The sequence below is a fragment of the Acetobacter fallax genome, from assembly GCF_011516735.1.
GTDB classification, from domain to species: domain Bacteria; phylum Pseudomonadota; class Alphaproteobacteria; order Acetobacterales; family Acetobacteraceae; genus Acetobacter; species Acetobacter fallax.
In genome coordinates this window covers 1-57,671 of the sequence record NZ_WOSX01000004.1, presented here as the reverse complement: position 1 = coordinate 57,671, position 57,671 = coordinate 1, and the positions used below count along the sequence as shown (strand labels likewise).

Genomic DNA, 57,671 nt, shown 5'->3' with positions numbered 1-57,671 from the left:
CCTCAACGCCACTGTCAAAGGCCCCCAGACCGCCCTCGCCGCCACAGCCCAGGCCCGCTTCTCACAACTCTACGGCGCACCCGGCACGCTCAATCTCGCCGCCCTGGCCAACATCCCTGCCGAAAGCGTCAAAATCAGCCGCCTGACCGCCACAGCAAAAGGCGAAAACCTCCAGCTCGAAGCGCCAGCCACCGTCTCTTATGGTAAAACCATGGGTGTCGATCGCCTCCGCGCGACCGTCGCTCCGCACGGTGTCGCGCCTGCTTCAATCGACCTCGCCGGCACCGTCAAACCCGCCCTCAACCTCACAGTCTCGATCAAAAACGTCACTCCCGCCCTCGCGCAGCCCTTCGCCCCGACGCTGCACGCCACCGGCACCCTCTCCGCCGCCGCAAAACTCACAGGCACGCTCGAAGCCCCCCGTGGACACGTCGAACTCACCGGACGCGGCCTGCACATGACCACCGGCGACGCCGCCTCGCTCCCGCCCGCCTCAATCGACGCCACCAGCGACCTCGCCGGCGCCACCGCCCGCGTCAACGCCCATCTCGCCGCCGGTCCAAAGCTGAATGTCGAAGCCAATGGCACCGTCCCGACCTCAAAAACCGGCCCCATCGGCCTGCAAACCCACGGCAACCTGGATCTCTCCCTCGCCAACGCCATGCTCGGCGCCAGCGGCAGGCAGGCCCTCGGTCAGATCAGTTTCGCGCTCTCGGTCGCCGGCACCGCCGCCAGCCCGCAGGCCACCGGCACCGTCACCCTGCATAACGGCGACGTGCAGGACTTCGCCCAGGGCCTCCATCTGCAAAACATCGAAGCCGCCATCGTGGCTGAGCACGACAGCCTGGTCATCCGGTCCTTCGTCGCCCATGCCGGAAAAGGCACCATCAGCCTGAATGGCCGCGTTGGCGCCTTCGCCCCCGGAATGCCGGTCGATCTGCACCTGACCGCCGCGAAAGCCCAGCCCATCGCCAGCGACCTGCTCACCGCCCTGATCGATGCCGACATCACCGTCAAAGGGCAGGCCGATACCCGCGTTGACGTCGACGGCCAGATCACGCTGCCGCATGTCGAAATCAATATCCCGAACTCGATGCCCGGCTCGGTCGCCACCCTCAACGTCGTCCGTCCCGGAGATAAAAAACCGGACGAGACCGAAAAAACCAGCAGCCGCGTCATCGGTCTCGACCTGAAACTAACCTCTCCCGGTGAATTTTTCGTCCGGGGTCACGGCCTCGACGCCGAAATGGCTGGCAACCTCCATGTCGGTGGCACCGCCGCAACCCCCAGTATCGAAGGAGGCTTCGACATGCGTCGCGGCCTGTTCAGCCTCGGCGGCATCACCCTCAACTTCACGCGCGGTCGCGTCGCCTTCAACGGCTCCGGCGTCCGCCATAAACTGGACCCGACCCTGGACTTCGAGGCCGATCGCAATGTCGACGGCCAGACCGCCATGCTGAAAGTCACCGGATACGCCAGCAACCCAAAGATCGGCTTCGATTCCATTCCGCAACTGCCGCAGGATCAGATCCTCGCCATGCTGCTCTTCGGAACGGACTCTCACTCCCTCTCCACAGCACAGATGGCCGAAATCGGAGCGGCCCTCGCCACCCTCGCCGGTGGCTCCGGCTTCGACCCGCTCGGAACCGTCCGGAAAACCCTGGGGCTCGACCGCCTCGCCATCGGCGGCGGCTCCGGCGTCGGCAATGGCGGCACCAGCATCGAAGCCGGGAAATACGTCATGAAAGGCGTCTATGTCGGCGCCAAACAGGCCACCTCCGGTTCAGGCACCCAGGCCCAGGTCCAGGTGGACCTCACCAAACACCTCAAACTCAACACAACCGTCGGCACCGGCGGCAACGTCACCGGCTTCACCACCCCCGAAAACGACCCCGGCAGCAGCGTCGGTCTCCTCTGGCAATACCGTTATTAATCAGGAAGGCAGACGAAGCCGGAACCACACTCTCTGACACACCGGGTCCCACCCGACAAAAAAACGAAACTGTAACGGTCCTGGAACAGTCACGCCACAGCACGATGCTCCCGCCGGAACTGGATCAGCCTCTGCCACGTCGTGTCTATAAAAAGGAAAAGACAGACGGCGGACTGGCAGTGGCAGCCATCCTCGGGCTGGTTTTCTACGTACCGTTGCTGCTCACGCTCATCGTCCTCATGAGCGTGAGCCTTCTCAAAATGAACCGGCTCATCACCAGCGGACATAATGTTTCCGCCATTGTTGACGCATTGTCCGTGATAAAAACAAAATCCGGCGTCAGTCACCGCGCCGATTATTCCTTTGCTCTGCCGGACGGAAGGCGGTTTCACGGAACCGAAAACATCTCCGTCTCTGACTTTCACCTTCTCAGCACCGGTCAGAATCTGACGGCCGTCTACGAGCCATCAGAACCCGGAAATACTCATCTCGCGAAATACATTCAGGCAGACCGGACAAAGCTTTACAGACTAACTGACATGCTCTGCTTTGTTCTCATCGGCGCCCCTGCTTTCGTCATCGTCTGCAGTATTATCTTTGTCCGCCGACAACGCGCGAAAGAAACATATCTTCTGCAATGGGGCACCGCATCCCGAGCCCGTATTATCGATGAAAAACAGATTCGTGTTCGATTCGGCTTCCGAACAAAACTGACATGCGCCTTTCATGACAACACCGGCCGCGCCCGGACAACAACGTGTAATGATCTGCCAGGCCTGAAAGGCCTGTTATTCCCAGCGGACGCGACTCATCCGGTCAATGTCATTCGCAGCAATCCGGTCGTCCTGTTCGACCCATGCAAACCATCGCGCAGCCTTATCTATCCATTTTCCATGATGACCTGCGAAAAGCCCGCCGGTTCAGCGAAGATCAACCATCCCGGCGCTCCACCCAGAACTCAGAAGAGCGCCTCATAAGCTCCTCTGTCAGCGAACCGGTACCCGTTTTAAAGCAGATTCCCCGGTTCACCATACTCACAGCCCACATGCCGCTCCGTTCTCCGGTGCTCAGAAATCCAGGCCAGACACGTCTTTCGCGATCACCCGAAGACAGTCACACGAACCGGGCAAACCCCGCCGCCAGCTTCTCATAAACCGGCTTCTTGAAACCAGTATTCAGAAGCGGCAGCTCCGTCAGCTCCACCCACTTCCACGCATCAAACTCCCGATGCGCCTGCAGATCGAGCCGGATCTCACTCTCATCACCAGCAAACCGCAGCGCAAACCACTTCTGCGTCTGCCCCCGAAACCGTCCGCCCAGCGCCTTACCAATCAGATGCGCCGGAAGATCATAACTAAGCCAGTCCGGATACTCCCCGAGTACAACAAGCGATGTCATGCCTGTCTCCTCCCGGACCTCGCGCAGAACCGCGACCTCCGGCTGCTCCCCGTCGTCAATGCCTCCCTGCGGACACTGCCAGACACCCTCGTCAGCGCCCCCTCCGGCTCCCGGCATATCCGTTCGCCGCGCAACAAATACCTGACCGGAAGTGTTGAAAATCACCCCCCCGACATTGCGCCGCAAGGGGAGGGAAGACGGATCAGTCATATCTGCCTCGTGTCCGTTATCAGTGCTGAGCCACCGGAGCCTTCGCTCCTCCTGTCGGTGATGCCGCGGAGGGCTGAAACACAGGAGGAGAGGGCGCCGCCAGTGGCACCGCTGTAACGGAAGACGGCCCGTGAAAAGACTGCCCCACAACCGCGGCCGGAGCCGGCACCAGCGGAGGCGCGGAACTCTCAATATGCACAGGCCGCACACTATCCGACGGCCCGGATATCGGTGCCGGATCAGCACCGAGAGAACTCACAGGAACAAGCGTCACACCCTTGCCAGCCAGCCCCCGGCTCCACTCCGCAATCCGCTGCAAAAGAACCGGACGCATCGGCCCGGCAACACCAATCGCGCTCCCGGAGCTCTTCGCCATCTCCACCAGATGCGCCAGCTGCCCGTCCACACCGGCACTGTCAGCGCTGGTGTCAAACGTCAGTGCCGCATTCGCCCCGACAACAGGTCCGATCCACGATGTTCCCGGCGTAGCGTTCAGATAGCTCAGCCCCCGTGCGTCGAGTTCCTTCGAGACCATCCGAAAATCAGGCGACTGTGCATAAGCATCACCGTCCAGCCCGGAAAACGCATTCGTCACGCCGACATACCCATTCAGGCGCGACAAAGCCCACTCCAGGTTTTTCCGGTCAGCAGCGGATGAATGATCATAGCCAAGCGCCTTAGGCCCCTCATCATCCAGCGGTGCCGTCGAAGGCTGCATCGGCAGAGCCAGGAAAATTTCATGTCCGCTCTGTCGCGCCCCGCTGAGCAGATCCTCTCTCGGCGGCGCATAAGCCGGTATAGCAAACGAAACGGTCGAGGGCAGATCCTGCACAGCCGTCCGGCTCATATCCTCCGACAAACCAAACCCGTCCAGCAGAATGGCAATCCGGGCATTCCCCGCCGGCACCGAAGGCGCTTCCGCTGCATAAACCTTACGCGGCAGAGAACCATCAGCTCCGATCTTCGGCAGACTGTGACCAGGCTCATCCGGCGCCGCCTCCATCAGGGCGGGCAACGGAGCCGGAATGGCATGAACGCCGGGAGGTGGCGGGGCAATGGCGGCCTCCGGAGGCGAGGAACGCGCAACCTCCTGACGGGACGCATCAGAGGCCTTCCTCGTATCCGTTGCCTTCGCTCCCGCTGCTGGCGGCACAACCGCCGGAGCACCGGAGCGACGCAACGCCGACAGTTCCTGCAACGTGATTGCACCCAGCAGGGCAACAATCGAAACCCCACCCCAGAACTGGAAAAACAGGCGCCCCGAACGTGGCAGCCGCTGCCAGAAAGAGGGAAGGGACAGGCGGCCCGCGTTAGAAACCGACGCCGCGTTCACACCGGCCTGATGAGACAAGTCGTTAGTGATGGGGGACCTCGCTCTTTGATTTGCCGGGAGTTACCGCAGGCAGAGCCGCGACAGGATCAGGCGCAGGAACGCCAGCCATGCTGCGAACCACACGCAGTCCTTCCTGTAACTGGAAATCAGTTGAAGCTTTCGTCATGTCATAAGCAGGCCAGTTTTCCGGCGGCTCGTCAGGAATCTTCGACGCAATAGCCGGAAGATCATCACGGACCGGCGGCTTCGTCTGATTGCCGCCCTGATTTTTGATGATGTGCGACAGATCCGCTTCACGGATGCTGAACACCGGATCTTCCCGGCTCTCCTTCACCACGATGTCCGGTGCAATCCCCAGCCCCTGAATCGATCTGCCCGACGGCGTGTAATAACGCGCCGTCGTCAGCCGTACCGCGCCATTCCCCGGAATCGGCATGATCGTCTGCACGGAGCCTTTGCCGAACGTCTTGGTGCCCACCAGAACAGCGCGATGATGATCCTGCAAAGCGCCGGATACGATCTCACTCGCAGACGCCGAGCCGCCATTCGTCAGCACAACGACCGGCAACCCGTCCGTCATGTCAGTGCCTTTGGCATCCCAGCGCTGGCTGTCCTTCGGATGGCGCGCCCGCGTCGAGACAATTTCGCCATTGCGAACAAAAGCCGAAGACACATCAATCGCCTGATTGAGCAATCCACCCGGATCGTTACGCAGATCAATGACAAGACCGCCCGTCAGCTTGCCGCCGGCCTGCTGCTTCAGCTTCTCATATTCCCGATGAAGCTCAGTCGAAGTGTCTTCGGTAAACTGCGGAACGCGAATATAAGCCGTCTTGTCATAAAGAACCGACTTCACACCCTCGATCCGGATGGTCTCCCGCGTCATCGTCAGCACAAGCGGCTTCGTCGTCTTCGGACGGATGATCGTCAGCGTGATCTTCGTGTTCGGCTTGCCGCGCATCTTCTCCACGGCGTCGTTCAGCGGGCTCCCGTCAATATTATGCCCGTCAATGGCAACGATATAATCGCCCGGCTTGATCCCCGCCTTCCAGGCTGGCGTCCCATCAATCGGTGACACAACCCGGACGTGCCCGTCCTCGCCCTGAACCTCCAGACCAAGACCGCCAAACTTGCCCGTGGTCTGCACCTGCATGTCCGCATACTGCTTCTCGGTCATGTAGGAACTGTGAGGGTCCAGCCCGCTGAGCATACCATTCAGGGCATTGGTGATCAGATCCCGGTCAGACACCGGATCAACGTAATTGGCGCGCACCAGATCAAAAATGCTGCCGAACAGCGTCAGCAGCCGATACGTCTCGGCGTGACTGTTGGCCGGAGCCGCTGCCGGCGCCGTATCCGCATAAGCAACGGGCACAACCGATCCCGCTCCCACCTCAGCGACACGGACAAGGCCAGGACCCGCCACAATCCCGGTCAGGAAAGCGGCGCCGAACAGCAGGCCAGTGCGAAATGTCATACGGTCTCGTCTCCTGATGCCGGACCGTTGCGCACGGCCGGCAAGTCCCTCATCTCTCAGCACGAATCGCCCCGCCCGAAACGGATGATCGGAGGCAAGTCTTACTATCCGGCTAAGCCACGACCTTAGCCACTATCAGTCGCGTCGAAAACCGCCCCGCATCGCAATCCTGCGGCCAGCGCGAATTCCCCTCCCGACAGTTCAGCGAAAATTCGCGCTCACAACAAGTCCCCGACACCATGGGCCGATTGCCCGCCCACGCCATACCCTCACAGAAACGGCGTCGGGTTGACCGTTTTCTGCCCATGCCGAACCTGAACCAGCAACGTCGCCGAACCGCCCCCACGCGGCATCGCCCCGATCGCAGCCCCCTTCGCCAGAGCCTGTCCGGTCGCAACATCCAGCGCCCCGAGCCCCGCCAGAACAAAGCGATACTCCCGCCCGCAATTCAGAATCAGCATCTGCCCGTAACTGCGAAACGGCGCGGCAAACTCCACAGTCCCCGAACACGGCGACCGCACACTCGTCCCTCCGGCCACGGCATAACTGTTTCCCGTCGCCGGTCCCGCTTCAGTCTGCTCACCCCAGGCACTGATCAGCCGACCCGCCACAACACCACCGCCACCCGGTCGCCCCCCTTCCGAAGGCGCCACCACCACCGGCGCACTCCGCCCGCCACTCTCTTTCCGCGCCGCCACCCGCCGCCGCGCCTCCTCGGCAAGCTGCGCCCGCCTGGCCCGCTCCGCCGCCTCAGCCTCGCGCTGCAACTGCGCCATCGCCGCCGCCTCCGTCGCCACGATCCTGTCAATCGCCGCCTGAAGCGCGGACGCCCGCGCCGCCTCCTGCGTCACATGCGCCGCCGACTGCCGCGCCGCCGCATTCGACCGAAGCTGCGCATCCCGCGCCGCCTGCATCTGCGCCGCCAGCGCCTGTTGCTGCTGACTCTGCTTTTCCTGAACCGTGCCGACCTCGCCCAGCCGCTCCGCCAGCGTCCTGTTCAACATCGCAAGTTCCTGCCGCTGCAACTGCACAGTCTCCGCCCGTGCCTCAAGCGTCTTCGCCAGTCCACGGACAATCAGAAGTCCCGTCACCGCCTGCTGCGGCGATAAAGGTCCGGTCAAAAGCGTATCGGAAGGATAAAGCGACAGCCGCTGCGCCACAGGCAGAACCGGCATCAGGGCGCGCGCCTCCGCATCAAGCTCCGTCCGCAGCTGCTCCTGATCGGCATGCAGCCCGTCAATCTGATCCTGAAGCGTCTGAAGCCTCGTCTCCGTCTGCTGCAACTGCCCCGCCGCCGAAACCGTCGCCGCCGAAAGCGACGTCGCCCGGGCCCTGTCTTTCTCAGCCTGTGCCGCCTCCGCCGCATTCACGTGCTGCGCCACCGCCAGCCGCGCCTTCTCCTCATCCCGTTGCCGCCGTAACAGCGCTTCCTGAGTCCGGGCCGCTTCCAGCGCCGCCTGGGAAGCCGATGGCCGCGCCACAGTCCCACGCTGGGCCGCCGCATGATGCGCACCACTCACGCTATGCTGGTATCCCCGCGCCATGCCCGGCACGGAGCAGGCCCACCCGCCACAAAGCAGAAGAACACCCACGACAAAATAATCGCGCCGGAACCGGGGCGGCAAATCAGTCCTGTCCCGATGCAGCAACACCATACGAACCCGTCTCGTCATCCGTTCGTATGATTATCCCAAAGAGTGAACATCCTGCTCAGGCAATCCAACCCTCAGTCAGCCCTCTCAATGAGAGATTTCCCCGTCATCACCACAGGCTGCGGCAGTTTCATCAGTTCCAGCAATGTCGGCGCCAGATCCGCTAGTCGCCCGAGCCGCAACTTTGCATCGCCAGCCCCGACCAGCACGCAGGGAACTTTGTTCAGCGTATGCGCCGTATGCGGTCCGCCCGTTGCCGGATCGCGCATCGTCTCGCAATTGCCATGATCCGCCGTAAACAGCAGCGCACCGCCCTGCCGCTCAATCGCCTCAGCAATACGGCCCAGCCCGGCATCAACCGTTTCAACAGCCCTGATTGCCGCCGATAACACTCCCGTATGGCCAACCATGTCCGGGTTCGCGAAATTCAGCACGATCAGATCATATTTCCCGCTCCCGATCGCCGCGACAGCCTTATCCGTCAGCTCCGGCGCCGACATCTCCGGCTGAAGATCATACGTCGCAACCTTAGGGGAGGGGACCATAATCCGATCCTCCCCCTCAAGCGGCGTCTCCCGCCCGCCATTCAGAAAATACGTCACATGCGGATATTTCTCAGTCTCTGCCATCCGCAACTGCTTCTTCCCGGCGCCGGAAACCACATCCCCCAGCAACTCCACCAGGTTCTGCGGCGGAAACAGCACCGTCGTCAGCTTCGCCAGATCGTCGCTATACCGCGTCATCCCCACAGCCGCAGCGAAATGCCGCACAACCTTCCGTTCAAACCCCGAAAACGCCGGATCAAGCAGCGCCATCAGTAACTCACGAATACGATCCGCCCGGAAATTGAACGACAGAATCCCATCACCATCCTTCGCTCCGGCAAAATCCCCGATCACCGTTGGCTCAATAAACTCATCCGTCGTCTTCGCGGCATAAGCCCGCTCAATCACCTCAGCCGCCGAACCCGCCCGTGGCCCCGAAGCACTCGTGATCACATCATAAACCCGCGACACGCGTTCCCAGCGATTGTCGCGATCCATCGCGTAATACCGACCCGAAACCGTCGCGAGCGTCACCCCGTCCGGCAACGCCTTCACCAGCCGCGAGACATAATCCCGCCCCGATTGCGGCGGTGTATCACGTCCGTCCGTAAAGACATGAAACGCAACCGGAACCCCCGCCGCCGTCACGATTTCCGCCAGCGCGACCGCATGATCCTGATGCGCATGCACTCCGCCAGGCGACACCAGCCCCATCAGGTGACACGTACCCCCCGATGTCTTCAGCGTCTCAATAAATGTCGTCAGAACCGGACTCGCCGCCAGACTCCCGTCCCGGATCGCCCGACCGATGCGCGGCAGTTCCTGCATCACCACCCGTCCGGCGCCGATGTTCAGATGCCCGACCTCCGAATTGCCCATCTGGGCATCCGGCAACCCGACATCCTCACCGCTCGTATCCAGAAATGTATGCGGACAATTCGCCCAGAGCCGGTCAAAAACCGGTTTCTTCGCCAGCCGGACCGCATTGTCAGAATCATCCTCACGCCAGCCAAAACCATCAAGAATGACAAGCATGACAGGACGGGGAGCCGATGAACGCTGAGTGTCGGAAGCAGACATGAGGTGAGCCTTCTTTTTCAAATTGTTATTGCCCGCATCATGACACTTCCCGCGCGCCGTTCCAAGCACAGGCGTGCGGTCGGGACCGATTGTCACAACAGCCCGACCCGCAACTGTCAGCTAGGAAGGGCCTGCGTCCAGATCCTGCCCGATAGCAAAGCGCTACCCTGAAACAGGCGAGGAAGTTCACGCTTCCCAGCCCATTATATGCCTGACTGCCGCAGGGCCTTGCCCGTGATGACCACCAGCAGCCGCAGAACCCCGGCAACCATTTTGTTATCAACACGCAAGGGTGCAGAGGCCCGCGATCCCTCCCGGATTCAGGCAGAGTCCTTACTTTCGTTAAGAGGCTGTTTCAAAAGCCTCACTGCCCGGCGAGAACGTCCCCTGAAGGGCGTGACCGACATGTATTTTGAGCACGGAAGCGGAGCGACCGTATGGGCCGTGAGCATCGGAGCGCAGAAAACGCGCGTTGGATCATCTGCAAAGGAGCTTTTGAAACAGCCTCTCAAAGCCTGCTTCATAATAATTCTCTGCCAGAGTGCCTCAGCCCACAATCCGCCGCATATTTTTATCAATCCACCGGGCCGCCAGGCTTCGATCCGCCCGGCCGCGCCAGCGTTCACATAAGCCTGTCCAGCCCCGCTCAGGACGATCCCGGAAGCGGACCCTTCTTTAACTCACGGGACCAGTCCGCAACTCTCTGTCGGGAGCAGGATCCGAAACCCGCGAAACAGTCACCGAAAAACAAACCGCTATTTGCCTTTCGCCGAACCATTATCGCCCGGACCGGTCGACTTCCCCGATGAAGGCGGATCACTGGCAGGAAATGTCCCGTCGCCCGTCTCGTCCAGTCTGTCCTGACATTCAGGCCCACAGCTCTCAAATTCAGGCTCGGCTTCTTTTTTATGCAAAGGTTTTGTTTCAGAAATTTTCGTTTTGGCAGTCATGATGTCCTCCTGTGATTCCTGTGTCGGACACAAGAAAAACGTCACGCCACCGCTCTGGTTCAGATCAGTTCAGAATATGAATAAAAATTATACATTATGGAAGCAGGATACCCCGAGCCACACAGGCCACATCACCGCGCCGCCCGTATCCATTTGACGCAGGACAGACCTCACAGGGTATAAGGGGGCAGAAAATCAGCCACTGTCGGCGGGGCAGGGCGACAGTCAGCGCGGCAAAGGGGCTATGCCATGTCCGAAGAACCACAACCCGTTTCACTCTGCGGCACCCTCACCGAAGAGCAACTTCGGGTCCTCAGACAGCACGGCACCGAACGTCCCGGCTCCAGTGACCTGAATCACGAAAAACGGACCGGCATTTACCGCTGCGCCGCCTGCGGCACAGCGCTCTTCTCCTCAGAGACCAAATACGAAAGCGGCAGCGGCTGGCCATCCTTCTTCTCCCCGATCCCCGGAGCAGTGGAAACGGAAACCGACAACAGCCTCGGCGTGACACGCACTGAAGTTCACTGCGCGAAATGCAAAGGCCATCTCGGACATGTCTTCCCCGACGGGCCGCCACCGACCGGCCTGCGCTACTGCATGAACGGTATCGTCCTCGACTTCCGCCCGGAGAAGCAAGCCGGCTGACCGGGACACCGATCAGACAAACTGACCCCGAAGCCACCCGAAAAACCACACCCCGTCCCATGGCTCCGATCACCTCATCCCGAAAACGACATCTCTCAAAACAGGCAAAGGCTTCAATGACCGAAACAGCAGCGCATTCCGGCAACGTCGTGGTTGTCACTCACCCCCTCGTCCGCCACAAACTGACAAGATTGCGGGATGCCTCCACTTCCACCGCCGGCTTCCGCCGTCTGGCGCGCGAACTGAGCCTGCTTCTCTGCTACGAGGCTACCCGGGATCTGAAGCTCGAACCGGTCGAAATCAACACCCCGATCGAACCCATGACCGGCGAGAGACTGTCAGGGAAAAAGCTCTGTTTCGTCTCCATTCTTCGCGCCGGTAACGGCATCCTCGACGGCATGCTCGATCTCGTGCCCTCGGCCCGCGTCGGCCATATCGGCCTCTTCCGCGATCCGGAAACGCTCCGCCCCGTCGAATATTATATGAAACTGCCGGACGATATCGGAAACCGGGACTGCATCGTCGTCGATCCGATGCTCGCCACCGGCTACAGCGCGTCCGCAGCGATCGACAGACTGAAAAACGCCGGCGCCGAAAACATCATCTTCGTCTGCCTGCTCGCCGCGCCCGAAGGCGTGGCCTGTCTCTCAAAAGCCCACCCGGACGTCAAAATAATCACTTGTGCCGTAGACCGGGAACTTGATGACCATGGATACATTCGCCCCGGTTTGGGCGACGCAGGAGACCGCCTCTTCGGAACAAAATGACCGGAGAATCCGTTCCCATAGCTCTGTCAGCGTCGCTCGCCTGTGCTTTCCCAGGGCTTCGTCCCGGAACCCATCAAAGGTCACAGACCTTTGGAAACCATTTTATTATTAATCAACAGGGGTACAGGGGCCTGCGGTCCCTGACGGGTTCGGGCAGAGCCCCGATTCCGCCAGCCCTTCGAAAAAACTACAGCTCAACCCGCAACGCGAACAGAGCCTTCCCTGTCCAGGCCTGTCACGTGATCAGGTAAAAACCTGATCACGATTTCTTCCGGATCAGGCCGTTGCCAGTTTGAAGTTGTGAACGGGTGCCTCTGTGCTGGCCTCAGAAGCTCCGACAGTTTTTTCCCGCAATCCATCCAGCATGTCACGATTGATATCAATCAGAGGTTTGAGGCTGATTTTTTCCAGCATCGCACGGACGCAATAGCGTGTTGCCCAGAAAGAAAGCTTAAAAAGATCCTTGCGCAGATCGTCGGGAATTCCATTGTTCTGGACATCCATCTCACGCAGTACCGCAGACCAGAGCTTCTGATTCATTGAGAGCGCGTGCAGCCGTGCTTTCTCATCTCTGGCCCGTTCCAGAAGAGAAATGGCCTGACTGAAAGCCATTGCTTCAATCTGCCGGGAAGACAGGAGGTTTGCAGCCCCCTGATTGTAGCGCTGAAGACCATATTTCATGTTAAAGCCTCATATTCACTATTCAGGATACAAGCGGCCTCAGGGGCATTGTCATGCAGTACACGCTGTAATTCTTCTGCCGCCAGCGCTATGGCATGGTCCAGACTGCCTGGCTGTGACCGGAAAATGCGCATGGTCGGATACCACGGCGTATCATCGCGATTTTCGAGCCAGCGCCAGCAACAGTCACTGCGGGTGAGCATCCACACCGGCTTACCCAGAGCCCCGGCGAGATGCGCGACAGAAGTGTCAACCGAGATCACAAGATCAAGGTTTTCTATAATGGCCGCTGTATCAGCCATATCCCTGACATCGTTCATGGGATCCACGATTGAGATCCCTTTAAGCGACTGAAGTTCACCGGCAGGTTCACCAAACTGCAGATTGACGAATGTGACGCCAGCCTGCGACGTAATCGGCGCGAATGCTTCCAGAGAAGTCGATCTGGCACGGTAGGCTATCCCATATTCAGGACGCGCCCTCCCACTCCACACCAGTCCGATTTTCTTTCTTCCAGGCTTGTCGCGAAGCCAGGCAAACCGGCTTACATCTTTCGCATATGGAAAAAAATATGGAACATCATGAGGAATTTCTGTTCCAATATAGTGCATCAATGCCAGCGGAAGACTCAGAAGCGGGCAGTTGAAGTCATGCTCCGTTGAAATCTGCTCGCTCAGATCACGAACCTCAACCGGCCACGGAAGAGTTCTGAAAAGGCGGACAAGAGGCGTGCACACGACAAGAATAAGCCGGGCACCCAGTGATGTCAGATATGGAATATACCGAACAAACTGTATGACATCTCCCATTCCCTGATCACCCGGCAGAAGAAGCGTCTTCCCGGAAATACTTCCTTTCCCGCGCCAGGGTTTTGATTCCGGAAGCTTCTGAACGGAAGGGCGAAGTTCGTTCTGTTTCCAGCCTTTTTCATAATCGCCACTTTTGAGATAGGCGACCGCAAGTCCGAACCGCATCTGTTCATTTTCAGGACTTTGTAAGAACGCACGTTCATAGAAAGGCATCGCTTCCTTCGAACGATTGAGAGCAATCATGAGATTGCCTATGTTGCTCAGCAGAGAAGGGTGTTCCGTATTCGGCATGCCATAGAAAAATTCGGCAATCTGCAGTGCCTGTTCAAAAGCCCCGGTCCATCCCGGAGCCGAGACAAGCACCGGAAGGTAGTATATATTTTTTTCTGACTGCTGAATCAGCTTTATGAATAAGGCACAGCCTTCAGCAACCTGTCCGGCACTGATCAGTTCGGATGCCAGAGCCGCCTTGAGAGTCGCCTCATCCGGTCGTTTTCCGAGGCACCATTTCAGACACCGGATAGCGATATCATGACGCGCCACTGACCCGATAATCGAAACAGCAGAAATAACAGTATTCGCATCATTGATATTATCAGAAACAATTTTCAGAAGTTCCGGAACGGCGCCTGCCTCATCGCCTCTCCGCATCTGACAGTCGAGAAAAGCCAGTTTCCATTCCAGCTTTTCAGGCTGCAATTCAATAGCCTTTTGAAAAGACGCCATCGCTTCGGTATGCATGCCAGTCTGCCAGAGAAGACGCGCAAGAAGCGCATGACCCTCAGCCCACACAGGAACGATTAGTAATCCGGATCTTATTTCTTTGATGTTGGCAGCATTGTTATAATTATCCATTAATCGTGTAATTTTTTTACATATTGTTTTGCATTAATACCGTTTTTCTGTACAATCATATGAAATATATCCAGAAAGATCCCTGAGGGGAGAAACCTCCCCTCAGGGTATATTTTAGCGGAACAAGGTAAGAATGTTCTGCGAAGACGATTTCGCGATCGAAAGAGACGAAATTGCAAGGCTCTGCTTTGTCTGCAGCGATGTCAGCTTCGCACTTTCTGCCGCCATATCCGCATCCGTCAGAGCGCCAACACCAGCTGTCAGCGAGTCCGAAAGATTGCTCGAATAAGTCGTCAGACTTGTAATAGTCTGGGTGTTTGAACCAAGCGTCGATGCAACATTGCCCATGGCCGTGATCGCGTTCTGAACGACTGATACCATGTCTGCAATATTGGTGGATGATGACTCGTTGGTTTCTGTCAGAGTACCGTCCGTACCCACGAAGGCATTAGTACCTGTCGTGGTCACAGATGAATCGCCAGCCTTCATACCGGAAGACAGACCAAGCGCATCGGTGAGTGTGGTAGCGTCAAGCGTGGCGCTCAGCCCCCCGACAGACCCCGTGATACCCGAGAGTGCGCTACTACCAATAACATTGCTGATCTTCGCCGTTGAACCCTGAAGACCTGTCAGATAGCTCAGATCGCCTGCGGTCACCGCACCCGTAGTGGCACCCTGATTGGCCGTATTGGCGTCGGTTGCCGTTGTCAGCAGGTTGACACCGTTGACCGTAGCGGCGCGGGCGGCGCTGTTGATGGTGTCCAGATAGCCGTTAATTTCCTGCGAGGTCTGAGCCAGCGCAGTAGCATCACCCTGGTTCGTACCAAGAGAAGTCACAGCGGTCTGCAGCAACTGCAGCGTGCTGATAATCGTCGACACAGCAGAGGTCGTCGTGCTGACTGTCTCTGCTGCGAATGAAAGACCATCATTCACCGCGGAAAGACCGGAAATGTTACCATTCATCTGCTGCGCAATGGCATACGTAGCCGGGCTGTCGCTGGGCGAGCTGACCTTCAGGCCGGTCGAAACTTCGTTCTGCGTCTCGTTCAGCTGATTGGTCGTGTCGGTCAGCGACTCAAGTGCAACCATCGCGCCGACATTGGTGTTGATCGAAAGTGACATCAGATTTTCTCCATGTGTTCACTGCATTTTTCGCAGTAACGCCATAAAGCACCTCAATTACTAATCTTCGATTAACATCCCGGACAATGTCTCAAAAAACTACAACCCGCCCGCATCCTGCAACACGGCATCCTCATGCCGCACAATCCGCCGCGCAATTTTCAGCGCCCGGTAAAACTGCCCCTCTGTCGCCTCCCGCAACGCATCGGCCAGCAATCCACGAGCCGACTCCGAAGTCGTCTCCTGTATGAAAGCCGTGATGTGCAGCGTCGCCTCAGCCAGAGCCGCCTTCCGCTCCTCAGCCGTTCCGACATATGCTGTCTGCAACGCATAATAGATCAGCCGTGCCGGCGTGTTCGCTTCCTCCGGCCGCATGATCTGTCGTCCGAAAAGAAAATCGGCCCGGTTCGTCAGCCGGATCTGCGCGCCCGTCAGAAAATGAACACCGGCCCCGTTCAGGATCATCCTGTCGTCAGCTTCAAGCCGAATACCAAGTCCCGCCATTTTGCGTCTCTCCATGCGTGTTTCGCAACGGAGCCTTTATCGACGCAGAATATTGATGACTGGTTACTGGCCGCACCCAAAAGGAGAAAGAAAACCTCTCCTTCACCCGGATGTCACCGGAACCCGCCTCGCGCTGGCGCGTCAGACACCACATCAGCAAGGTGTCTCATAGCACCGACACGCAAAAAGGAAAACGATGATGTCCGATCACGTCTACAAAATCGTCGAAGTCGCCGGCTCATCCCCCGACAGCGTCGAGAAGGCCATCACCAACGCCATCACCCGCATCGGAAAAGATGAAAAGCACGTCCGCTGGTTCGAAGTCACCAGCACACGCGGCCATGTCGAACATGGCAAAATCAGCCACTATCAGGTCACCCTGAAAATCGGCCTCACCCTCGAAGAAGAATAAGAGGCTGCTTCAAAAGCCTCACTGCTAAGCGCCGGCAAAGGGGCTAACAGCCTCCAATCGGAACTCTAAACGCGCCGCACCACATACCGCGCCCGCAGCGCCTCGGTGATCTGCTCCGCATGGAGCGGATCACGCGCCTCGATCATCACCTCAAGCTCCGCCGCCTGCACCGATGGCGCCGCAAACAGCCGCTGATGCGACACCTCAAGGATGTTGCCGCCCGCCGCGCCAATAATTCCGGAAATATCCGCCAGCACCCCCGGCCGGTCCGGAATCTCCATGCACAGCCGCAGCAACCGCCCGTCACGCAGCATCGCCCTCAACAGGGTGTTCGCCAGAATCCGCGTATCGACGTTCCCGCCCGTCACCAGCAGCCCGACCCGCTTCCCGGCAAACAGCTTCGGATTTGCCATCACCGCCGCAAGCCCGGTCGCGCCAGCACCCTCCACGACCTGCTTGGCTCCCTCGGACATCATCGTGATCGCGTTCTCAACCTGAACCTCAGACACCACGAGAACCCGCGAGACCAGATCCCGGATCACCTCATAAGGACGCCGCCCGACCTGCATCACGGCAATGCCCTCGGCAATCGTCGCCCCTCCCGGCGGCATAATCTCATCGCCCGGAAAAGCAGCCAGCGAAGAAAAACTCTCCACCTGCACACCAATCAGCTCAACATCCGGCCGCAAAGCCCGTGCCGCGACAGCACAGCCCGACAGCAATCCGCCACCCCCGACCGGCACCACCAGAGCATCCAGCGGCCCCGCATCCTCAAACAGCTCAAGCGCGCAGGTGCCCTGACCCGCCATAACAGCGTCATCGTCATAAGGATGAACGAAAACACGCCCCTCACGCTGCTGAAGATCCCGCGCAAACAGAGACGCCTCGGCAAAATTGTTGCCCTCAAGCACAATCCGCGCGCCCCAGGCCGCCGTCCGCGTCACCTTCGCCGAAGGCGTGAAACGCGGCATCACAATCACCGCGTCAATTCCCAGCAGGCTCGCATGTCGCGCCAGACCCTGCGCATGATTGCCAGCCGAAACCGTAATCACCCCGCGCGCCCGCTCCTCCGGCGTCAGCAGCGAAAGCTTGTTCGCCGCCCCGCGCTCCTTGAACGACCCGACCGCCTGAAGATTGTCGAGCTTGAGCGTAATCTCCGCCCCCGTCGCTTTCGACAAACTCTGAGAGGGCAGGGTGGGCGTGCGCAGAACACGCCCCTCAATCCGCTGCGCAGCAGCCGTAACGTCGTCGAAAGTGATCACGCGCGCAGCATCCCCGGGCTCTGATGATCAGGCATAGATAACGGAGACGATCTCATACATCCGGTCGCCACCCGGCGCCGGAACGGACACCGTGTCCCCCACCGATTTCCCGATCAGCGACTTCGCCAGCGGCGAAGACACAGACAGAAGCCCCGCCCTGATGTCGGCTTCATACACGCCAACGATCTGATAGGAGGCCTCTTTCTCCGTCTCCTCATCAATCAGCTGCACCCGCGCGCCAAACTTGACCTGATCGCCCGACAGCGTCGAAGGGTCGATCACCTCGGCGGTGGCGAGGATCTCCTCCAGCTCCATGACCCGGCCCTCAACAAAGGACTGACGCTCACGAGCCGCATGATACTCCGCGTTTTCCGACAGATCGCCATGCTCTCGCGCTTCAGCAATCGCCCGGATAATCGCCGGACGCTCTTCGCTTTTAAGACGACGCAACTCGTCCTCAAGTCGCCGCAGGCCGGATGCTGTCATCGGAGTTTTCTGCAATGTGCTAATCCCAGGGATGTCAGATAAAAATCACCGGGACGCAACAACGCCATCCCGGAATGCAAACGCGCAAACAAGACCTCCGGCGAAGTCAGCCCCCGCCAGACGCCTCAATACAATCAGTACGATCCATGAAAATAGGACTGAAGCGGCGCAACTTCAAGCGGCCCCTCGCGCATCGCGCTGATCGCATAGGTCGCAGCCCGTGCCCCCGCCATCGTCGTGTAGTGCGGAATGCCCATCGTCAGCGCCGAACGCCGGATGTCATAACTGTCCTGAACCGCCTGAGCCCCCTGCGCCGTGTTGATCACCATCTGAACCTCGCCGGACCGGATCGCGTCCACACAATGCGGACGCCCCTCCAGAACCTTGTTCACCAGCGTCACCTTAACACCCGCTTCACGCAGCCGCTCCGCCGTGCCCCGCGTCGCCATGATCGTAAAGCCCATCGCCGCAAGCTGACGCCCGATCTGCGGCAACAGCGCCTTGTCCCCGTCCCGAACCGACAGAAACACCGTCCCGGACAGCGGCAGCTTCACACCCGCCGCAAGCTGAGACTTCGCAAACGCCCGCTCAAACGACGTGTCCAGACCCATCACCTCACCCGTCGAGCGCATCTCAGGCCCGAGAATGACATCCACGTCCTGAAAACGATTGAACGGGAACACCGCCTCCTTCACAGCCACATGCGGCACCACAGCCCGGTCATCCAGCGTGAACTCGCCCAGCTTCGCCCCCGCCATCACCCGCGCCCCGATCTTCGCCACCGGAACCCCCGTCGCCTTGGCCACAAACGGCACCGTCCGCGACGCCCGCGGATTGACCTCCAGAACAAAGATCTCCTGATCCTTGATCGCATACTGAACATTCATCAGACCGACGATGCCCAGTTCCAGCGCCATCGCCTCCGTCTGCGACTTCAGCTCAGCCACAATCGCCGGAGACAGCGTGTAAGGCGGCAGCGCACAGGCGGAATCCCCCGAGTGAATCCCCGCCTCCTCAATGTGCTCCAGCACACCCGCCACATAAACGGACTCACCATCCGCAATGCAGTCCACATCCGCCTCAATCGCATCATTCAGATAATGATCGATCAGCACAGGACCAGACGACACCTCAGGCCCCGCAGCCGCCAGAACAACCCGCAGATAACGCTGCAGGCTGGCCCGGTCATAAACGATCTCCATCGCCCGGCCACCAAGCACGTAAGACGGACGCACCACCACCGGATACCCAACCGTCTCAGCCACGGCCTCAGCCTCCGCCGCCGAACGCGCGATCCCGTTGCGCGGCTGCCGAAGCCCCAGCTTATGCAGCATCCCCTGAAACCGCTCGCGATCCTCCGCCCGGTCAATCGCATCCGCCGGCGTGCCCAGAAGCGGAATCCCCGCCTTCTCCAGCGCCCGTGACAGCTTCAGCGGCGTCTGCCCACCATACTGAACAATGCAGCCCAGAATCTCGCCCCGCGACTGCTCCAGCCGGATCAGCGCCCCCACATCCTCCGCCGTCAGCGGCTCGAAATACAGCCGGTCAGACGTGTCATAATCCGTGGAAACCGTCTCAGGATTGCAGTTGACCATAATGGTCTCAATCCCCGCCTCACGCAGCGCATACGCCGCATGAACACAGCAATAATCAAACTCGATGCCCTGACCAATCCGGTTCGGCCCGCCACCCAGAATAATGACTTTCTTCGCCCCCGTCGGAGCAGACTCACACACCGGAGCCCCGAACCCGCCCTCATAGGTCGAATACATATAAGGCGTGGCCGACGCGAACTCGCCCGCACAGGTGTCAATCCGCTTGTAAACCGGATTCACCCCCACAGCCTCGCGCAGCGCCCGGACCTCATCAGCCTGTGTCCCGGACAGCCGCGCCAGCTGCACATCCGAGAATCCCATCGCCTTCAGACGACGCAGCCCCCGCGCATCCTCCGGCAATCCATGATCCAGCAGATGCTTCTCAGCTTTAACGATTTTCTCCAGTTCCCGAAGAAACCAGGGCTCAAACCGGCAGGCCTCAGCAATGGCCTCAACCGAAAGCCCCGCACGCAGAGCCTGCGCCGCCATCAGAATCCGCTCCGGACGCGGCTGAGACAGCGCCGCCCGATACGCATCCGGCCCGCCATCCCCCGGCTCCTCAACCGGATCAAGCCCGACCAGGCCCGTCTCCATCGACCGCAGCCCCTTCTGCAACGCCTCCGGAAACGACCGCCCGATCGCCATCGCCTCGCCAACCGACTTCATCGAGGTCGAAAGCAGAGCAGGGGTGCCAGGGAACTTCTCAAACGTGAAACGCGGAATTTTCACAACGACATAATCAATCGTCGGCTCGAACGACGCCGGCGTCGAACCGGTAATATCGTTCGTCAGCTCGTCCAGCGTGTACCCCACCGCCAGCTTCGCCGCGATCTTCGCAATCGGAAATCCCGTCGCCTTGGACGCCAGCGCCGAAGACCGCGACACGCGCGGATTCATCTCGATCACCACCATGCGGCCGTCGACCGGATTGACACCGAACTGCACGTTCGACCCACCCGTCTCAACCCCGATCGCCCGCAGACACGCAATCGAAGCATCACGCATCCGCTGATACTCCTTGTCCGTCAGGGTGAGGGCAGGGGCCACCGTAATGGAATCCCCCGTATGCACACCCATCGGATCAATGTTCTCAATCGAACACACGATGATGCAGTTATCCGCCTTGTCGCGGACAACCTCCATCTCGAACTCTTTCCACCCGAGAACGGATTCCTCAATCAGAACCTCCGTCGTCGGAGACGCATCCAGCCCGGACGTCACAATCCGGTCGAACTCTTCCCTGTTATAGGCAATCCCGCCCCCGGAACCGCCCATCGTGAAGGAAGGCCGGATCACCGTCGGAAGCCCGATCTCCCTGACCACCTCACGCGCCTCAGCCAGCGTATGCGCAATCAGACTTTTCGGACTCTCAATCCCGATCGCATCCATCGCCTCACGGAATTTCTGCCGGTCCTCGGCGCGGTCAATCACATCCGCCTTCGCCCCGATCAGCTCAACCCCGTGCTTCACCAGAAACCCGGACGCATCCAGCGCCATCGCCGCATTCAGCGCCGTCTGCCCGCCCATCGTCGGCAAAACCGCATCCGGCTTCTCTTTCAGAATGATCCGCTCAACAAATTCCGGCGTAATCGGTTCAACATACGTCGCATCCGCCAGACCAGGATCGGTCATGATCGTCGCCGGATTGGAGTTCAGCAGAATAACCCGATAACCCTCCTCCCGAAGCGCCTTGCAGGCCTGCGCGCCCGAATAGTCAAACTCGCAGGCCTGACCGATCACAATCGGGCCGGCACCAATGATCAGAATGGAGCGAATGTCAGTCCGTTTTGGCATGGGTCGTCTCAGTCCTCTGCGTCGGCCGGGTCAGAACCCATGGCTTTGATACGTTGAAGATAATTTTCAAAAAGCGGCACAGTAAAAGCAATGTCGCCATGCGCCGGACTGTAGATCATGCCCTTGCGGATCAGCGCATTCCGAAGCGGCGCCACCGCCCGCGTGCTGGAACCCATCTGCTCCGCAATCTGCCCGGACCGGTGCGCGCCAACACCAAGTTCCGCAATGGCCTGGCAATACATCCGCTCGCGCGGCGTCAGCCGCTCATAACGCATCCGGAAAAAACCCGCATCCAGAGACGTCAGGGACACCTCCGTCGCCACCTGAATATCCCCCGCCAGAATGGCATTCCCATGCGCGACATTCCACGCATGATAAGCCCATTCCTGCAGAAAATACGGATAGCCCTGCGTAATCCGGATCACCTCGGCCACCGCCTCAGAGGTGAAATTCACCCCCTCGCGCTCCGCCGGCGTCCGCAACGCATCAGCGGATTCCTCATCCGAAAGCGGCCCCAGTTCCGGAAAAGCAAAGAGCCGCTCCGCATAGGATTTCGACTGCCCCGTCAGCGCCACCACATGCGGCAGCCCCGCTCCGGCCAGAACCACAGGCAGTCCCTCACGCATCACCCGATGCATCGCCATGATCAGAGCACCCATGTCTTTCTCAGAAAGATACTGGATCTCATCAATAAAGATCGCAATCCCCGTATGACGGGACCGCGCCGCCAGCCCGATGGCCGACACCATATCCGGCAGATCCGTCTCCAGATCCCCGCTATCCGCCGTGCCCTTCTCAGGATCAACATCCAGATCAATCATGAACCCAAGAGGATGATGAATCCGCAAGCCACCAGCAAAGCTTTTCAGAACCCGAAGACCCCGCTTCACCTGCTCCGTCACCGCGCCAACCCGGTCCAGCTCCAGCATCATCTTCCGAAACGGCGGCGCCAGAAGCTGCCCCAGCGACTTGTCCTCATGCGCCTCAACAAAGCACGTCCGATAACCCGCGCTCTCCGCAAGCTGCTGAACCCGCCCCAGAACAACCGTCTTGCCCACACCCCGCAACCCGGTCGCAATGAAACTGCGCGCACTCTTCCCGATCAGCGCCCGCTGCAACACAATCCCGGCCTGCGTAAACAGCTCCTGCCGTCCCGCCAGCTCAGGCGGAGACGCCCCGGCGCCCGGCACATAAGGGTTGCGAACAGGGTCCATAAACCGAAATCAGCCCGCCTTCGCGCCCGCAGCCTGATTCGCGTCCATCATCGCCACAAACCGCTCGAACAGATAAAAACTGTCCGAAGGGCCCGGGCTGGCCTCAGGATGATACTGCACCGAAAACGCCGGAAGCGTGTTCGAGGCAATCCCCTCGTTCGACTTATCGAACAGACTCACATGCGTCACCCGAACCTCGTTCGGCAGCGATGCTTCATCCACCGCAAATCCATGATTCTGACTGGTGATTTCAACACGACCCGTCGCCAGATCCTTCACCGGCTGGTTCGCCCCCCGATGCCCGCGCTCCAGCTTGTACGTCTTCCCGCCCAGCGCCAGCGCCAGCAACTGATGTCCCAGACAGATCCCGAACACAGGAACCCCCGCATCCAGAACCCCGCGGATCGCCGGGACAGCATAAGACGCCGTCGCCGCCGGATCGCCCGGACCATTCGAGAGGAACACCCCCTCCGGCTTCAGCGCCAGAATTTCCTCAGCCGAGGTCGTCGCCGGAACGACCGTCACATCACAGCCCGCCGTCGCCAGACACCGCAGAATGTTCCGCTTCGCACCATAATCGACCGCCACAACCCTGCGCAGCTTCGCCGGCAATGCCTTCGTCGTGGACGGCCACTCCCACACACCCTGAGACCAGCCATATCGTTTCTCACAGGTCACAACCTTCGCCAGATCCATGCCCTCAAGACCCGGCCAGGACACAGCCGCCTTCTTCAGCGCCGCAACATCCAGCCTGCCGTCAACAACATGCCCCAGAACAGCCGTCTGTGGTCCCTGATCCCGAATCCGCAGCGTCAACGCCCGCGTATCCACACCGCAAATCCCCGGAACCCCGCGCTCCTTCAGCCACGCATCCAGACTCTCAGCCGCCCGCCAGTTCGCAGGCTCCGTCAGATCCTGCTTCACCACCAGCCCGCGCGCCGAAACCCGCGACGCCTCATCATCTTCCGGATTGGCGCCCACATTGCCGATATGCGGAAAGGTAAACGTGATGATCTGCCCGGCAAAGGACGGATCGGTCAGCGTCTCCTGATACCCGGTCATGCCGGTCGAGAAACAGATCTCCCCGATCGCCTCACCCGTGGCCGGCGCGCCAAAACCCAGGCCCCACAACACTGTGCCATCCGCCAGAACCAGCGCCGCCGTGGCGCCCTCAGGAATGTCTCCCAATGGGATTTCACCGGACACTGCACCACTATGCTCGGACATCATGGAATCCCGCTTCTGGTCACTGGAGGAAAATTCAGGGGAAACACTCCCGCCGCCGGACCCGGCAGGCTGAAGATCGTCAATCGAAACACCGCTCGCCCTGGCGACAACAGGCCAGTGCTTCGGCGGAATCGCCCGCGCCTGACGCCATTTGCGCACAGCCTCGGTGCCCACACCCGTCAGCAACGCGATTTTTTCCGCACCGCCGATGCGCTCAATGATAGTCTCGACTGACAGAGACATTCCGAATATCCCCCTGATTGCTGACCTCCATATCAGTCCCAACCGTCCGTGGGAAGAAAATTCCCACCACAGGGCAGGTGAGGGAAGTGGGAAAAATGTTCTCTGAGCAGACCCCTTCGCCACCCGTCCCCAGACATTGACCGGAGACCGTCCATGACCGAGCCCACTTCCCTCCGCACCCGTCTCACCGAAGACACGAAAACCGCCATGAAAAGCGGCCAGAAGGATCGCGTCGGCGCCCTCCGCATGATCACCGCCAAAATCAAGGACGCCGACATCGCCGCCCGCGTCTCCGGGAAGGAACTCAGCGAGGACGACCTGACCGGCACCCTCCGCAGCATGGTCAAATCCCGCACGGACTCAGTGAAAATGTACCTCGAAGGCGGCCGTGAAGACCTCGCCGAAAAGGAACAGGCCGAAATCGCCCTGATCCAGGAATACCTCCCCGCCGAAATGGATGACGCCGCCCTCGAAGCCGCCGTCAAAGCCGCCATCAGCGATACCGGCGCCACCACCATGAAAGACATGGGCAAGGTCATGGGCGCCCTGAAAACAAAATTCGGCGCCTCCCTCGACCTCGGCCGCGCCAATGGCCTGGTGAAGTCCGGCCTCAGCGCAGGCTGAAAAAACGATCCGTATTTCTTACAGGCGCGCCCCGATCAGGGCGCGTGACTTTCCGGGGCATCGCCGCGGACCCCGTAAAGGGACGCACCGGAAAAAGCAGTTCCGCTGACCAGTCCAGCCCGCAAAACCCGTATCAGACAGATGCTTCTCCCTCACCGATGCCGCGCGAAATTTCCCGCATATGCCATCGCACCACGACTACCCGCAAAAGCTGGTCCGCTGTTGCAGCACTGCACGCTGTCAGTCCTCAGTGAATAACAAAACACGGGTGCAGATTCCCACGCTGTTCAGTCACAGTCAGATTCCGCACCCGAATGTCAGAGCCCGGCAGACCTGCAGGCAGGACCGTTCGGACCAGATGGTCATCCTCCAGCCACTCAATTGTAATCGGCGCCCCCACGCCATTCCCGTGCTCCGGTCAGAATCGATGAACTCCCTTACGGTGTCACTGAATTTCCGGAGCGCCACGCCAGAAGACAAAGGATCTGCATGAACACAGCACCCGGCGGCAGAGCCGGAAAACAGAAGAAGTCCGTAATCCCCCATGGTTGCAAACCCTCTTCCACCCCATAAAAGGAACACCCCCACACACCCCGGAGCCCGCAGCACCCGCCCCATGAGCACCATCGACGCCGCCTTCCTCGACGAACTCCGGGCCCGCACCCCGATCGCCCCCCTGATCGGCCGCCGCGTGAAGCTCAGCCGCTCAGGCCGGAACTGGAAAGGCTGCTGCCCCTTCCACGGCGAAAAAACACCCTCATTCTACGTCTATGACGACCACTACCACTGCTTCGGCTGCGGCGTGCACGGCGATGTCATCAGCTTCGTCATGCAGATCGAGGGAAAATCGTTCCCCGAAGCCGTGGAAAACCTCGCTTCCGAAGCCGGCCTCGAAGTCCCCAAAGCCACCCCCCAGGCCCGCGAACAGGCCGTCCGCGCCCGAACCCTCGGCGACGTCCTCGAAGCCGCCCAGCGCCTCTGGACCCACACGCTCCGGCAGCCCGAAGGCCGCCCCGGCCTCGATTACCTCCGCAAACGCGGCCTGACCGACGACACCATCACCAGCTTCGGCCTCGGCTGGGCCAGCGACAAACGCGGCGCCCTCGTCTCAGCCCTCCGCGAACAGAACATTACCCCCGAAGCCCTCGTCGAAGCCGGTCTCATGAGCGCCGACGAGGAAGGCCGCCCGAAAGGCGAACTCTTCTGGGGCCGTGTCACCTTCCCGATCCGCGACCGCAGAGGCGATCTCGTCTCCTTCGGCGGACGCATCCTCGGAGACCGCCAGCCCAAATACCTCAACGGTCCCGAAACCGCGCTCTTCTCCAAGCGCCGACTCCTCTTCGGCCTCGACCGCGCCCGCGCCGCCATCCGCGCACCCCGCCCGAAAGGCGCACACCACATCGAGGCCATCGTCGTCGAAGGCTACATGGATGTCATCGCCCTCCATCAGGCCGGCTTCACCGGAGCCGTCGCCCCCCTCGGCACCGCCCTGACCCCCGAACAGCTCGAAATCCTCTGGCAGGTCGCCCCATCCCCCATCCTCTGCTTCGATGGTGACACCGCCGGTCGCCGCGCCGCCATCAAAGCCGCCGAAACCGCCCTGCCGCTGCTCTCCACCGAACGCGGCCTGCGCTTCTGCATGCTCCCCGAAGGCGAAGACCCCGACAGCCTCATCCGCACAAAAGGCCGCGCAACCACCGAACAGTTTTTCACCAGCGCCCGCCCGCTCGCCGATATCCTCTTCGACCTCCTCGCCGAAGGCACGCCACCAAACCCGACTCCCGAACAGCGCGCCACCCTGCGCGCCCGTCTCGTCGAAGCCACCGGAAAAATTGCCGACAAATCCCTCGCCGGCGAATACCGTTCCTCCCTGCTCGATCGCTTCTTCCAGACCTACAGAGGCAGGAAAGGGAGTAAACCCGGCAGTAAAGGCTTCGGCAACACCTCCGCATCCTCCTGGACAGCGCCCGCCGGCCCCTCAGCCCCTGACACGCCACTGGACGGCACCGCCGCCAAACTAGCCATACTCACCGCCCTGGTGCTCCGTTATCCCCGCCTGACCGGCAGCGTCGCAGACGCCTGGTGCCAGCTCGATCTGCCGCCGGATCTCGCCGAACTTCGCGCCGCCGTCCTTGACTGCACCGCTTCCGGCACCATGTTCGATGATTACCCGGACGAAGACACTGTCTTTGCCCGTATGATGGATGTTCTTACTCAGCAGGGCCTCGGCCCCAGGGCCAAAGCTCTTATCCGTACGACCTGCATCAAAAAGCCCGGAAAACAGGTCGATGACGGCCTGATGGACACCCCGCCCGAAGTCCAGTGGTGGCATTTTTATGCCTCCACCAACCGCGCCGCTTTCGAAGCCGATATTGCCCGCGATAATGAAGCCGCGATGCGCGACGGAGTGGACGCGGCACAGTGGGACAGATTGAGAATGCGTATCCTGGCCCTCACGTCTCTCCGCCGCCTGGAGGACGACTCCTGCTGACAGGGGCCGGGCAGAAAAACAGAAACCAGAGGAAAAAACCGCAGGCAGCCTGAAAGCGTTGGATCGAAAAGAATGCCGGGGTCTTGACTTCCACCCCCGGATCGACCACCTCCACCCTGCCTAATTCAAATTAAGTGTATAATTGTACTGCCTCTCACGGTGGAGAGGCGGACACGGGGAGATATTCCGGGAATGGCGACAAAGACTGCTGCTGGCAATGCCGCGACCTCCGGCGACCAGGACAGCGACAACACCCTCCTCGATACACAGTCCGGCGCCGTCAAGCGCCTGATCGCCAAAGGCCGCGAGCGTGGCTACATCACGTTCGACGAACTTAACGCCGTCCTGCCACAGGACCAGATGTCCTCCGAACAGATCGAGGATGTCATGGCCGTGCTGTCCGAAATGGGCATCCAGGTCGTCGAAAACGAAGATAACGATGAGTCGGAGGGTACCGAGGAAAAAGCCGCCGACAGCGACGAGGAAGAGGAAGCCGAGGCCGAAGCCGAGCCCGGCCCGGAAGGCGCCGCTGCGACCCGCGGCAACGTCAGCGAGAATGTTGGCCGCACCGATGATCCGGTCCGCATGTATCTGCGCGAGATGGGCTCCGTCGAACTGCTGTCCCGCGAGGGCGAAATCGCCATCGCCAAGCGCATCGAGGCCGGCCGCGATGAAATGATCGGCGGCCTCTGCGAAAGCCCGCTGACCTTCCGCGCCATCATCTCCTGGCATGAACGCCTCAAAGTCGGCGACATGCTCCTGCGCGACATCGTCGATCTCGAAGCCATGCAGGCCGAAGCCAACGGCCCTGAAGGCGTCCCGGCGGAAGGCGCCGAAGGCGAAGAAGCCGAGACAGAAGAGCCGGACGATGCAGAAGAGGCCGAAGGCGGAGAAGGCGAGGGGAGCGGCCTCTCCCTTTCCGCGCTCGAAGAAAAACTCAAGCCCGACATCCTCCTCCAGTTCGACGAGATCGAGCCGCTCTACGACAGACTGCAGAAAATGCAGGACAAGCGTATCGAAGCGCTCGTCGCCGGCGAGGAAACCACGGACAAAATCGAAAAGGCCTATCTCAAGCTCCGCGCCGAACTCGTCGCGAAAGTCGAGCAGGTTCACCTGCATAACAACCGCATCGAGGAACTGGTCATGCAGCTCAAAGAGCTGTTCCAGAACCTCAATGTTCTCGAAGGCCGCATGCTCCGCCTCGCGGAAAGCTGCAAGGTCTCGCGCGAAGACTTCCTGATCAAATACCGCCAGCACGAAATCGATCCGGGCTGGATGGACATGATCGCCACCCTCCCTGGCAAGGGCTGGAAAAACCTCGTCGCCAAACATCCTGACACCATGGCCGATCTCCGCAGCCAGGTCGCGGACCTCGCCCAGGATACCGGCCTCTCGGTCAGCGAATTCCGCCGCGTCTACGCCACCGTCGGTCGTGGCGAACGCGATTCCGCCCGCGCCAAGAAAGAGATGATCGAGGCCAATCTCCGTCTCGTCATTTCCATCGCCAAAAAATATACCAATCGCGGCCTGCAGTTCCTCGATCTCATTCAGGAAGGCAATATCGGCCTGATGAAGGCCGTCGATAAGTTCGAATACCGGCGCGGCTACAAGTTCTCGACCTACGCGACATGGTGGATCAGACAGGCCATCACCCGCTCGATCGCCGATCAGGCCCGCACCATCCGTATCCCCGTGCACATGATCGAAACGATCAATAAACTGGTCCGTACCTCACGCCAGATGCTGCACGAAATCGGCCGCGAACCCGCCCCGGAAGAACTGGCCGAAAAACTCGGCATGCCACTGGAAAAGGTCCGCAAGGTTCTCAAAATTGCCAAAGAGCCGATCTCTCTCGAAACCCCGATCGGTGACGAGGAAGACAGCCACCTGGGTGACTTCATCGAGGATAAGAGCGCTGTCATTCCGCTCGAAGCCGCGATTCAGACCAACCTGCGCGAAGCCACGACCCGCGTCCTCGCTTCCCTCACGCCTCGTGAAGAACGCGTCCTGCGCATGCGTTTCGGTATCGGTATGAACACCGACCACACGCTGGAAGAAGTCGGACAGCAGTTCAACGTCACCCGCGAACGTATCCGTCAGATCGAAGCCAAAGCCCTGCGTAAACTCAAACACCCGAGCCGCAGCCGTAAACTCCGGTCCTTCCTCGACGATAACTGAGTCCATGGAACCGACCACCCGGGCGATCGTGGATGTCACCTTCATGGAGATGCTCCACCCGCCCGCAAAACCGGCTCCGCCACTCCCGGCCGGATGGAGCATCACTCACGAGCCCCATCCGTCCGTCGCGTTCTACCGTGATCTCTATGACCGCGTCGGCCGGGATTATTGCTGGTGGATGCGTCAGGTCATGTCAGACAAAGATCTTGCCGCACTCCTCGCCGAACCCGGCCGCCGCGTTTACCTCCTCCGGGAAGGCCAGTATCTCCGCGGCTTCTTCGAACTTGAAACTCTGCCCTGGAATATCGTCAACCTGGCCTATTTCGGCCTCCTGCCAGACGCGATCGGACGCAGCATCGGCAGCACCTTCCTGAGCAACGTCGTGGACATCATCTGGGCGCCCCACCCCTTGCGCGTCACGGTCAACACCTGTTCCGCCGACCATCCCCGCGCACTTCCCGCCTATCTCAAAGCCGGCTTTGAGATCACTGCCGTCGTCCGGGAAATCTGGGACATCCCCAACCGCCTCGGCCTCACGATCCCCGAACGCCTGCGCCCCATCCCGCCCGGTCCTGTCTCCGGTAACGGCACCTCCAGCCACGGGAACGAAGGCCGCCGCCCGTAAAATCCGCCGAACCATCATCAGGTCATCCCCCGTCTTTCCCGCCCCCACACGCGCCATCTGATGGCCGTCAAAAAAAATATCCGGGCCCTCTGTAAAACCGGCTGCAGACCCGATATCCAGTTCCGGTAATCGGGTGCCAGCCACGTTCCGGCCGGATCCCCCCAGAGAGAGCAACATGAACAGACCTGCCAGCAGCGCCGTCCTGCATGAGCGAAAAGCCATGGCCATGGCCATCCTGGCCTGTGCCCTGCTCACGTTCCTGCGATGGCCGGAAATTCTGCTCGACGCCCAGTTCTGGGGCGAGGACGGATGGAACTGGTGGCCGGAAGCACGCTCGCTGGGCCTCGGCAGCCTCATCCTGCCCCATACCGGCTATTTTCAGACGGACGACCGCATCGTCGCCCTGCTCTCAAGACCGTTCTCCCTGAGCTGGGGGCCTACGGTTTTTGCACTGGCCGCCTTTACCTTCGAGGTAATGCCCGCCGCCCTCCTCATTTCCTCCCGCTGCGAAAATATCTGCTCCTCCCGGGCACTGCGCACCACCATTGCCCTGTTCTGGTGCGTTCTGCCCAACACCTGGGAAGTCCACGGCAACCTCACGAACAGTCAGTGGCACCTCGCCATCGTCTCCTTTCTCATCCTTCTTTCAAACCCGCCCCGCTCCACCGCCGCCTGGGCGTTCGACGTCATCATGCTCGCCCTCGGCGCCACCAGCGGACCATTCTGCATCCTGCTGACCCCGATCGCAGCCATTGTAGTCTGGCAGCGGCGCTCACAGTCCGGCGACATGAGGGCCAGCAGCATCAGACTTGCCATCCTCGTTGCCGGCGCCCTTGTCCAGGGCGGTGCCATCTACATGGCGCAGCGTGGCACTCCGGCCAATCTCGGTGCAACGCCCACCAACCTGGTCCGTCTGATCGGCGGACAGGTCATCCTTGCCACTCTCGTTGGTCATCGTCACATCGAACAGTGGTACGCCACGGGCGCCTGGCGTATCGGCCTCCTGCCATGGATCATGGTCCCGACAGCCCTGTGGCTCTGCTTCGTCGCCGCCAGACGCTGGCCCGCCATGCGCCTCGCCGCGCTGTTCACCCTCCTGATGCTGTTCGCCGGCCTGTCACATCCGCTCGCCACGGCGGATGGCAGCGCCGTCTGGGTCGCCATGCGCCAGCCCGACAGCGGCATGCGTTATCTGTTCCTGCCCATCGTCTTCTGGATGACCGTCCTCGTCACACTGACCTTCGCCGGTCCCCGCGGCTGGGCGCGCGGCATCGCTATCTGCACGCTGGTAACGATGATCTTCTGCGGCATCCCGCGTGACTGGCGCTTCCCTGTCGAGCCGGACCGCAACTTCTACGACATCGCCCACGATTTCGATAAAGCGGCCCCCGGCACGCAGTTCGTCATCCCCGTCCGCCCCGGAACACGGACCTCCTATACGAAGTAAAACCCCACTTCAGGGTTGCCTTCCCCCGCCATTCATGCTTCATGCCGCTTCTTCCCTGCCGGGCGTGTGGCATCGCTCCCGGCTATACCCGCCGCGCATTATGTCATCGGCTTCAAATCCGGAGACAGCGCACCATCGTGGAACGGTCCGCAATGGTTTTGGGTTGAAGCAATCCGGAGGGATACACAGTGCCCTTGTATGAAACCGTGCTTATCGCACGTAACGATATCAACCAGCAGCAGGTTGAAGCCATCGCCGAAGGTATCAAAACATACCTCGAAGGCGAAAACGGCTCGATCAAAAAGCAGGAATACTGGGGCCTTCGCTCCCTGGCATACCGCATCAAGAAGAACCGCAAGGCGCATTACATGCTCCTCGGTCTCGATGCGACCGCGCCTGCGCTGAAGGAAGTCGAGCGTCAGCTCGCCCTTAACGAAGACGTCCTGCGCGTCCTTACCCTCCGCGTCGAGGAAATCGACGATACCCCGTCTCCGGTTCTGTCCCGCAAGGGCGACGACCGTGGCGATCGCGGTGATCGTGGCAACTTCCGTGGCCCGAAGCCCTCAGGCCGGTTCGAGAGTGGTCGTCCGCGCCGTTCCTATGACGATCGCGAGGAATATCGCGCTCGTGACGACAATCCTGAGCCGAAAGCGGAGTAATATCGAATGTCCGAGACAAGCGAAGTTAATCCCGCCGGACGCCGCACTGCCGTTGGCGCGCGCCGCCCGTTCTACCGCCGTCGTAAGGCATGCCCGTTCTCCGGCCCGAACGCGCCGAAGATCGACTACAAGGACGTCCGCCTGCTCAGTCGCTTTCTGTCCGAGCGCGGCAAGATCGTCCCAAGCCGTATCACAGCGGTTTCCGCGAAGAAGCAGCGCGAACTGGCCCAGGCCATCAAGCGCGCCCGTTTCCTCGCCCTGCTCCCCTACGTTGTGGGCTGAGGAGAGGTAATCATGGCTGTTACAGAAGTTATCCTCCTCCAGCGCGTCGAGCATCTCGGCCAGATGGGCGAGCTTGTGAAGGTGAAGCCGGGCTATGCCCGTAACTTCCTCCTTCCGCAGGGCAAGGCCATTCGTGCGAACGCCGCCAATCGCGACCGTTTCGACCGTGAGCGCGCCCAGCTTGAGGCCACAAACATCAAGCGTCGCGAAGAGGCCGAGCGTCTCTCCGAGCGCATGGAAGGCCTCACCGTCGTCCTGATCCGTCAGGCTGGCGATGCCGGCAACCTCTACGGCTCGGTGTCCACCCGCGACATTGCCCTGGCCACCACGGAAGCCGGTCTGACCGTCGCCCGTACCCAGGTGTTTCTGCCACATCCGATCAAGACCCTGGGTCTGTACGACGTCCGCGTTGACCTGCACCCGGAAGTCTCAATCCACGTGCGCGTCAATGTCGCGCGTTCGGCTGAAGAAGCCGAGCGTCAGGCAAAAGGCGAAGTCATCGGCACCGAAGAAGACGAATACGAGCTTCCGGTTCCTGACGATGCTGAAGACACAGAAGCAGAAGCCACGACCGAAGGTGAAGCAGCCGCCGTCTGACGGTCGCTTTCCTCATAAAGTCCTGAAAAACCCGGATGGCTCCCATCCGGGTTTTTTTGTCACGATTTTCCCCCGGAAAATACAGCTCCCGCCAGCCGGAATACCCGCAATCAGCCATGATCCATCGGCGTGCTTCCTGTCCGGCTGCGGCAACCAGGTCTGCGACTCCTGCACCCGGAAGCTTTACTCACGGGTAACGGAAAAACTCTGCCCTGCTGTCGAATGTATATTTCCTTCGACTGAAGTAATGCCAGAAAGTCCCGCCTCTGACCCAAGTGAGACTGGCAGGGTCTAATACCAGCCAGCATTGAGGCCGACACACAGAAGAAGAGCCGCGGCACTCCACCCCGCATCCCGCCAAAAGTCGCGGACTTCCGGAAACAGACTTCTTTATCAACAGATCAGGGTGAAGGAAGTCGCGCTCCTTCCGGGTTCGGGCAGAGCCCAGGCTTTCTGCATGACAGTCAATCTTTATGCGGATCGGTATAATACCAGAGGGTCCGGCCTTTAACCCCGCCACCACCTGCCCTAAAACAACCCCCGAACAAAACCCAGGGCAAGGGCAGGGGATCATTCATGAAAAAGCCGGTCGATTACGTCCTGAAAAAATTCATCTCCGCCGGTTCCCTGGACGTCACCTACGCCGACGGCTCAACCACGCATTACCAGGGCACAACACCCGGCCCCCACGCCGCCATGCGCCTCACAACCCGCACCGCCGAACGAAACCTCCTCCTCAACCCCGGCCTGGGATTCGGCGAGGCCTATATGGATGGCACCATCCAGCCCCAGAGCTGCACCCTCTACGACCTCCTCCACGTCCTCATGCTCAACACCATGTCCGCCGGCCATATCGGCGACTCCCTTGCCGCCGCCGTCCGCTACCTCCGGCGTAAGAAAATCCAGTTCAATCCGGAATCCCGCTCCCGTAAAAACGTCGCCCACCACTACGATCTCGGCGAATCGCTCTACGATCTCTTCCTCGACAGAGATCGTCAGTATTCCTGCGCCTACTTCCGAACCGGAAACGAAACCCTCGACGAAGCCCAGGAAGCCAAGAAGCACCACATCGCCGCCAAACTCCTGCTCGACCGGCCAGACCTCTCCGTTCTCGACATCGGTTGCGGCTGGGGCGGCATGGCGCTCACCCTCGCAAAAGACTACGGCGCCACCGTCACCGGCGTCACCCTCTCCACCGAGCAGCTCAACACTGCCCGCAAACGCGCCGAAGCCGCCGGCCTCTCACACCGCGTCCGCTTCGAACTGATGGACTACCGCAACGTCCGCACCCGCTATGATCGCGTCGTCTCAGTCGGCATGTTCGAACATGTCGGCATCGCCCACTACCAGACCTTCTTCGAAAAAGTCCGTGACTGCCTCACAGACGATGGCGTCGCCCTGATCCATTCCATCGGCCGCAATGACGGCCCCGGAACCACCAACCCCTGGATCGACAAATACATCTTCCCAGGCGGCTACTCACCCTGCCTCAGCGAAACTTTCGCCGCCATCGAACCCACCGGCCTGTGGGTCACAGACTGCGAAATCCTCCGTCTGCATTACGCAAAAACCATCGCCATCTGGCGCGAACGGTTCGCGAAAAACCGCGACAAAGCCAAAGCCCTTTACGATGAACGCTTCTGCCGCATGTTCGAGTTCTACCTCGCCGCCGCCGAACTCTCCTTCATCGTCCAGGGCCACATGAACTTCCAGCTCCAGCTCACCCGTTCGCAGACCGCCGTCCCATTAACCCGCGATTACATCGCCAAAGCAGAAACACGCCCGGAATAAGCAGCATAACACACACCGGGAAGTACAAAAGGGCAGGGAACTCACCCTCGCCAGACTCATTGCCTCATTGATCCGCCCGGTGTTAAAAACATCATCCCAAGCGCCCGTTCGATACCACCACGATGACGATCCGGACCCCGCACCTCCGGAACAGGGCTTCATCGCGACGGGACGATACTTCGTCCCGCAACCGGTACACGTTCAGAGGCCCGCCATGACCGTCGATCTCCTGATCACAGACGCTTACATCTACATCGATCGCAATCGCGAAATCCCCAATGGCTGGATCGCCATCAAAAACCAGCGCATCCACTCCCACGGCCACAGCAGCGAACCACCACCCGCCGCCAGCACCACCCGCTCAGCACACGGCCAGCTCGTCACCCCCGGCCTCATCAACGCCCACCACCACATGTACCAGAACCTGACCCGCTCGTACGCGCCGGTCACAAACGGCACCCTGTTCGAGTGGCTGCAAGGCCTCTATCCCCTCTGGGCCGCACTCGACGAAGAGTCCGTCTACCTCTCAACCTTCATCGCCATGGTCGAGCTCCTGATGGGCGGCTGCACAACCTCGATGGACCACATGTACGTCCATCCCCAGCCCTTCCTCATCGACGCCCAGTTCCGCGCCGCCCGCGAAATCGGTTTCCGCTTTCACGCCACACGCGGCTCCATGACGCGCTCCGTCGAAGACGGCGGACTCCCACCGGCCTCCGTCGTTCAGGACGAAGACACCATCCTCGCCGACAGCGAACGCCTCGCCGGCAAATTCCACGACGCCACACCCGGCGCCATGGGCCGCGTCGCCCTGGCACCCTGCTCCCTGTTCAGCGTCTCCGAACGCATCATGACGGAATCAGCCGCCCTCGCCGAAAAACACGACCTCCGCCTTCACACCCACCTGGCCGAAGACCCCGACGAAGACCGATACTGCGCCGAAATCTACGGCTGCACCCCAACCGAGTATTTTGAACGCGTCGGCTGGGCCTCCCCGCGCTCCTGGGTCGCCCACTACATCTACCCCTCAAAAGACGAAATCGACCGCCTCGCCCATGCCGGCGTCTGCACCGCCCAGTGCCCCTGCTCCAACATGATGATCGGCGGGGGCGCCGCCGACGCCATGGACATGCGCCGTCGCGGCATGCGTGTGGGCCTCGGCTGCGACGGCTCCGCCTCCACCGATCACGCCTCAATGTGGCTGGAAACCCGCATGGCCCTCCTCCTCGGACGCTTCAGAAACGGCCCCCACTCCATGTCCGCCCGCGACGCCCTCGACATGGCCACACGCGGCGGCGCCGCCTGCCTCGGCCGGGAAGACGAAACCGGCCACCTCAACCCCGGTGCCTGCGCCGATCTCGTCATCTGGAAAATGTCAGACATCGCTCTCGCCGGTGCCCTCACAGACCCCGTCGAAGCCTGGCTCCGCTGCGCCCCCGCCACCGCCGGAACCACCATCGTCAACGGCAAAATCCTCGTCGAAGACGGCATCCCCCTCATCGCAGGCATCAACGACATCCTCCGCGCCCACACCCGCGAAGCCCGCCGCATCCAGCGCCTCACCGACTGATACCCAGGGGCTCCGGTCTCCAGCCTGTCCCGGCAGCCGGCGCCCCCATACCGTCATTCCCACGAAAAAACACCCTTCGTGTCAGCCCGCAGGACTTGCGGCTCCCCGTCCATCTGCGTCAGAATTCAGCGGATGATCCGTATGATACTCAGACGGACAGCCCGGGCCGGAATCATGCGATTTTCCATTCCTGAAACGGTGCAAGAGCAGTGAACCCGTCACCAGAGCGATTTCCGGAAAACAGCATCTCCCCGACAGGCCCGCATCTCACAGGCTGGCTCCTCGGTCTTCCCCTGGCCCGCAACACTCTGCTCCCCGTCAGTCAGTTCATCTGCCTGCCCTGCGCGATAACCCTGCCAGTACCGCCATCCCCGGAACCGTCACCATCCTGCCCGCAATGCGGCAAACCCGCCTGGCCCCACGCCAGCCTGCCATTCGCAACGCCCGACAAAGCCGCATGGCAGTCCCTGTGCCGTAAACTCGACCCGGATAAACCTCCCGGATTTTTCTACGGTTCTCTCTTCGAGGCCATACAGCAGGCCTGCGCTCCCACCACAGATGGCAGCCGCCTCCCGGCCTCCGCCCTCAAAACCGTTGACGACCTCGCCAGACGCCGTCACCTCCCCAACGTCCTGCTCGTTCTCGGGCGACTCTGGATGGAACAGCTTACGGCAGAAAACACCGGTTCATTACAATCCCGCCTCGAACAGATCATGGCAGGACTTTATTTCGAGGCTCTCCTTTCCATCCTCGCCACCCACGCAGAAGAAAAAGCCGGATTCAGCGAAAATCATCTGCGGAAGATCCCGCCTCCCGAAGCCGCCTGGGAAACCCTGATCGGATCAAAACAGAACCGCATCAAAAAGATTCAGAAAAAAGCCGAAAAAGCCTGGGGGAAAACAATCAGAACAAACTCCGCCAGCCTCACCGGACTGGACACCGTCTGGTCCGGCAGAATGACGGAGCAATCGCAGCAATTACGGACCCTGCGCCATCGCCAGGACACGGGCTGGTCGTGTAAGATGACGAAACGGCGCCAGCGATTACACACTCTGTACGCCCGGCTGGATGCAACACGCAGTCGTTACACCGGACCACTCGCGAAATGTACAGAAATACTGGTGAATTTCGCATCCCTCAGTGACTACAGAGCGCCTTTCGATGCCGTCAATGCCCGTTATGACGCTCTGCTCCGGCGCCTGCTCACCGGACAGATCGCAGACACACTCAGAAAAATACCGAAACAACCAGCCAGCGTCAGCGAAAACATGCACGCACTCCTCGACGAGGTCGATGAGAACACCAGAAAAATCGATAACGCGATCGTCGATCTCTGGAATGACAACCGTCTCAATCCGTTCCCGATGTTCGCCGCCCGGGCCGCGGAGCGCCTGGCGCTGAACTGGATCGCATCGTGGCTGCCCCCGACTGATGAAATCACAGACATCTCATGTTTCCAGATCAGCAAACCAGGCGATAAAATCTGGCATCGTGCCGATCTGCTTCAGATAACGGATAATGGCGCCCGTCAGATCCTCTATGATGTCAAAAACACTTCTGTCAGCAACCAGGGTTTCAGCCAGCTCTCGGTCAAACACAAGCAGGCCGGCAAAACAGCCGGCATCAACTATATCGGCACCCTGACGGACGACTGGATTTCGGCATGGGAAATCAAAGAGACACGCATCGGGTTTTCACGATGCACCATTCATGTCATCGGCATCTATAACGAAGACATGCGCCGTTACATCGACGGATTCGTCAAAACACACACACCACTCGTCACCCTCGGTCAGGATGACCTGTGGGATATGGAAGCGAAAAAACGCCAGGAAACAAGAGTTCCCGCCTATCTGTTCGCAATGCGACAGCAGGCCTGGAATCCCTTCGCCAGTATCCCGGACGATCTGGTCAGAACCGGAAAATTCATCGGGCTGCTTCAGGGCGGCTTTCTGAGCCTCGCAACCGGAACGAGACAGAACACGACAGCATTCAGCCGGCACATCGACAGTCTGATGTCGCACTGCCTGACATGGCGCCGCGCACCGGTCCTGCCCGAAATCTACTTCGTCGTTCTCCAGGGACTGGTTGAAGAGTATAATCAGATCGTAACAGAAAGAGTCGGACGCCCTGATTTTTCAGAAAAATCCGCTGAATTTTTCATCGGAAGCCTGACCAGCCAGATCAGCGCCCTCTTCTTCCGAGGCAACGACACCCAGCCCCTCTGCGCATGGGACCCCACCCGCAGCATCCGCCTGATCACAAAGACCTTCACGCAATTCATCAGTGTTGTCATCACAGGTCAATTCGCTCGTTACATGCCGAAAATTACCAGGATCTCAGTCACCGCACGCGGCACAGTCACCGCACAGCTCAGTTCAGACCAGAGCATCACCCTGCTGTGCCGCTGCGAAGGTAAATTCCCCTCAAAACCCGGAAACACCGTTTCTTTCAGACAGACAGACAATCAGCCCGGATCGGAGGACGCCCCGCCACCCGAAAAGAGCGATGAACACGATATCACTCCGGAACCCGCGGAAGATCGCACGAGCACGGCACTCTGCCGCTCCTGGCCGCTCATTTTCGGAAACGAAATACCCGACCGGAACGATTTACCCCCGGCGCTGTCCTGTGACGTGTGCGGACGCCTCCTCTGTAATCACGGCCATGGCTGCCCGAAGTGGACAACCAATGAAAACTGCCGCTGGAATCAGATGAAAAAAGAAGCAGCGCAAAAAGCCAGACCCGTTACTGAAAAACCGTCTGCCCCGGCACCGCAACCATAACCATCATCACCGCACCAGGGACCAGCCTCCGTCACCCCCGGCCGCGCAACAGCCCCCGCGTCGAGCCAAACCGCCACATCAGATGCGCCACCGCCATCAGAACCGGCCCGAGAAACAGTCCCACCAGCCCCCAGGTCTCCAGCCCGCCCAGAATCCCAAGCAAAACCCACACAAACGGCAGCCGGATCGACCCGCCAATCAGAACCGGACGGATAAAGTGATCCGCCAGAAACAGAATCAGCCACCCGAACACACCCACAGCCACCGCCGCGCCAACACTGCCCTTCATCAGAATCAGCAGCACCGCAATCAGCACGGCAAAACCACCCAGCATCGGAATCATCGACGCCACAGCCGTCAGAATCCCAAGCAGCAACGGCTGAGGCGCCCCCGCGATGATATAGGAAATGCCGATCAGCACCCCTTCGCCCAGCCCCACCAGAACCAGCCCCGCCATCGACCCGCGCACAGCCCCGACAATCTGCGCCAGAACCAGCCCGCCGCGCGCACCAAACAACCGCCCGGTCAGAACCGTCACCCGATCCGTCAGCCCGTTGCCCGCCCGCAGCAGAAAAAACAGCACCAGCAGCGAAAACGCGAACAACACCGCCCCGTTCGCCGCTCCATGCCCGACATGCTCCGCCGCTCCCAGAGCCTGCCCCGGACGCAGACGATGCATCACCGCCTGCACACCACCCGGATCAGCCAGACTGGCCTGCCACCAGCGCTGTGCCTGAGCATGCCCGACCGGCAACTGCCCCAGCCAGGCCGGCGCCGGAATCCCGTCTCTCCGCGCCTGATCAAACCACTGCGTCACGTCATGCGTCTCCCGCGCAACCTCCGTCCCGATCGCCAGAACCGGAGCCGCGAACGCAAGCCCGATCCCCACCACCACCGCCATCGGAACCAGCGTGTCCGCATGACGCGGTGACCACCGCCGCCGCACCCACTCCATCATCGGCCAGCACACAATCGCCAGAATCCCGCCCCACGCCACCGCCAGCCGGAACCGCCCGAGCGTATAAAACGTCAGCCCCACGACCAGCACAGCCAGAACCCCCTGCGCCCAGGTCTGAAAACGCCCCCTGGTAGGCCGCGCGGAACCGTCAGCCACCTTGCCGGAACCGGAAGAAGCCGCATTCTCGCGGAAAACAGTGTCGTTGTGCATAGAACCTTCAGAATACGGAGGAAAAACCAGACAGATCCCTACATTACCGCCCGGTTACGGATTATGCACCCACAGGAAACCGGCGCCCCCCAGGCTCGTTTCCACAACGCCACGAAACGGCCCCGTCAGCGTAACTGTCCGGCACACAACAAAAACAGAAGCCACCCACGGCTCACCCTCAGGACACCCCCTCATGACCTCAGCCAGCACCGAAGCCCTCGTCATCCACGCCGCCCATGACCTCCGCCTCGACACCAGCCCGCTCCCCGAACCCGGCCCCGGCGAAGTCCGCATCAACATGGAATGGGGCGGAATCTGCGGCTCAGACCTGCACTATTTCGCCCATGGCGGCGTCGGCGCCTCCGTCCTGCACAATCCCATGATCCTCGGCCATGAAGTCTCCGGCACCGTCGCCGTCACCGGCCCCGATGTCACCGGCTTCACCAAAGGTGACCCCGTCGCCATCCACCCCGCACGCCCCTGCGGCGACTGCCCCGAATGTCGCCGCGACCGTCGCAACCTCTGCCGCAACGTCCGCTTCCTCGGCAGCGCCGCCTTCGATCCCCACACGGATGGCGGCTTCCGACGCGCCATGACCGTCGACGCCACACAGTTGCGCCACCTCCCGCCCGGCCTCGACACCCGCCGCGCCTGCCTGGCCGAACCGCTCGCCGTCGCCCTGCATGCCATCAGCCGCGCCGGAGAGGTGAGGGGACGTTCCGCCCTCGTTCAGGGCGCTGGTCCCATCGGCCTCCTCATCGTCGCCGGTCTCGTCCACGCTGGCGCCGCCCGCATCGTTGCCACCGACCTGCAAAATTTCCCCCTCGAACGCGCGCTCCTGCTCGGTGCACAGGAAGGCCACAACTCCAGCAACGGCCCGCTCGAAGACGAGTTCGACATCGTGTTCGAAGCCACCGGCGCCGCCGCCGCACTCCCCGAAGCCATCGCCCGCACCCGCCGCGGCGGCATCCTCGTCCAGGTCGGCATGTTCCCGCCCGGAAACGTCTCCGTCCCCCTCGCACAGATCATCAGCCGCGAACTCGACTTTCGCGGAACCTTCCGCTTCGATCACGAATTTGACGACGCCCTCGCCCTGCTGGCCGAAAAACCCGAAATCGCCGACACCCTCGTCACCCGGGAATTCCCGATCACCCGCTTCCAGGACGCCTTCGCCCTCGCGCCAGACCGCACCCGCGCCGCAAAAGTCCTGCTCGCTCTCTCTCAGTAAACTCAGATCAACTTTGGATTCTCATGTTGGGCGCAATCTGATTCATACTGTGTGCCGGTATGGAGGCCGGCCCGTATGACCCGCCCTGTCTGCTGATCTTCGCGGTCGCACGCTTGCGGCTGTTGCCCTGGCATGACCCGTCATGCGGCGGCGGTTCGCCTTGGCGTGTCTTCGTCGAGTGTCATCCGCATACGAATCAGATTGATCGGATTATGCTCTAACCTGATGTGGAAACCTGGTTACAGAATAATGACGGCGATGGCGTGTGCCGTGGATACGGTACCGCCCCGACACCTCCTGCTTCAGCACCGTATCTGATGCACTTAACCTGTGGCTAACGGTTACAAATCATTTTGATATAGACACAATCCAGCTTACGTTGAAACATTACGAAGATGTATCAACACCGGGCGGAATCAGATGATGCGACTGGAAACAAAATTCAGATTAAGTTTATTGAGTCTCGGAATTTCAGCACTGACTTTCGGATGGGCCGATGATGCAGCCGCTCAGATCATCTCGCTGCCCGGATCAACAACCGGTCAGCAAATTGTTAACCAGAATAAAAGCAAATCTAAAACGAAGGTTATAGCAACCGGCAAGGAAGAAGCGATCTCCGTCGTCGGAACGCATCTCGGCGCGAAGGAAACCGCACAGATCCAGCCCGTGACTCTCATCACAGCCGAGCAGATCCAGCGATCCTCATCCATGACCACAGGCGACATCTTCGCCCACATCCCCTCCATGGGCTTCTCCGGAAACACCTTCAGCAACGCCGGCGGCTCCTGCCTGAACATCCGCAGCCTCGGCACGGCGCGGACCCTGGTGCTCGTTGATGGTCACCGCATGGTCAACGGCAATGGCTCGGTTGACTGCCCGGACGTCAATTCCATCGTCCCCGCCATGATCGACCGGATCGAAATCCTGAAGGACGGATCGTCAACAACCTACGGTTCGGACGCCATCGCCGGCGTGGTCAACATCATCCTCAAAAAGAACTTCACCGGAACAACATTCACCGCCAATGGCGGCATCAGCGAATACGGAGACGACCAGACAGCCGCCCTCACCGTCGCCCATGGTTTCAACTTCGATCACGATCGCGGCAATTTCACCATCGCCGGTTCATACAATTACCAGGCTCCGATGGCAGCCGATCAGCGCAAATGGGCCATGCAGGAAGCCAAGGTCAACAATCCGCCTGGCCAGGCACAATATTACGGTTCGCAATACGGACCTTCGCCCGTTTATGCCGCCGTCAATGGCGGCGCGCCGCTGACCGCGTCCAGCGATGGCGTTGCCCAGTCCGTTATCTCCAACGGCAGCGGCGGTTATCGCCCGTACAGCTGGAGCGACAACTATGATTATTCAAAAGACAACCAGATCATCGCGGAACAGCAGGTCGGCTCCATAGCCTCCACCGGTCATTACGACGTCAATAATAATCTCCAGCTCTACATGACGGCCAATTTCAGCCACACACAGACGCAGACCATCGGCACCCCGATGTATATCGCCACCCCGGCCACAACCCTGACCGGGAACTCCGGAGCCATGGTCGTCCCATCCGGGGAACCGGGAAACCCCTTCGGAGAAGATGTCGCGCTTTACCAGCGTATGTTCGGCCTCGGCCGGCGCTATGGTTACGACAACATCAATTACTATCAGTTTACCGGGGGCGCGCGTGGCGATCTGCCCCACACTCACGGCTGGACCTACGATTTCTTCTTCTCATACGGAAAAACAGCGACCGATTCAGGCGAGACCAACGAAGTCAACTGGCGCAACATGGAAAACGCGCTGGGCTTCCATCAGACCGGGGGCGCCGGATCGACGCAGGGCTATTATGACCCGAACCTTTGCGCCAGCATTTCCGGGTGCTCACCCTACAATCCTTTTTCAGGCACCATGTCAAAAGCCGCCGCGAATTACATCGGCTTCACCGACACCTACCCCTCCATGCAGGAAATGCGCGACGTCCAGTTCACCGTTGCCAACAAACATCTCGCGAAACTGCCCTACGGCCCTCTGGGTATCGCGCTTGGCGTCGAACACCGCAGTCTCGACGGCTTCTTTCACTCCTCATGGGAAGACATAGAAGGCCTGAACTCCAACTCCGTCCGTGGCAATACCGGCGGCGGATACAACGTCACCGAAGTCTTCGGTGAACTCAGCATCCCGCTCCTGAAAGATCTTCCGGGCGCGAAAGCCCTGTCCGCCGAAGTCTCCGGCCGCTTCTCCAACTACAATACCTTCGGTCAGGCCTATAACTGGCATGCCGGACTGATCTACGCTCCAACACAGGATGTCAGCTTCCGGGCCAATATCGCCACCGGCTTCCGTGCTCCGACCATCCAGGATCTCTACCAGGCAAAAATCGTCAGTCTCACCGGCACGCGTGACCCCTGCGCCTATATCTCAACATATCCCACGGGTGTACAGGGAACCATCGCGGCAAACTGCCGCTCGCAGGGCATCAATCCCAACACATTCAAGCAGACAAACGGTTCCCTGAAATATCAGACAGGCGGAAACAGCCTCCTGCAACCGGAAATCTCCCGGACCTACACCATCGGATCAATCGTCACGCCACGTTTCATCCCCGGCCTGACAGCAACAATCGATTATTTCCACACGCACATCACCGAAACCATCGGTTATCCGTCGCTCTCAACCGAACTCAACGGCTGTTATGAAAGCACGAATCTTTCAAGCAGCTACTGTAACATTCTTCATGGCCGGGACATCGCCGGACAGCTTTATCCGGTCTCGCGCCTGCACACCAACACCGGCGCCTTCATTGAGGACGGCCTCGATATCAACGCCAGCTACAGCCGCCCCATCGATTACAACAATTCTCTGACGTTCGGCGCCGATATCCAGGACATCATGAGCTACAAGGAACAGAGCCAGGACGGACAGGCACTGATCAGCTATCTGTCAACAGATGCGGGCGTCCCGAAATGGGTCGCGAACGGATCAGCAACCTTCACCCATGGTCGCTGGAGCGTGACCTACATGGTCCGTTTCATCGACGGCTACAATTTCTATCCCAGCTCTTCCTACGGACCAGGACTGTCCGAATGGTGGAAAACCAACCAGGCCTGGTATCATGACCTGATGGCCACATACCACGGAGACCAGTACACCATCACCGCCGGTGTCAAAAACCTCGGAGGCAGAGATCCGAACTTCTACGCCAACGGCTCCTACAATACCTCACCGGGCATGTATGATTACGCCGGTCGCTATATGTATCTGAAAGCACAGGTCCACTTCTGAACACGATCCGCCAGGTCGCTCCCGGAGCGGCCTGACGGCCTCACTGCTCCTGATGTCATGCCCGCCAGGCGGATGAGCGCGAGATCGTCAAATGGGGTCCGATCAAGCGAAGGGCTTCCCGGTTCTGCCGGGCTCCACAGCCGGGCCTCGCCAGCCTCACACAGACCACAGACCAGGCTTTCTGGTATACTGTCGCGCACATTCACACAGCCCGGAATTCCTGCGTAGAAAAATCGCCTTCTGCTTTCTGACATACCATTCGTCAGAAATCGGGCTTCATCCATTGCGGTATAACAACGTAGTGCCGTGTAAAATATCTCCGGCCAGCATTTTCTGTGACCTGAAATATTATTCCGAATAAAAAACAAATATGTCCGGAACATTCTGGAATCAGGCCTCGCGAAGATATTCCGAAACAGCCTCCCGGAAAAATCAACCGCTTGTCCGTGAGTATGGAGACACGTCTTGTATTCCCATTTTACAAAACCCGTAATGCGCACCGAAACCCCGCACTCAGTAAGGTCTTTTAAGTCACATGCCTTTCAAATCCCGACCCGGCTCAGTAAATGGACAAAAAAATCCCGGCAGCCGGAAAGACCACCAGAACACCCCCGACCGTTCTGGAAAAAATGAACACCCTGCCAGCTAAAATCAGCTCCGCGAGAACGCCGCAATATAGTTCACTCCCAGATCCCGGCTTTCCCGCCAGCTATTCCCGAACAGATCCGGTGTCATTCCCGCCATGTCGTCCAGCCGCAGCCCGGCCTGCCGTCCATACCCGGCCATTTCCGCCGGAGTGACGAATTTCTTCCAGTCATGCGTCCCGACCGGTAATAGCCGCATAACGTATTCCGCACCGATCTTGGCAAACGCAAAGGCCCGCACCGTGCGGTTCATCGTCGAGACGAAAACATTCCCGCCCGGTCGCACCAGTTCCGCCAGCATTCTCATAAAGGCCACCGGGTCAGTCACATGCTCAATGATCTCCAGAGCAACCACCGCATCGAACATCTCTCCTTCAGTCACCAGCGTCTCCGCGCTGCCAACCCGATAGGTGAGGGAGCCCGCCGCCGAAGGTAAGGGATGCTGCTCCAGATGCCGTCGCGCCGCCGCGATCCCTTCCGCCGCCGCATCCATCCCCAGCACATCATGGCCGGCCTGGGCCAGCGCCTCACTGGCCAGCCCCGCGCCACAGCCAAGATCCAGTACCCGCAACCGCGCCTGCTTCCTGCTGCGAAGAGGGAGATGCCGGTCAATCCAGCCAATCCGAAGCGGATTCATAGCATGCAGAGGCCGCATCGGCCCGGCAGGATCCCACCACTCACGCGCAATCGCGCCAAAACGTGCAATCTCTTCTGCAGAGACAGAATCGCCATGTGCATTCTGCCCGGTCAGCTCTGCGTCATCATCGATGCAGATGTCTTCCCGTGAAGCAGGATTATGGTTGGGGTGCATAAAACGAGGCCTTTCTTCTGCAGTCGCCGCTGGACGTAAGCCGGGCCGAAGGTTATGTGACGCGGCTTGCTCGCCTTCGCAATGGTTCGTCGTGCCCAACGCCACGTCTGCCCGCAACCCCGGACAGATATAAAGCGGTCCGGTATGATCCATACCGCCATGGTGGACGGGCAGAACCTGAGAACCCCCGACGCACGCTCGCCAGCCAGGAGGCCGGAGGCGCTGTGCAACAGGATAGAAAAGGCCGCCAGCCGCGGACCGGACGGAGCGAGAGTAAGGTCATGGAGCGAACTGCACCTCGGATCGTGATGAAGTTCGGCGGCACGTCGGTCGCCGACCTGGATCGTATCCGTGCCGTCGCGAAACGCGTTCAGGCTCAGGTCGATGCCGGCTGCGAAGTCGCCGTGGTAGTGTCGGCCATGGCCGGCGTCACAAACAGACTCGTCGGCTACTGTGATGCTCTGTCCCCGCTCCACGATCCGCGTGAATACGACGCGGTCGTAGCCGCGGGCGAACAGATCACCAGCGGGCTCCTGGCCATCGCTCTGCAATCTCTGGGCATTCGGTCGCGCTCCTGGCTGGGCTGGCAAATCCCCGTCCGTACCGACGACGCGCACGGGAAAGCCCGGATCTGCTCCATCGACGGTGATGGACTCATCGCCTGCATGCGATCCGGTCAGGTGCCGGTCATCGCAGGCTTTCAGGGCGTCGATAATGAAGAAAGGATCGCGACGCTGGGTCGCGGAGGGTCAGACACCTCCGCTGTCGCCGTCGCATCTGCTGTAAAGGCTGATCGCTGCGATATATACACCGATGTGGACGGCATTTACACGACCGACCCGCGCATCGTTGCGAAGGCCCGTAAGCTGGATAAAATTACATACGAGGAGATGCTTGAGCTGGCTTCTGTCGGAGCTAAAGTGCTGCAGACACGCAGTGTCGAACTTGCCATGAAAGAGCGCGTACGCGTCCAGGTGCTGTCGAGCTTCTCAGACAACGCCCCGGCGCCGGATGGCCGCCTGCCCGGATCGCTGGTGGTAGATGAGGACGAAATTTTGGAACAGGAACTGGTCACTGGCATCGCGTATTCACGCGACGAAGCAAGGATATCGATGCGCCGCATCCCCGATCGTCCGGGAATTGCCGCCGCTATTTTCGGACCGCTCGCGGATGCCAATATCAATGTAGACATGATTGTTCAGAGCTCCGGCGAAGATGGCATGACCAACATGACGTTCACAACAGGCAAGGCCGATCTGCAGCGCGCCATTGCTCTGGCCGAAGCCGCTCGTGAAGTCACGCAGTATGGTGAACTCATCACCGACGACTCTGTTGTCAAAATCAGTGTCGTGGGTGTCGGTATGCGGTCTCATGCGGGCGTGGCAAGCACCATGTTCCGCATCCTCTCTGATCGCGGCATCAACATCCAGGTCATCTCAACCAGCGAAATCAAAGTATCCGTGCTCATCGCTGCCGACTACGCTGAACTGGCTATCCGGGCGCTTCACACCGCCTATGGTCTTGATGCTGCCTGACGCAGAAGGTGCGGAACCCGTTATGACAGATACTCTTGCGTCTCCGAATGCCGATACCGGTCAACAGGATTATAAAGCCAGACAGGCCGCCCGGCAGGAGCTGGACCGTCTGTGGGCTTCCGGAACGGAGTTCCTGGGGACCGAATATGCGATTCTCGGCGGCGCCATGTCGTGGGTCAGTGAACGGAACCTCGTCTCCGCAATTTCAAATGCCGGCGGTTTTGGTGTCATTGCCTGCGGTGCCATGACACCTGCATTGCTGGAGGCCGAAATAGCCGCGACGCAGGCACTTACAAAGAAGCCTTTCGGCGTCAACCTGATTACCATGCACCCGCAACTTGACGAACTCGTGCAGGTCTGTTTGCGCGCCCACGTCGGTCATATCGTGCTGGCAGGCGGTATCCCACCATCATCCGCCGTTCGTGCAGCCAAAGACGGTGGTGCCAGTGTCATTGGTTTTGCTCCGGCACTTGTTCTCGCTAAACGCCTGATCCGTATGGGAGTTGATGCGCTGGTGATCGAAGGCGCCGAAGCGGGAGGCCATGTCGGACCGGTGTCTCTCACTGTGCTGGCGCAGGAAATCCTGCCGCACATTACTGCTGTCCCTGTGTTTGTTGCCGGCGGCATCGCACGTGGTGACGCTATTACAGGCTTTCTGGAACAGGGTGCTGCCGGTGCGCAGTTGGGAACCCGTTTCGCCGCAGCGGCCGAAAGCATTGCGCATCCGCGTTTCAAGGAGGCTTTCATCAGAGCTAACGCACGCGACGCCCTGACTTCGGTGCAGCTTGATCCTCGTTTTCCAGTTATCCCGGTCCGCGGCCTCGTTAATGATGGGAGTCAGCGTTTTCTCACTCACCAGGCAGAAACTCTCCGCCGCTTCCAGGCAGGAGAACTTAGTAAAGATGAGGCTCAGCTTGAAATTGAACATTTCTGGGCAGGGTCATTGCGCCGCGCCGTGATCGACGGCGATGTGGAAACAGGTTCTGTTATGGCTGGCCAGTCTGTGGGTATGGTCAGATCCGTCCAGTCTGTGGAAGATATCATTTCCGAACTGGTCGAACAGGCAGTGGAAGCTCTGATGCGCCGGAGTGGCCGACGGGAGCACTGAATGGGCGAAGACGTCAGGGAGCTGATCGGAGTGAGCGCCGGAAGTCATAATGATGACCGAAATGTAGTAGGCACCGGGAGAGAGAACGACACATGTCGTCCTGTTCCGAATGGAACGCAGGAAGGCGAAGACGTGCAGGTCAATGCTGACTCCGAGCAGATTCCACTGCCCGATTTTGCTACGCTGGGCATAGCAACAGCGCTTCGTATTCGCCGTGAAACCCTTGGCTGGTCACTCCCCGACGTCGCCTCCTGGCTGCGAATACGGCTGCCTTATCTGGAAGCACTTGAGCAGGGGCATCCCGGCGAGCTTCCTGGTAATGCGTATGCTGTGGGCTTTTTGCGGACATACGCGTCAGCTCTGGGCTTTCCCGCCGAACAGGTCGTATCTCGCTTCAAACGGGAAACGCGTGGTGTGGAACGTAAGCCGGAACTTGAATTCCCCACCCCGGAACCGGAAAGAACAGTTCCTGCCGGAGCAATAGTGCTAACTGGAATCGTCGTTGTTATCGGAGCTTACATAGGCTGGTATCGTATGGCAGGACATGATCCTGTCCCGCTTGAACGCGTTCCGCCCGTTGCAAGCGTGATGCCCGGAGTCCGGCCCGGTCCGATGCCGTCACCACAGATTGCCTCCATGATGCCGGATGCAGGCCCATCCCATGTCGCTCAGCCGCAGAAAACAACGTCTGCAGTGTCGTCCTTACCCGGTACATCGGAAATGACATTCGGTACGAACGAATGGACATCTGTCAGCAGGACGGACGCTGGCGCAGCATCTCCGCTTACTAAGGCACCAGCTTCAACGGGAACAAACAATCCTGTGGCAGCTATATCGCCCGACTCCCCATCGTCTGATATTGCCCCGGAAAGCATCCCGGTGCCTTTACCAGCACCTCCGGAGCCACCGGCAATCAAAGCGATTGCTACCAGCTGGGTTCAGGTCAAAGCCAGTGATGGCAAGGTCATCTATAATCATATTATGCAGCCAGGCGATAACTGGCTCTTACCAGATGAAGGCGCACCATTCATTCTTACAGCCGGAAATGCAGGAGGAATCACACTCGTCGCAGGGAATATAATAACTACGCCTCTGGGTCGAAATGGAGCGGTCCGTCGGAATATCACGCTATCGCGTGAAACCATCCTGGACGGTAGCATCGCTGGACGCTCTTACCAGTCATCCGCATCAGACGCTTCCTCAGTTTCAGCCGGAGCGGCAGACGGTACCGTTACATCGACAACTAATGAGCCGGTACCTCTCCCTCCGCCTCCGGTCATCAAGCCCAGAGTGCGGCCAGCAACTAAGCCCGGCCATGAATCCTCAGCAGATGATCTGAATGCAATGCAGCTACGGTCAATGTCCGGAACCAGTGCATTTTCGGGTCAGCGTTAACTGTGATGGCAACATTGATCCTGCATAATTTCTGTTTTTCTGCCCAGCAAACAGCCAGATATTTTTTCTTCTATAGCTATCGGCTCTCAGATTTGGCAGGAAGAGCCCCAAACAGTATGCGCCCCTCCGTGCATACCCACCCTGAAGCCTCGGCTTTCGCCTCGACAGGAGGACCAGACGATGAGTGGCTACCGCCCTTACCAGTATATTGAACGCCGCAAATCACGACAGATTCATGTCGGCAAAGTTGCCGTCGGCGGCGATGCACCGGTTAGCGTGCAGACAATGACTAATACGCTGACAAGTGACGCGCAGGCGACAATCGAGCAGATTCGCCGTGCCGAACTTGCCGGCGTGGATATCGTTCGCGTGTCGTGTCCTGATGAAGAGAGCACAGCGGCGCTCTCTGAGATTGTACGTGAAGTGAATGTTCCGATCGTGGCCGACATTCATTTCCACTACAAACGCGCTATTGAGGCGGCGAAAGCAGGTGCTGCCTGCTTGCGCATTAATCCGGGCAATATCGGTAGCGCTGAACGTGTCCGTGAAGTCGTCAATGCCGCCAAAGATTACAACTGTTCGATTCGCATCGGTGTGAATGCGGGTTCCCTTGAAAAGCATCTGCTCGAAAAATACGGTGAGCCAAATCCTGATGCGCTCGTCGAGAGTGCTCTGGAGCATGCTAAAATTCTGGAAGATCACGACTTTCACGAATTTAAGATCAGCGTAAAAGCATCCGATGTGTTCCTTGCTGTTGCGGCTTACCAACAGCTTGCTGATGTTTGTGATCACCCTCTGCATATCGGGATTACAGAGGCGGGTAGCCGACGTGCAGGGACTGTTAAATCTTCGATCGGTCTGGGCAATCTGCTATGGGCTGGCGTTGGTGATACAATGCGGGTTTCTCTGTCGGCAGAGCCTGAAGAAGAAGTTCTGGTTGGCTGGGATATCCTGAAATCACTTGGCCTGCGCCACCGAGGCATAAAGATAATATCCTGTCCGTCGTGCGCGCGTCAGGGCTTTAATGTAATCCAGACGGTCCAGACACTTGAAGACAGGCTTGCTCATATCAAAACACCATTGACCCTTTCTATCATAGGTTGTGTGGTCAATGGTCCGGGCGAAGCTCTGATGACTGATATTGGAGTCACCGGTGGCGGTTCAGGGCGGCATATGGTGTATTCAGCAGGAAAACAGGATCATACTGTCGCTGCCGATTCCATGATTGAACATATTGTGGAACTTGTCGAGGAGCGCGTCGCCGGTATCGAAGCCGAAGATGCACGACAGAAAGCAGCAGGTGTTGCACCATTACTCCCTGATCTGGAAACAGCAAAATAACGGTCTTGCAGTAAGACCATCGTGGTGACCCTGATTGTTTTGTCGAGTGAGTTTTAATAATTTTCTGGCTGACACATTAACGTGTCAGCCGAAAACTGTTTTGCGGGAGAGTAATCCTTGAGCGCCGTTCAGCCCGTCCGTGGTACCCACGATCTCATTGGCGAGCAGCAGCGACGTCATGCTCATGTTATAGAAGCCGCGCGACGTGTTGCTGATCGTTATGGGTTTGAAGAGTGGACGACACCCATTTTCGAAAATACGGCTGTGTTTGCCCGCTCGTTGGGTGACACGTCTGATGTGGTCTCGAAAGAGATGTACACCTTCACAGACCGTGGTGGAGATTCACTGACCCTGCGCCCTGAAGGGACAGCAGCTGTTTGTCGTGCTCTGATCACGAATGGCCTGACACAATCTCTTCCTCAGAAGGTATTTTACGCGGGCCCGATGTTTCGCTATGAGCGTCCCCAAAAGGGGCGATACAGACAGTTTCATCAGATTGGTGCAGAACTGATCGGACCAGGTGAACCTCTTGCAGATGCAGAAGCAATCACTATGGGTCGGGATGTGCTTGCCGCTCTCGGCGTCGCCGATGAAGTAACCCTTGAACTGAACACGCTGGGTGACCTTGCAAGTCGAGCTGAATGGCGGGCCGCGCTGGTCTGTTATTTTTCTGACTATCGCGAAAGACTCTCTGAAGATAGCCAACTCCGGCTTGAACGCAATCCGCTTCGTATTCTTGACAGTAAAGCACCTGAAGATCGTTTAATTGCAAACAGTGCACCTGCTCTGGATTTGTTTCTTAATGATGAGTCTAGGCGTTTCTGGGATGAATTGCGACGTGGACTTGATGCATTTGGCGTAAATTACACTATTAACCCCCGTATTGTTCGCGGACTGGATTATTACAGCCACACGGCATTTGAGTTCGTTACAACACGTCTTGGATCGCAAGGGACAGTGCTGGCCGGTGGCCGATATGACGGATTGGTGGCTGAAATGGGAGGCCCTCAGACACCAGCTATAGGATGGGCTGGTGGTGTCGAGCGTTTAGCTATGCTGCTCGATGAACCGCCACCGGTTGTCGCACCCATTGCCGTCATTCCACTAGGATCTGAGGCCGAGTGTATGGCCATTCACTTACTTAATCAGCTTCGTTCAGCGGGTCTGCGCGCCGAAATGGCATATCGTGGCAATCTGAAAAAACGTATGGAGCGAGCGAACAGGATAGGCGCTTCACACGTGGTCATTCTCGGTGAAATAGAACTTACGAGAGGAATTGTGCAGTTGCGGGATCTGTCAAACGGCCGGCAACAGGAAATCAAGCCCGAAAATGTTGTTGAAGTTTTATGTCAGGTTGAGAGGGCGGAGCAGCAAGTGTGAGTCTCGATGATCGTCTTGACCGTATTGTTGGACGTGCGGAAGAAATTGAAGCGTTTCTGGCTGGTGGTGTAACCGGAGAGGAATTTTCTCGTGCATCACGTGAATATGCGGAACTGGAACCGCTCGTAGCTCGGATCAATGAATTACGTTTCGCTCAGATAGAGGAACGCGAGACAGGGCAATTGCTTGCTGATCCTGAGATGAAAATCCTTGCTGAAGTCGAACTTCATCGGCTACGAGAGCGGATTTTATTGCTCCGTCAGGAAGTCCGCCTGGCAATGCTACCGCGTGATGTGGCGGATGAACGTAGTGCAATTCTAGAAATCAGACCTGCCGCCGGAGGGGATGAAGCCGCTCTGTTCGCAGCAGAACTTTTTGGAGTTTACCGGCGTTACGCTGACATTCATGGCTGGCGATTCGAATTGATGGATTACGATGAGAGCGAACTTGGAGGCTTGCGTGAAGGTATTGCGACTATCTCCGGTCGCGGTGTTTTCGCGCGATTAAAGTATGAATCTGGTGTTCATCGAGTTCAACGTGTTCCGATGACGGAAAGTCAGGGCAGAATTCATACCTCTACTGTGACAGTTGCGGTGCTTCCAGAAGCGGAAGATGTCGATGTTCAGATTGATGAACGCGATCTGCGAATAGATGTTTATCGTGCTTCCGGGGCAGGTGGTCAACATGTAAACAAGACAGAAAGCGCAGTTCGGATTACTCATATACCTACGGGTATCGTAGTAACTATGCAGGAGGAAAAGAGTCAGCACAAGAACCGGGCAAAAGCGATGAAAATTCTTCGTGCAAGACTTTTTGAATTACAAAGAGCAAGCCTCCACGCAACCCGTGCTGCGGACAGAAAGTCTCAGGTTGGCACTGGTGATCGGTCAGAAAGAATTCGCACCTATAATTTTCCACAGGGCCGCGTCACAGATCACAGAATTGGCATAACGCTACATAAGATAGATCGAATTATGTTGGGAGAGATTGATGCTATTGTTGACGCATTGATTCAGTATGATCAAGCTCTCCAGCTTGCATCTCAGGGGATATGAGGCGACGATTTCATAGGACATTGACAATTTTCCTTGAATTTAACACTCTGATAATGAGAGTTCATTATGTATAGAACTGCATTTGAATTGAAGGTAGTTCGAAGAGATCGTGCGCAACTTAAATTATACTTTTTGTGAATTATTTTATTTTAATCATGATGAGTTGAAACAGCCATCTATAAACATAATTTTGCTTTGCGTTAAATTAACTATATCTATATTTTTATTGTTTTTTATTTTTTTTTCTTATTCCGTTCGGGCTGAAACGATTCGTTTGTTTGATGCGCAAACTGGTGTTGGCAATGCTATAGTCAATGCTTTTGCTCAGGATAGTAATGGCTTTTTGTACGTTGGGACAACTGCGGGTTTATATGTCAGTTCCGGCGGTGAATTTACTCGCGTAGACAATGAAAATAACGCGATATTTAAGAATGTCACTGCGCTTGCAGGCGGCAGTGACGGAAGTCTTTTGGTCGGGGCTGATAATGCTCTGTGGATGCGCACAGGCTTCTCCTTTCATAAAGTGCCTTTGAAATTAAACGCGAAGTTACAATTTTCTGTACTGGGTAAAGATTTTATCGTTCTTGTAGGAGAAGGAGCAGCAAAAGGTGGCGGATTATGGCGTATTCACCATGATGCTAGGAAAATGCCGGTCGTTGAACGTTTTGAAGATGACACGCAGCACGTACCTATTCTTTTAGGAAACCCACTCACAACTCTATCTCTCCACGTGCTTAGCTCATCAGAAGAAACATTATGGATTGCATGTGGCCGCGCTCTTTGTCGCAATAGAGATGGCTCTACTGTAGTATTTGGGACTCGTGAAGGCATTCCTGCTGATGAATGGCTGGCACTCACAATCGCCCCAGATGGAACGCTGATTGCACGCAGCGCGATTCATTTTGTGCGAATCAGCGTAGATAAAGATATTGATGTTGAAGATATTCCAACTAGCTCATCAAGGTCATCTACTTCTTCATTCTTTTTAATAGCGACACAAAGTGGCTCTGTAATCACACAGGAAAATTCGTCTCTGCTCATTCGTTCTTCATCGGGACAATGGAAATCCACAAATTTTTTATCTAAACATAAACTAGGGTCTGTTTCATCTGCATTTATTGATCGAGAGGAAGGCATCTGGCTCGCCAGTCCAAATCACGGAATCATGCGGTTAGCTGGTTTTTCTGTCTGGGAAAATTACGGAACCGAACGAGGTTTTCCTGCGACAAGGATTTCAGCTATTCGCCGTGATAACTTTGGTGCGTTTTGGCTCGCTACTGAGCAAGGGTTATTTCACTACTCTTCGCATGACAATGGTGATGATATTAAATTACCTATTGGGCATTACAATATTGACGTAAGATCTTTACTGCGAACAGGCGACGGCACAATTTGGGGAGCCGGGAAATCGTCCGGCTTGGTGCGTATTAACCCTGAAACAGGGAATATTATCACATTACCATCTCAAGCATCTTTAACCGGTGCAATGGCACTGGATAGTGCTGGGCGTTTATGGATTGGTACGGCTCAAGGCATTGTCCGGATAGATGACCCCCTTCATCCTCCGTCTCGTCTATCGAAAGCTTTAGTGTTAAACGACCGGCGAATTAATGCTCTTCAATTTGATCAGTTTGGACGCCTGCTGGCGCTCACCGATAATGTGTTGTTCCGACAAAAACCTGGAGAAGATTATTTTGAGCCGCAGATTGATCTTATTGAACTCGGGATCGGAGACGGTCGATTAATGACGGTCACGATGTCAAATGAAGTATGGGTTGCAGGTATAAGAGGCGGACTTCGAAAAATTGAATTACGAGAGGAAGGAAGCGCTATACTATCCTCATTTTCTAGAAACGCACCTTATATTGAGGTAGTGACATCACTGTTTCGGGATACTCGCGGTTGGATCTGGATTGGTAGCTCAAGGGGGCTGAACGTTTTAACTTCCAGTGGTTGGCGCCACTTCGATGTTAATTCTGGTCTTATTTCTAATCATATTATTTATGGAGCAATAAATGAAGATGATGACGGTTCGCTCTGGTTCGGTACTGACTCGGGAATGTCACATCTTACCGCAGAACACATATTTCCGGCCCTGCCTGAATTACATACGTGCATAACATCAGCTTATATTAATTCAGTAAATTTGCTTGGAAATCCTCGCATCTGGTCAGATGGTGAGCGTAATCTAAGTGTTAATTTTGTTGCACCTACTTTTGTAGGGAGTAATGATCTTAATTATCGCTATATTCTCGAGAATGTTGATACAGCGCCGCACACGGAAAATGAAACATTTGCAAACTACTCGAACGTTCAGGGGCAACAAATATCTTTTGATGTGCAGGCTATTGATTTTATTAATGCGCGAAGCGCCAATCATGCTCATCTTGCCGCCCATATGGGAAGTGGTCTAGGACGCTCATCCAGATTTTTGATAGCATTTGTCAGTTGTGGTTTTTTGTTTTTTTTAATATCGGGAGGGAGTTATAGACGTTACGTTATGGTAAGACAAAAAAATATTGATAGAGCTGTGCGTGATCGCACTCGTGTTATGGAAGAAATTCAGGCACAACTTCGTCAACAGTCTAGAGTTGATGGGTTGACTGGTTTACTTAATCGTCGAACAGCACTTGATGAATTATCTTACCTTATATCTTCTCTCGCCCCAGGTGAACTAATCGCGGTTTCTTTAATTGATATAGATCATTTCAAGTTGATCAACGATACATTTGGGCATCAGGCGGGGGATTTCGTTCTGGAACAATATGGCCTGCGGCTACGCCAGACCTCTGGTCCCGGCGTAATGGCAGGACGTTACGGTGGCGAAGAGCTTATCATAATTTATCCTATAGTTCGCAAAATACAGAGTGTCATTGAAGAAGCCAATACACTTCATCGCGTTTTGTGTATGCCCATAAGAGTTGAAGAAAGCATTGTTGTTGCAACGTGTAGTATCGGTTTAGCCATAATTTCTCCTGGTGATACACCTGAAAGTTTAATCGGCCGTGCAGATCGGGCTCTTTATAAAGGCAAGCGTGGTGGGCGAAATTGCTTAATTATTGCTGACTAAACACTTTATGAGACCTTGCGCGAGTAGTTGTAGATGCCGCTTTCATTTGGAGGGATCGAAAAACCGTTGATTGATAGCGTGACAAACTGATCTCATGCTTTTTAGCTAATGATTGACAGTTCTTCTGGATGGTTTTCGCTCACGCTTGCAGCGGAGCAGAGTTCATTAGGCTCAGGACTCATTCTTTGAGGTAGAAGATGAAGGCCGCAATCGCCCTGATTGTGTTGAAAAAGCCTTGTTGTGATTGCGGATGAAAGCACCGTGGGGTTAGCCTGATTGGCCTCTTCACCTCACTTTGCCGCCATCGCCTCCCGCGGTGGGACGAGCCTGGCCATCTTGCGGAGGTTCTGGGCGGTTGCGGCGAGGAGGAACTCGTCATGAGCGCCGTTTGGGCCACGTAATCGCAG

General features: G+C 58.4%; 42 protein-coding genes (1 of these 42 running past the window's edge). 25 read left to right on the top strand and 17 right to left on the bottom strand.

Going from position 1 to position 57,671, the window contains the following annotated elements; all coding sequences use genetic code 11:
• Window positions 1–1,933: the end of a translocation/assembly module TamB domain-containing protein gene (locus GOB85_RS03815; protein ID WP_408737027.1), read on the top strand. Its footprint begins 2,324 nt before the window's first position; the window shows 1,933 of its 4,257 coding nt (coding positions 2,325–4,257); its start codon lies off the left edge, out of view; it ends in the stop codon at window positions 1,931–1,933.
• Window positions 1,934–2,037: 104 nt separating this feature from the next.
• Entirely contained in the window at window positions 2,038–2,910 is an 873-nt protein-coding gene (locus GOB85_RS03810; RefSeq protein WP_173576303.1) for a DUF3592 domain-containing protein, read from the top strand.
• 136 nt (window positions 2,911–3,046) lie between these two features.
• Here GOB85_RS03810 and GOB85_RS03805 read toward each other — a convergent pair whose 3' ends face one another.
• From GOB85_RS03805 to GOB85_RS03780, 6 genes are all read right to left on the bottom strand, one after another.
• Window positions 3,047–3,541 carry an RNA pyrophosphohydrolase gene (locus tag GOB85_RS03805; protein WP_173576302.1) on the bottom strand — a complete coding sequence of 165 codons (495 nt, stop codon included), beginning with the start codon at window positions 3,539–3,541 and terminating at the stop codon, window positions 3,047–3,049.
• A 19-nt stretch (window positions 3,542–3,560) separates the two neighbouring features.
• On the bottom strand, window positions 3,561–4,874 hold the full coding sequence (locus tag GOB85_RS19160) for a divergent polysaccharide deacetylase family protein (protein WP_173576301.1): 1,314 nt from the start codon (window positions 4,872–4,874) through the stop codon (window positions 3,561–3,563).
• A 22-nt stretch (window positions 4,875–4,896) separates the two neighbouring features.
• Entirely contained in the window at window positions 4,897–6,351 is a 1,455-nt protein-coding gene (locus GOB85_RS03795; RefSeq protein ID WP_173576300.1) for a S41 family peptidase, read from the bottom strand.
• Between the two features lie 269 nt (window positions 6,352–6,620).
• Entirely contained in the window at window positions 6,621–8,024 is a 1,404-nt protein-coding gene (locus GOB85_RS03790; protein ID WP_173576299.1) for a murein hydrolase activator EnvC family protein, read from the bottom strand.
• Window positions 8,025–8,077: 53 nt separating this feature from the next.
• Entirely contained in the window at window positions 8,078–9,628 is a 1,551-nt protein-coding gene (gpmI, locus tag GOB85_RS03785; RefSeq protein ID WP_173576298.1) for a 2,3-bisphosphoglycerate-independent phosphoglycerate mutase, read from the bottom strand.
• A 755-nt stretch (window positions 9,629–10,383) separates the two neighbouring features.
• Window positions 10,384–10,578 carry a hypothetical protein gene (locus GOB85_RS03780; protein WP_173576297.1) on the bottom strand — a complete coding sequence of 65 codons (195 nt, stop codon included), beginning with the start codon at window positions 10,576–10,578 and terminating at the stop codon, window positions 10,384–10,386.
• 249 nt (window positions 10,579–10,827) lie between these two features.
• Between GOB85_RS03780 and msrB the strand changes: the two genes are divergently transcribed.
• Both msrB and upp read left to right on the top strand, forming a co-directional pair.
• Window positions 10,828–11,226 (top strand): peptide-methionine (R)-S-oxide reductase MsrB, encoded by a 399-nt coding sequence (gene msrB / locus GOB85_RS03775; RefSeq protein ID WP_173576296.1) that lies wholly within the window; start codon window positions 10,828–10,830, stop codon window positions 11,224–11,226.
• Between the two features lie 116 nt (window positions 11,227–11,342).
• Window positions 11,343–11,993, top strand: a complete 651-nt coding sequence (gene upp, locus GOB85_RS03770) for a uracil phosphoribosyltransferase (RefSeq protein WP_173576295.1) — start codon at window positions 11,343–11,345, stop codon at window positions 11,991–11,993.
• Window positions 11,994–12,269: 276 nt separating this feature from the next.
• Here upp and GOB85_RS03765 read toward each other — a convergent pair whose 3' ends face one another.
• The 4 genes from GOB85_RS03765 to GOB85_RS03750 all read right to left on the bottom strand — a co-directional run bounded on the left by GOB85_RS03765 (window position 12,270) and on the right by GOB85_RS03750 (window position 15,964).
• Window positions 12,270–12,674: a flagellar biosynthesis regulator FlaF gene (locus GOB85_RS03765; RefSeq protein WP_173576294.1), complete on the bottom strand. Its 405-nt coding sequence runs from the start codon at window positions 12,672–12,674 to the stop codon at window positions 12,270–12,272.
• A complete protein-coding gene (locus tag GOB85_RS03760) occupies window positions 12,671–14,275 on the bottom strand; it encodes a tetratricopeptide repeat protein (protein ID WP_173576293.1) in 1,605 nt (534 codons plus the stop codon). Before GOB85_RS03760 ends, GOB85_RS03765 begins: the two co-directional genes overlap by 4 nt.
• Window positions 14,276–14,452: 177 nt before the next feature.
• Window positions 14,453–15,460 carry a flagellin gene (locus GOB85_RS03755; protein ID WP_173576292.1) on the bottom strand — a complete coding sequence of 336 codons (1,008 nt, stop codon included), beginning with the start codon at window positions 15,458–15,460 and terminating at the stop codon, window positions 14,453–14,455.
• A 99-nt stretch (window positions 15,461–15,559) separates the two neighbouring features.
• Entirely contained in the window at window positions 15,560–15,964 is a 405-nt protein-coding gene (locus tag GOB85_RS03750; RefSeq protein ID WP_173576291.1) for a flagellar biosynthesis repressor FlbT, read from the bottom strand.
• 196 nt (window positions 15,965–16,160) lie between these two features.
• Here GOB85_RS03750 and GOB85_RS03745 point away from each other — a divergent pair, with 196 nt between their 5' ends.
• Window positions 16,161–16,376, top strand: a complete 216-nt coding sequence (locus tag GOB85_RS03745; protein ID WP_198912186.1) for a dodecin — start codon at window positions 16,161–16,163, stop codon at window positions 16,374–16,376.
• A gap of 65 nt (window positions 16,377–16,441) precedes the next feature.
• Here the strand turns inward: GOB85_RS03745 and GOB85_RS03740 are convergent, their stop codons facing one another.
• From GOB85_RS03740 to carA, 5 genes are all read right to left on the bottom strand, one after another.
• The gene (locus tag GOB85_RS03740; RefSeq protein WP_173576290.1) at window positions 16,442–17,638 is read right to left on the bottom strand and encodes a threonine ammonia-lyase; all 1,197 of its coding nucleotides are present in this window, start codon (window positions 17,636–17,638) and stop codon (window positions 16,442–16,444) included.
• 27 nt (window positions 17,639–17,665) lie between these two features.
• Complete coding sequence (gene greA / locus GOB85_RS03735) at window positions 17,666–18,139, bottom strand: transcription elongation factor GreA (RefSeq protein ID WP_173576289.1); 474 nt, start codon at window positions 18,137–18,139, stop codon at window positions 17,666–17,668.
• Between the two features lie 119 nt (window positions 18,140–18,258).
• The gene (gene carB / locus GOB85_RS03730) at window positions 18,259–21,513 is read right to left on the bottom strand and encodes a carbamoyl-phosphate synthase large subunit (protein ID WP_173576288.1); all 3,255 of its coding nucleotides are present in this window, start codon (window positions 21,511–21,513) and stop codon (window positions 18,259–18,261) included.
• Window positions 21,514–21,521: 8 nt separating this feature from the next.
• Entirely contained in the window at window positions 21,522–22,727 is a 1,206-nt protein-coding gene (locus GOB85_RS03725) for an ATP-binding protein (protein ID WP_173576287.1), read from the bottom strand.
• Between the two features lie 9 nt (window positions 22,728–22,736).
• A complete protein-coding gene (carA, locus tag GOB85_RS03720; RefSeq protein WP_173576286.1) occupies window positions 22,737–24,197 on the bottom strand; it encodes a glutamine-hydrolyzing carbamoyl-phosphate synthase small subunit in 1,461 nt (486 codons plus the stop codon).
• Window positions 24,198–24,350: 153 nt separating this feature from the next.
• Here carA and GOB85_RS03715 point away from each other — a divergent pair, with 153 nt between their 5' ends.
• From GOB85_RS03715 to GOB85_RS03665, 11 genes are all read left to right on the top strand, one after another.
• The gene (locus GOB85_RS03715; protein ID WP_173576285.1) at window positions 24,351–24,821 is read left to right on the top strand and encodes a GatB/YqeY domain-containing protein; all 471 of its coding nucleotides are present in this window, start codon (window positions 24,351–24,353) and stop codon (window positions 24,819–24,821) included.
• Window positions 24,822–25,437: 616 nt separating this feature from the next.
• Window positions 25,438–27,312 carry a DNA primase gene (dnaG, locus tag GOB85_RS03710; RefSeq protein ID WP_173576284.1) on the top strand — a complete coding sequence of 625 codons (1,875 nt, stop codon included), beginning with the start codon at window positions 25,438–25,440 and terminating at the stop codon, window positions 27,310–27,312.
• 192 nt (window positions 27,313–27,504) lie between these two features.
• Window positions 27,505–29,490 carry an RNA polymerase sigma factor RpoD gene (gene rpoD, locus GOB85_RS03705; RefSeq protein WP_173576283.1) on the top strand — a complete coding sequence of 662 codons (1,986 nt, stop codon included), beginning with the start codon at window positions 27,505–27,507 and terminating at the stop codon, window positions 29,488–29,490.
• A gap of 4 nt (window positions 29,491–29,494) precedes the next feature.
• Window positions 29,495–30,115, top strand: coding sequence for a GNAT family N-acetyltransferase (locus tag GOB85_RS03700; RefSeq protein ID WP_242011270.1), 621 nt, complete (start codon window positions 29,495–29,497; stop codon window positions 30,113–30,115).
• Between the two features lie 175 nt (window positions 30,116–30,290).
• Entirely contained in the window at window positions 30,291–31,562 is a 1,272-nt protein-coding gene (locus tag GOB85_RS03695; protein ID WP_173576282.1) for a hypothetical protein, read from the top strand.
• 188 nt (window positions 31,563–31,750) lie between these two features.
• Complete coding sequence (gene rpsF, locus GOB85_RS03690) at window positions 31,751–32,221, top strand: 30S ribosomal protein S6 (protein WP_173576281.1); 471 nt, start codon at window positions 31,751–31,753, stop codon at window positions 32,219–32,221.
• A 6-nt stretch (window positions 32,222–32,227) separates the two neighbouring features.
• Window positions 32,228–32,503: a 30S ribosomal protein S18 gene (gene rpsR, locus GOB85_RS03685; RefSeq protein WP_173576280.1), complete on the top strand. Its 276-nt coding sequence runs from the start codon at window positions 32,228–32,230 to the stop codon at window positions 32,501–32,503.
• 12 nt (window positions 32,504–32,515) lie between these two features.
• A complete protein-coding gene (gene rplI, locus GOB85_RS03680) occupies window positions 32,516–33,100 on the top strand; it encodes a 50S ribosomal protein L9 (RefSeq protein WP_173576279.1) in 585 nt (194 codons plus the stop codon).
• 576 nt (window positions 33,101–33,676) lie between these two features.
• Window positions 33,677–34,891: an SAM-dependent methyltransferase gene (locus tag GOB85_RS03675; protein ID WP_173576278.1), complete on the top strand. Its 1,215-nt coding sequence runs from the start codon at window positions 33,677–33,679 to the stop codon at window positions 34,889–34,891.
• A 214-nt stretch (window positions 34,892–35,105) separates the two neighbouring features.
• Window positions 35,106–36,461 (top strand): 8-oxoguanine deaminase, encoded by a 1,356-nt coding sequence (locus GOB85_RS03670; protein ID WP_173576371.1) that lies wholly within the window; start codon window positions 35,106–35,108, stop codon window positions 36,459–36,461.
• Between the two features lie 209 nt (window positions 36,462–36,670).
• Window positions 36,671–39,247 carry a hypothetical protein gene (locus GOB85_RS03665; RefSeq protein ID WP_173576277.1) on the top strand — a complete coding sequence of 859 codons (2,577 nt, stop codon included), beginning with the start codon at window positions 36,671–36,673 and terminating at the stop codon, window positions 39,245–39,247.
• A 31-nt stretch (window positions 39,248–39,278) separates the two neighbouring features.
• Here GOB85_RS03665 and GOB85_RS03660 read toward each other — a convergent pair whose 3' ends face one another.
• Window positions 39,279–40,415 carry an AI-2E family transporter gene (locus GOB85_RS03660; protein ID WP_173576276.1) on the bottom strand — a complete coding sequence of 379 codons (1,137 nt, stop codon included), beginning with the start codon at window positions 40,413–40,415 and terminating at the stop codon, window positions 39,279–39,281.
• Window positions 40,416–40,608: 193 nt separating this feature from the next.
• Here GOB85_RS03660 and GOB85_RS03655 point away from each other — a divergent pair, with 193 nt between their 5' ends.
• Window positions 40,609–41,643, top strand: a complete 1,035-nt coding sequence (locus GOB85_RS03655; RefSeq protein ID WP_173576370.1) for an L-idonate 5-dehydrogenase — start codon at window positions 40,609–40,611, stop codon at window positions 41,641–41,643.
• A gap of 456 nt (window positions 41,644–42,099) precedes the next feature.
• The gene (locus GOB85_RS03650; RefSeq protein WP_173576275.1) at window positions 42,100–44,925 is read left to right on the top strand and encodes a TonB-dependent receptor domain-containing protein; all 2,826 of its coding nucleotides are present in this window, start codon (window positions 42,100–42,102) and stop codon (window positions 44,923–44,925) included.
• Window positions 44,926–45,576: 651 nt separating this feature from the next.
• On the opposite strand, the gene ubiG is transcribed toward GOB85_RS03650, so the two are convergent.
• The gene (gene ubiG, locus GOB85_RS03645; protein WP_173576274.1) at window positions 45,577–46,380 is read right to left on the bottom strand and encodes a bifunctional 2-polyprenyl-6-hydroxyphenol methylase/3-demethylubiquinol 3-O-methyltransferase UbiG; all 804 of its coding nucleotides are present in this window, start codon (window positions 46,378–46,380) and stop codon (window positions 45,577–45,579) included.
• Window positions 46,381–46,661: 281 nt separating this feature from the next.
• Here ubiG and GOB85_RS03640 point away from each other — a divergent pair, with 281 nt between their 5' ends.
• The 7 genes from GOB85_RS03640 to GOB85_RS19675 all read left to right on the top strand — a co-directional run bounded on the left by GOB85_RS03640 (window position 46,662) and on the right by GOB85_RS19675 (window position 57,264).
• Window positions 46,662–47,915 carry an aspartate kinase gene (locus tag GOB85_RS03640; RefSeq protein ID WP_173576273.1) on the top strand — a complete coding sequence of 418 codons (1,254 nt, stop codon included), beginning with the start codon at window positions 46,662–46,664 and terminating at the stop codon, window positions 47,913–47,915.
• A 22-nt stretch (window positions 47,916–47,937) separates the two neighbouring features.
• A complete protein-coding gene (locus GOB85_RS03635; RefSeq protein WP_173576272.1) occupies window positions 47,938–49,023 on the top strand; it encodes an NAD(P)H-dependent flavin oxidoreductase in 1,086 nt (361 codons plus the stop codon).
• Window positions 49,024–50,418, top strand: coding sequence for a helix-turn-helix domain-containing protein (locus GOB85_RS03630; RefSeq protein WP_173576271.1), 1,395 nt, complete (start codon window positions 49,024–49,026; stop codon window positions 50,416–50,418). It abuts the gene before it with no gap.
• A 180-nt stretch (window positions 50,419–50,598) separates the two neighbouring features.
• Window positions 50,599–51,759, top strand: coding sequence for a flavodoxin-dependent (E)-4-hydroxy-3-methylbut-2-enyl-diphosphate synthase (ispG, locus tag GOB85_RS03625; protein ID WP_173576270.1), 1,161 nt, complete (start codon window positions 50,599–50,601; stop codon window positions 51,757–51,759).
• Window positions 51,760–51,876: 117 nt separating this feature from the next.
• Window positions 51,877–53,139 (top strand): histidine--tRNA ligase, encoded by a 1,263-nt coding sequence (gene hisS, locus GOB85_RS03620; protein ID WP_173576269.1) that lies wholly within the window; start codon window positions 51,877–51,879, stop codon window positions 53,137–53,139.
• The gene (gene prfA, locus GOB85_RS03615; protein WP_173576268.1) at window positions 53,136–54,194 is read left to right on the top strand and encodes a peptide chain release factor 1; all 1,059 of its coding nucleotides are present in this window, start codon (window positions 53,136–53,138) and stop codon (window positions 54,192–54,194) included. Before hisS ends, prfA begins: the two co-directional genes overlap by 4 nt.
• Before the next feature lie 109 nt (window positions 54,195–54,303).
• Window positions 54,304–57,264 (top strand): diguanylate cyclase domain-containing protein, encoded by a 2,961-nt coding sequence (locus tag GOB85_RS19675; RefSeq protein WP_173576267.1) that lies wholly within the window; start codon window positions 54,304–54,306, stop codon window positions 57,262–57,264.
• Window positions 57,265–57,671 lie beyond the last annotated feature (407 nt).

What these genes read in the sequence shown, in the direction of transcription:
- rpsR (WP_173576280.1), top strand. Translation starts at nt 32,228, where the DNA reads ATGTCCGAGACAAGCGAAGTTAATCCCGCCGGACGCCGCACTGCCGTT.
- GOB85_RS03655 (WP_173576370.1), top strand. Translation starts at nt 40,609, where the DNA reads ATGACCTCAGCCAGCACCGAAGCCCTCGTCATCCACGCCGCCCATGAC.
- GOB85_RS03745 (WP_198912186.1), top strand. Translation starts at nt 16,161, where the DNA reads ATGATGTCCGATCACGTCTACAAAATCGTCGAAGTCGCCGGCTCATCC.
- GOB85_RS03810 (WP_173576303.1), top strand. Translation starts at nt 2,038, where the DNA reads ATGCTCCCGCCGGAACTGGATCAGCCTCTGCCACGTCGTGTCTATAAA.
- GOB85_RS03695 (WP_173576282.1), top strand. Translation starts at nt 30,291, where the DNA reads ATGAACAGACCTGCCAGCAGCGCCGTCCTGCATGAGCGAAAAGCCATG.
- carB (WP_173576288.1), bottom strand. Translation starts at nt 21,513, where the DNA reads ATGCCAAAACGGACTGACATTCGCTCCATTCTGATCATTGGTGCCGGC.
- upp (WP_173576295.1), top strand. Translation starts at nt 11,343, where the DNA reads ATGACCGAAACAGCAGCGCATTCCGGCAACGTCGTGGTTGTCACTCAC.
- GOB85_RS03750 (WP_173576291.1), bottom strand. Translation starts at nt 15,964, where the DNA reads ATGGCGGGACTTGGTATTCGGCTTGAAGCTGACGACAGGATGATCCTG.
- gpmI (WP_173576298.1), bottom strand. Translation starts at nt 9,628, where the DNA reads ATGTCTGCTTCCGACACTCAGCGTTCATCGGCTCCCCGTCCTGTCATG.
- rpoD (WP_173576283.1), top strand. Translation starts at nt 27,505, where the DNA reads ATGGCGACAAAGACTGCTGCTGGCAATGCCGCGACCTCCGGCGACCAG.
- GOB85_RS03670 (WP_173576371.1), top strand. Translation starts at nt 35,106, where the DNA reads ATGACCGTCGATCTCCTGATCACAGACGCTTACATCTACATCGATCGC.
- msrB (WP_173576296.1), top strand. Translation starts at nt 10,828, where the DNA reads ATGTCCGAAGAACCACAACCCGTTTCACTCTGCGGCACCCTCACCGAA.
- GOB85_RS03755 (WP_173576292.1), bottom strand. Translation starts at nt 15,460, where the DNA reads ATGTCACTTTCGATCAACACCAATGTCGGCGCGATGGTTGCACTTGAG.
- rplI (WP_173576279.1), top strand. Translation starts at nt 32,516, where the DNA reads ATGGCTGTTACAGAAGTTATCCTCCTCCAGCGCGTCGAGCATCTCGGC.
- GOB85_RS03640 (WP_173576273.1), top strand. Translation starts at nt 46,662, where the DNA reads ATGGAGCGAACTGCACCTCGGATCGTGATGAAGTTCGGCGGCACGTCG.
- ubiG (WP_173576274.1), bottom strand. Translation starts at nt 46,380, where the DNA reads ATGCACCCCAACCATAATCCTGCTTCACGGGAAGACATCTGCATCGAT.
- carA (WP_173576286.1), bottom strand. Translation starts at nt 24,197, where the DNA reads ATGTCTCTGTCAGTCGAGACTATCATTGAGCGCATCGGCGGTGCGGAA.
- GOB85_RS03660 (WP_173576276.1), bottom strand. Translation starts at nt 40,415, where the DNA reads ATGCACAACGACACTGTTTTCCGCGAGAATGCGGCTTCTTCCGGTTCC.
- GOB85_RS03780 (WP_173576297.1), bottom strand. Translation starts at nt 10,578, where the DNA reads ATGACTGCCAAAACGAAAATTTCTGAAACAAAACCTTTGCATAAAAAA.
- ispG (WP_173576270.1), top strand. Translation starts at nt 50,599, where the DNA reads ATGAGTGGCTACCGCCCTTACCAGTATATTGAACGCCGCAAATCACGA.
- GOB85_RS03635 (WP_173576272.1), top strand. Translation starts at nt 47,938, where the DNA reads ATGACAGATACTCTTGCGTCTCCGAATGCCGATACCGGTCAACAGGAT.
- GOB85_RS03805 (WP_173576302.1), bottom strand. Translation starts at nt 3,541, where the DNA reads ATGACTGATCCGTCTTCCCTCCCCTTGCGGCGCAATGTCGGGGGGGTG.
- GOB85_RS03795 (WP_173576300.1), bottom strand. Translation starts at nt 6,351, where the DNA reads ATGACATTTCGCACTGGCCTGCTGTTCGGCGCCGCTTTCCTGACCGGG.
- GOB85_RS03700 (WP_242011270.1), top strand. Translation starts at nt 29,495, where the DNA reads ATGGAACCGACCACCCGGGCGATCGTGGATGTCACCTTCATGGAGATG.
- GOB85_RS03715 (WP_173576285.1), top strand. Translation starts at nt 24,351, where the DNA reads ATGACCGAGCCCACTTCCCTCCGCACCCGTCTCACCGAAGACACGAAA.
- GOB85_RS03630 (WP_173576271.1), top strand. Translation starts at nt 49,024, where the DNA reads ATGGGCGAAGACGTCAGGGAGCTGATCGGAGTGAGCGCCGGAAGTCAT.
- GOB85_RS03790 (WP_173576299.1), bottom strand. Translation starts at nt 8,024, where the DNA reads ATGACGAGACGGGTTCGTATGGTGTTGCTGCATCGGGACAGGACTGAT.
- GOB85_RS03725 (WP_173576287.1), bottom strand. Translation starts at nt 22,727, where the DNA reads ATGGACCCTGTTCGCAACCCTTATGTGCCGGGCGCCGGGGCGTCTCCG.
- GOB85_RS03765 (WP_173576294.1), bottom strand. Translation starts at nt 12,674, where the DNA reads ATGAAATATGGTCTTCAGCGCTACAATCAGGGGGCTGCAAACCTCCTG.
- GOB85_RS03675 (WP_173576278.1), top strand. Translation starts at nt 33,677, where the DNA reads ATGAAAAAGCCGGTCGATTACGTCCTGAAAAAATTCATCTCCGCCGGT.
- dnaG (WP_173576284.1), top strand. Translation starts at nt 25,438, where the DNA reads ATGAGCACCATCGACGCCGCCTTCCTCGACGAACTCCGGGCCCGCACC.